General features: G+C 50.1%; 40 protein-coding genes and 3 pseudogenes (1 of these 43 running past the window's edge). 38 read left to right on the top strand and 5 right to left on the bottom strand.

Translation table 11 applies throughout. The annotated features are described in order from the left end of the window. The 15 genes and pseudogenes from DWY89_RS09100 to DWY89_RS09030 form a co-directional block, all read left to right on the top strand. Nucleotides 1-442: pseudogene (locus DWY89_RS09100) on the top strand (hypothetical protein); the annotation flags it as partial. A 106-nt stretch (nt 443-548) separates the two neighbouring features. Further along, nucleotides 549-1910 (top strand): MATE family efflux transporter, encoded by a 1362-nt coding sequence (locus tag DWY89_RS09095; protein WP_118524611.1) that lies wholly within the window; start codon nt 549-551, stop codon nt 1908-1910. 8 nt (nt 1911-1918) lie between these two features. Then, nucleotides 1919-2935, top strand: coding sequence for an alpha-hydroxy-acid oxidizing protein (locus DWY89_RS09090; RefSeq protein WP_118524610.1), 1017 nt, complete (start codon nt 1919-1921; stop codon nt 2933-2935). 49 nt (nt 2936-2984) lie between these two features. Then, a complete protein-coding gene (locus tag DWY89_RS09085; protein ID WP_333491418.1) occupies nt 2985-4172 on the top strand; it encodes a phosphopentomutase in 1188 nt (395 codons plus the stop codon). Nucleotides 4173-4215: 43 nt separating this feature from the next. Continuing rightward, nucleotides 4216-4998 carry a uridine phosphorylase gene (gene udp, locus DWY89_RS09080; protein WP_118524608.1) on the top strand — a complete coding sequence of 261 codons (783 nt, stop codon included), beginning with the start codon at nt 4216-4218 and terminating at the stop codon, nt 4996-4998. Further along, entirely contained in the window at nt 4991-5413 is a 423-nt protein-coding gene (cdd, locus tag DWY89_RS09075) for a cytidine deaminase (protein ID WP_118293287.1), read from the top strand. Before udp ends, cdd begins: the two co-directional genes overlap by 8 nt. 231 nt (nt 5414-5644) lie before the next feature. Continuing rightward, a complete protein-coding gene (locus DWY89_RS09070; protein WP_118524607.1) occupies nt 5645-7621 on the top strand; it encodes an RsiV family protein in 1977 nt (658 codons plus the stop codon). Between the two features lie 139 nt (nt 7622-7760). Next, nucleotides 7761-8087, top strand: coding sequence for a cupin domain-containing protein (locus tag DWY89_RS09065; RefSeq protein WP_107000176.1), 327 nt, complete (start codon nt 7761-7763; stop codon nt 8085-8087). A gap of 184 nt (nt 8088-8271) precedes the next feature. Beyond that, nucleotides 8272-9456 (top strand): exonuclease SbcCD subunit D, encoded by a 1185-nt coding sequence (locus DWY89_RS09060; protein WP_118524606.1) that lies wholly within the window; start codon nt 8272-8274, stop codon nt 9454-9456. Then, the gene (locus tag DWY89_RS09055; RefSeq protein WP_118524605.1) at nt 9453-12254 is read left to right on the top strand and encodes an SMC family ATPase; all 2802 of its coding nucleotides are present in this window, start codon (nt 9453-9455) and stop codon (nt 12252-12254) included. The genes DWY89_RS09060 and DWY89_RS09055 overlap by 4 nt, the downstream gene beginning before the upstream one ends. Before the next feature lie 50 nt (nt 12255-12304). Next, a complete protein-coding gene (locus tag DWY89_RS09050) occupies nt 12305-13162 on the top strand; it encodes a glycerophosphodiester phosphodiesterase family protein (protein WP_118524604.1) in 858 nt (285 codons plus the stop codon). Nucleotides 13163-13272: 110 nt separating this feature from the next. Beyond that, nucleotides 13273-14844 carry an ABC transporter substrate-binding protein gene (locus tag DWY89_RS09045; RefSeq protein ID WP_118524603.1) on the top strand — a complete coding sequence of 524 codons (1572 nt, stop codon included), beginning with the start codon at nt 13273-13275 and terminating at the stop codon, nt 14842-14844. Nucleotides 14845-14981: 137 nt separating this feature from the next. Next, nucleotides 14982-15932, top strand: a complete 951-nt coding sequence (locus DWY89_RS09040; protein WP_022359791.1) for an ABC transporter permease — start codon at nt 14982-14984, stop codon at nt 15930-15932. 11 nt (nt 15933-15943) lie between these two features. Further along, nucleotides 15944-16741 (top strand): ABC transporter permease, encoded by a 798-nt coding sequence (locus tag DWY89_RS09035; protein ID WP_118524602.1) that lies wholly within the window; start codon nt 15944-15946, stop codon nt 16739-16741. A 12-nt stretch (nt 16742-16753) separates the two neighbouring features. After that, the gene (locus DWY89_RS09030) at nt 16754-18583 is read left to right on the top strand and encodes an ABC transporter ATP-binding protein (RefSeq protein ID WP_118524601.1); all 1830 of its coding nucleotides are present in this window, start codon (nt 16754-16756) and stop codon (nt 18581-18583) included. Between the two features lie 96 nt (nt 18584-18679). Here DWY89_RS09030 and DWY89_RS09025 read toward each other — a convergent pair whose 3' ends face one another. Next, nucleotides 18680-19375: a hypothetical protein gene (locus tag DWY89_RS09025; protein ID WP_147352089.1), complete on the bottom strand. Its 696-nt coding sequence runs from the start codon at nt 19373-19375 to the stop codon at nt 18680-18682. 295 nt (nt 19376-19670) lie between these two features. On the opposite strand from DWY89_RS09025, the gene DWY89_RS09020 reads away from it, so the two are divergent. Beyond that, nucleotides 19671-20426: a class I SAM-dependent methyltransferase gene (locus DWY89_RS09020; protein WP_022359795.1), complete on the top strand. Its 756-nt coding sequence runs from the start codon at nt 19671-19673 to the stop codon at nt 20424-20426. Beyond that, nucleotides 20427-21347, top strand: coding sequence for an Hsp33 family molecular chaperone HslO (gene hslO, locus DWY89_RS09015; RefSeq protein ID WP_333489824.1), 921 nt, complete (start codon nt 20427-20429; stop codon nt 21345-21347). Nucleotides 21348-21581: 234 nt separating this feature from the next. Here hslO and DWY89_RS09010 read toward each other — a convergent pair whose 3' ends face one another. Next, a complete protein-coding gene (locus DWY89_RS09010) occupies nt 21582-21782 on the bottom strand; it encodes a cold shock domain-containing protein (RefSeq protein WP_022359797.1) in 201 nt (66 codons plus the stop codon). A gap of 290 nt (nt 21783-22072) precedes the next feature. On the opposite strand from DWY89_RS09010, the gene DWY89_RS09005 reads away from it, so the two are divergent. Continuing rightward, on the top strand, nt 22073-22693 hold the full coding sequence (locus tag DWY89_RS09005) for a DUF5662 family protein (protein ID WP_022359798.1): 621 nt from the start codon (nt 22073-22075) through the stop codon (nt 22691-22693). A 1-nt stretch (nt 22694) separates the two neighbouring features. Here DWY89_RS09005 and DWY89_RS09000 read toward each other — a convergent pair whose 3' ends face one another. Beyond that, nucleotides 22695-23804, bottom strand: coding sequence for a ribonuclease H-like domain-containing protein (locus DWY89_RS09000; RefSeq protein WP_118524600.1), 1110 nt, complete (start codon nt 23802-23804; stop codon nt 22695-22697). A gap of 339 nt (nt 23805-24143) precedes the next feature. On the opposite strand from DWY89_RS09000, the pseudogene tnpA reads away from it, so the two are divergent. From tnpA to DWY89_RS08905, 19 genes and pseudogenes are all read left to right on the top strand, one after another. Beyond that, nucleotides 24144-24583 (top strand): annotated as a pseudogene (tnpA, locus tag DWY89_RS08995) (IS200/IS605 family transposase). Beyond that, a complete protein-coding gene (locus DWY89_RS08990; RefSeq protein ID WP_118524599.1) occupies nt 24546-25664 on the top strand; it encodes an RNA-guided endonuclease TnpB family protein in 1119 nt (372 codons plus the stop codon). The pseudogene tnpA and the gene DWY89_RS08990 overlap by 38 nt, the downstream one beginning before the upstream one ends. Before the next feature lie 738 nt (nt 25665-26402). Next, a complete protein-coding gene (locus DWY89_RS08985; protein WP_181986239.1) occupies nt 26403-28370 on the top strand; it encodes an NAD(+) synthase in 1968 nt (655 codons plus the stop codon). Next, entirely contained in the window at nt 28367-29161 is a 795-nt protein-coding gene (locus DWY89_RS08980) for an RNA methyltransferase (protein ID WP_118523525.1), read from the top strand. Before DWY89_RS08985 ends, DWY89_RS08980 begins: the two co-directional genes overlap by 4 nt. Nucleotides 29162-29381: 220 nt before the next feature. After that, complete coding sequence (locus DWY89_RS08975; RefSeq protein ID WP_118524598.1) at nt 29382-29819, top strand: NfeD family protein; 438 nt, start codon at nt 29382-29384, stop codon at nt 29817-29819. Between the two features lie 5 nt (nt 29820-29824). Further along, a complete protein-coding gene (locus DWY89_RS08970) occupies nt 29825-30763 on the top strand; it encodes an SPFH domain-containing protein (RefSeq protein ID WP_118524597.1) in 939 nt (312 codons plus the stop codon). Between the two features lie 237 nt (nt 30764-31000). Continuing rightward, nucleotides 31001-31309, top strand: a complete 309-nt coding sequence (locus DWY89_RS08965; RefSeq protein WP_118523524.1) for a DUF6637 family protein — start codon at nt 31001-31003, stop codon at nt 31307-31309. 5 nt (nt 31310-31314) lie between these two features. After that, nucleotides 31315-32295, top strand: a complete 981-nt coding sequence (locus tag DWY89_RS08960) for a biotin--[acetyl-CoA-carboxylase] ligase (RefSeq protein ID WP_118523523.1) — start codon at nt 31315-31317, stop codon at nt 32293-32295. Further along, nucleotides 32288-33478 (top strand): A/G-specific adenine glycosylase, encoded by a 1191-nt coding sequence (locus DWY89_RS08955; RefSeq protein WP_118523522.1) that lies wholly within the window; start codon nt 32288-32290, stop codon nt 33476-33478. The genes DWY89_RS08960 and DWY89_RS08955 overlap by 8 nt, the downstream gene beginning before the upstream one ends. A 38-nt stretch (nt 33479-33516) precedes the next feature. Continuing rightward, a complete protein-coding gene (locus DWY89_RS08950; RefSeq protein ID WP_107000161.1) occupies nt 33517-34437 on the top strand; it encodes a YegS/Rv2252/BmrU family lipid kinase in 921 nt (306 codons plus the stop codon). 304 nt (nt 34438-34741) lie between these two features. Then, nucleotides 34742-35869, top strand: coding sequence for an RNA polymerase sigma factor RpoD (gene rpoD, locus DWY89_RS08945; RefSeq protein ID WP_022359808.1), 1128 nt, complete (start codon nt 34742-34744; stop codon nt 35867-35869). A 262-nt stretch (nt 35870-36131) separates the two neighbouring features. Further along, nucleotides 36132-36824 carry an epoxyqueuosine reductase QueH gene (locus DWY89_RS08940; protein WP_022359809.1) on the top strand — a complete coding sequence of 231 codons (693 nt, stop codon included), beginning with the start codon at nt 36132-36134 and terminating at the stop codon, nt 36822-36824. 269 nt (nt 36825-37093) lie between these two features. Then, complete coding sequence (locus tag DWY89_RS08935; RefSeq protein WP_118523520.1) at nt 37094-37777, top strand: HAD family hydrolase; 684 nt, start codon at nt 37094-37096, stop codon at nt 37775-37777. A 175-nt stretch (nt 37778-37952) separates the two neighbouring features. Next, nucleotides 37953-39164, top strand: a complete 1212-nt coding sequence (locus DWY89_RS08930) for a metal ABC transporter substrate-binding protein (protein ID WP_182434547.1) — start codon at nt 37953-37955, stop codon at nt 39162-39164. 89 nt (nt 39165-39253) lie between these two features. Then, nucleotides 39254-39955, top strand: a pseudogene (locus DWY89_RS08925) (ABC transporter ATP-binding protein); the annotation flags it as partial. Nucleotides 39956-40090: 135 nt separating this feature from the next. Further along, entirely contained in the window at nt 40091-40918 is an 828-nt protein-coding gene (locus DWY89_RS08920) for a metal ABC transporter permease (protein WP_022359814.1), read from the top strand. Between the two features lie 509 nt (nt 40919-41427). Beyond that, nucleotides 41428-42762, top strand: coding sequence for an MATE family efflux transporter (locus DWY89_RS08915; protein WP_118491947.1), 1335 nt, complete (start codon nt 41428-41430; stop codon nt 42760-42762). Nucleotides 42763-43006: 244 nt separating this feature from the next. Further along, nucleotides 43007-44236: a CobW family GTP-binding protein gene (locus DWY89_RS08910; protein ID WP_118491949.1), complete on the top strand. Its 1230-nt coding sequence runs from the start codon at nt 43007-43009 to the stop codon at nt 44234-44236. 18 nt (nt 44237-44254) lie between these two features. Next, nucleotides 44255-45190 (top strand): GTP-binding protein, encoded by a 936-nt coding sequence (locus tag DWY89_RS08905; protein ID WP_022359817.1) that lies wholly within the window; start codon nt 44255-44257, stop codon nt 45188-45190. Nucleotides 45191-45331: 141 nt separating this feature from the next. Here DWY89_RS08905 and DWY89_RS08900 read toward each other — a convergent pair whose 3' ends face one another. After that, complete coding sequence (locus DWY89_RS08900; protein ID WP_118523517.1) at nt 45332-46792, bottom strand: polysaccharide deacetylase family protein; 1461 nt, start codon at nt 46790-46792, stop codon at nt 45332-45334. 223 nt (nt 46793-47015) lie between these two features. Between DWY89_RS08900 and DWY89_RS08895 the strand changes: the two genes are divergently transcribed. Further along, entirely contained in the window at nt 47016-48482 is a 1467-nt protein-coding gene (locus DWY89_RS08895; protein ID WP_243022805.1) for a D-alanyl-D-alanine carboxypeptidase family protein, read from the top strand. Nucleotides 48483-48538: 56 nt separating this feature from the next. Here the strand turns inward: DWY89_RS08895 and DWY89_RS08890 are convergent, their stop codons facing one another. Next, nucleotides 48539-49369: the 3' portion of an ABC transporter substrate-binding protein gene (locus DWY89_RS08890; RefSeq protein WP_118524596.1), read on the bottom strand. It continues 186 nt past the right edge of the window; only the last 831 of its 1017 coding nucleotides appear in the window; its start codon lies beyond the right edge, outside the window — the gene reads right to left on this strand; the stop codon is at nt 48539-48541.

The raw sequence follows: 49369 nt of genomic DNA, 5'->3' as shown, positions 1-49369 counted from the left end.
AAATTTAAAGAAAAATGGTACTGGGCATAACACCCAGCACCAAGTTTGTCTACAGTCTGGAATTTCCACTCATCGAGTGGAAATTTTGCTTAATATGATAGAGATATTTTCCAGAAATCCGGATTTCATTATATTGGAAGATGATGCAGTTCTCACACCGCTTCTGATAGATGATGAAATATCTAGTTTGTCGGCAATCCTTTTAAATGAAGCGTATTATGAATTGCTAAAAACTGGACAAAAGATGGTTGATGGCATTCCGGTATTAAGTCCGACTTGCCTGATACCATTTAAGGCGAAAGCGTGGCAGGATTTAAAAGAACGCAAGTTAAATGGAGATCAGGTTGACAGCAAAAATATAAAGAAACATAAAAACGATGTGTTCCGATTAGCACTGTTAATCACAGACAATGGGCTACACCCTCAGCGCAAGAAGTATTGAGAATTTGCTGGCAGTCGGCTATAATGAGATCGAGAACATATGCGTGCAGAGGGGCGATGAATAGTCATCGACTGTGTGCATAAATATGATTAATTTTGGGGGTTTTATGGGAGCTGAAAGCAAAACGAGGATGACAGAGGGAAGTATCTCTAAGAAGATTATTTTATTTGCCATACCATTGTTTCTGGGGAATCTGTTTCAGCAGCTGTATAATACAGCGGATTCCCTGATTGTAGGTAATTATCTTGGCAGCAATGCGCTGGCAGCAGTCAGTTCGTCGGGAAACCTGATTTTTCTGATGGTAGGTTTTATTAACGGTATTGCCATGGGAGCCGGTGTGGTAATTGCCAGGTACTATGGGGCGAAAAACAAGGATTATCTCCAGCGGGCGATTCATACAACCACAGCCTTCGGTCTGGTGGCCGGAATCACACTGACGGCTGCGGGAATGTATCTGGCACCGAAGATTCTGGTACTGATGGGAACACCGGCAGATGTACTCCCGGAATCGATTGTATATTTTCAAACCTATTTTGCAGGTTCTCTGGGTGTAGTCATGTACAATATTTTCGTGGGAATCCTGCAGTCGGTGGGGGACGGCCGCCATCCGCTGATCTATCTGATTATTTCCTCCTGTGTGAATGTGGTGCTGGATATCTTTTTTATCGCAGGACTTGGCATGGGAGTGGGATCGGCAGCCCTGGCAACGGCTATATCCCAGTTTGTCAGCGCGATTCTCTGTATGGTGCATCTGATACGGGTGAAGGAAGATTACCGGCTGGAGCTTAGGAAGATTCGTTTTGACAGACATATGCTGAGGCAGATTATTCAGAATGGTGTACCTTCCGGTTTCCAGAACTCAGTCATTGCCATAGCAAACGTGTTTGTACAGTCCAACATCAATGCATTCGGTAAAATGGCCATGGCAGGCTGCGGAGCTTATTCTAAGGTAGAAGGTTTTGCCTTCCTGCCGGTGACCTGCTTTACTATGGCGATAACTACCTTTGTGGGACAGAATCTTGGGGCAAAGCAGTATGACAGAGCAAAGAAAGGTGCGAAGTTCGGTATCCTCTGCTCCATCTCCATTGCAGAACTGATTGGTATCACCATATATACGGCGGCACCGGTGCTGATTGCAGCATTCAACCGTGATCCGGATGTGATACATTATGGGGTGATGCAGGCCAGAACCATTGCGTTGTTTTATTGTTTATTGGCATTTACTCACTGTATCGCGGCTGTACTCCGGGGTTCCGGCAATGCTGCCGTGCCCATGATCGTTCTGCTCTGTGTATGGTGTCTGTTCCGTGTCAGCTACATCACACTGGCAGTGCGTCTGATTCCGGATATCCGGGTCATATTCTGGGCATACCCACTGACCTGGAGCATCAGCTCCGTGATTTTCCTGTTTTTGTTTTTAAGGGGAAATTGGGTGCATGGATTTGAGAAAAAAGTGACAGGGAGGTAACCAGATTAATGAATTATGCAGAATGTTTAGAACTGGCAAGAGGAAAAATGGGAAATTACTGCAAGGCCTGTCCGGAATGCAACGGAAGAGCCTGCAAGAATCAGATGCCGGGTCCGGGAGCCAAAGGAATCGGAGATACGGCGATTCGGAATTATGACAAATGGAAGGAAATCCGTGTCCAGATGGATACACTGGTGGAGAAACGTCCCATCGATACCTCTCTTTCGTTGTTTGGAAAGAATTTTCAGTATCCGTTTTTTGCAGGTCCGGTGGGAGCCGTGAATATGCATTACGGCGATTCACTGAATGATGTTTCTTACAATGATATATTAGTTTCTTCCTGTGCAGAGTTTGGAATTGCTGCTTTTACAGGAGACGGAATGGACAGCAATGTGATGGTGGCAGCCACGGAAGCCATCAAGAAGGCAGGGGGACAGGGAATTCCTACAGTGAAGCCATGGAATGTGGAGATGATTCGTGAAAAGATGGCGCTTGTCAAGGATGCAGGTGCTTTCGCGGCTGCCATGGATATCGATGCGGCTGGCCTTCCGTTTTTGAAAAATTTCAACCCGCCGGCCGGAAGTAAATCAGTGGAGGAGCTTCGTGAGATCGTGAAGGCAGCAGGAGTACCTTTTATTGTAAAGGGTATTATGACGGTAAAAGGTGCTTTGAAGGCTAAAGAGGCCGGTGCAGCAGCTATCGTGGTATCTAACCATGGAGGAAGAGTCCTGGATCAGTGCCCGGCAACTGCAGAAGTTCTGGAGGAAATAGCAAAGGCAGTGGACGGTTCCATGAAAATCTTCGTGGATGGCGGAATCCGTTCCGGCACCGATGTATTTAAAGCATTGGCACTGGGGGCAGATGCGGTTATCATAGCCAGACCTTTTGTCACAGCTGTCTATGGCGGAGGCCGAGAAGGGGTCGAAGCTTATATCCAGAAGATTGGAAGTGAGCTTGCAGATACCATGGCTATGTGCGGCGTATCTTCCCTTGCTGAAATTACCCGTGATTGTGTGAGAGTGTAAAAAAGTAAACTATCAAATATAGCAAAAATTAGTAGAAAGGATGAGTGATATGCGTTTTAATCGTGTATTTGTAATCGTACTGGATTCCCTTGGAATCGGTCCCATGGCGGATTCGGCCAGATTTGACGATGCCGGTGCTGATACGCTGGGACACATCTCAGAAACAGTGGAACATCTGGATATTCCGAATCTGCAGAGATTGGGGCTTGCCAATCTCAAGCCCCTTAAGCAGGTAAAGCCGACAGAACATCCGGAAGGATATTTCATGGCGATGAATGAGGCGAGCAATGGTAAAGATACCATGACCGGTCATTGGGAGATGATGGGCATCCGGACGGATAAGCCATTTATCACATTTACAGAACATGGCTTTCCAAAGGAACTGATTGACGAACTGGAAAAGCGCTGCGGCAGAAAGATAATCGGCAATAAGGCAGCCAGCGGAACGGAGATTCTGGAGGAGCTGGGTGAACAGGAAGTGAATGAAGGAAAGCTGATTGTCTATACATCAGCGGATTCTGTGCTTCAGATCTGTGGCAATGAGGAAACCATGGGACTTGAGACCTTGTATCATTACTGTGAGATTGCCAGAGAACTGACTATGCGGGATGAGTGGAGAGTTGGCCGTGTTATCGCAAGACCCTATGTGGGCAAAAAGCGCGGCGAATTCAAACGGACAAGTAACCGCCATGATTATGCTTTGAAACCCACCGGACCGACGGCGCTGAATGCCCTGAAGGATGCCGGATATGATGTGATTTCCGTTGGAAAGATTAACGATATCTTTGTGGGAGAAGGGATAACAGAAAGCAATCATTCCGACAGCAGTGTACATGGCATGCAGCAGACCATCGATATCGCAAAGCGGGATTTCAAGGGACTTTGCTTTACCAATCTGGTAGATTTTGATGCGTTATGGGGACATCGCAGAAATCCGGTGGGATATGGGGAAGAGATCGAAAAATTTGATAAAAAGCTGGGAGAGCTTCTGCCGCTGCTCCGTGAGGACGATCTGCTGATTCTGACGGCGGATCATGGAAATGATCCAACCTACAAGGGAACGGATCATACGAGAGAGCAGGTCCCGTTTATTGCGTATTCACCATCGGATACGGAAAGTGGGAAGCTTGATACCAGTGACACCTTTGCCGTTATCGGCGCGACCATTGCGGATAATTTCGGTGTCAGAATGCCGGAGGGGACCATCGGAACTTCTATTCTGGATCAGATAAAATAAATGACATTGGACTTGAAGTTAAAAACAGAAAGGCGGCGATTATATGGTTGATTATTCGGAAGGAACGGGAAAACAGTACCACACAGGAATCGGCCCGGAGGATATCGGCGGATATGTCATCATGCCGGGGGACCCCAAGCGATGCAAGAAGATAGCAGAACATTTTGAGAATCCGGTGTTAGTTGCGGATAATCGTGAATATACCACATATACGGGAACCATCGATGGGGTAAAAGTCAGTGTGACGTCAACCGGCATCGGTGGTCCGTCAGCGGCTATCGCTATCGAGGAGTTATCCAAGTGCGGAGCCCACACTTTTCTGCGTGTGGGCACCTGTGGCGGTATGCAGGAGGATGTACTGGGCGGAGATATCGTAGTTGCAAGCGGAGCTATCCGCATGGAAGGAACCAGCAGAGAGTACGCTCCCATTGAGTACCCGGCTGTTCCCCATGTGGATGTTATGAATGCCATGATCCGTGCAGCGAAGAATCTGAAGTTCCGCTGTCATGCGGGCGTTGTACAGTCGAAGGATTCCTTCTTTGGTCAGCATGAGCCGGAGGTGATGCCGGTCAGCTACGAGCTTGAAAATAAGTGGCAGGCGTGGCTTCGGATGGGATGCCTGGCATCGGAGATGGAGTCAGCAGCACTGTTTATCGCAGGCAGCTTCCTTCGGGTGCGTGTAGGTGCCTGCTTCCTGGTTCTGGCTAATCAGGAGCGGGCGAAAAAAGGCCTGTCCAATGAACAGGCCCATGATACAGAGGCAGCAATCCGGACAGCGGTGGAAGCCATCCGTATCTTGATTCAGGAGGATGCGAAGAATGAATAATGAGAGGATAGAAACACTCATCGAGGAAGCATTCGCAGCACGGAAAATGGCCTATACACCCTATTCTCATTTTCAGGTGGGGGCGGCTCTGCTGACTGAAAAAGGCGGGATTTACCGTGGCTGCAATATTGAAAATGCGGCCTATACACCGACAAACTGCGCGGAACGCACTGCCTTTTTTAAGGCAGTCAGTGAGGGTGAACGCAGCTTCACAGCGATTGCAGTTGTGGGAGGCCCGGAAGGAGCTTCGGAATTTGACTGGTGTGCGCCCTGTGGCGTGTGTCGTCAGGTGATGAAGGAATTCTGCCATGAGGATGCGTTTCAGATCATTCTGGCACGTTCGGTGAAGGAATATAAGGTCTATACACTGGCGGAGCTTCTACCGATGGGATTCGGACCGGATAATTTGCAGTAGGAACGCCGATTGCCTCATAAAGCTGGTATGCAGGTGTCAAAGACCCGCGCACTGTAATCTTACAGTTTCATTAATATAACTTAATATATTGGAACACCTTTTGACATTGCAAAAAAAACAGGGTACACTGTATGACAGGCGGGGATGGATTCACCATTTCCGCCTGTATTCAGAAGAAAAAGCGGACGCAGGTCCGATGAAAAATAGAAAAAGTGTGGGGAGTTTGGACGGATGGCTCAGAAAGAGTGGAAACGGGAAGAAATGAAACAGAATCAGGGAAGAACAGAGCAGAACCAGAGAAAAAAGGTTCAGAAAAAGACAGGGTATAGGGCAGTGCTGGCGGCTTCGATGTTTTTGATTGCTGCTTCGGCAGCCCTGTCAGCGTGCAAAAAATCACCGGCGGCTGAGACAACAGCGCAGACACAGGCGGCAGAGGAAACGGAGGGCGCGGTCAGCACGGCGCTCGGAGCGGCGGATCGGGTGCTGGAGGAGAATGGCATGCTGTACCTCAAATACCGCACGGAGATCCGTTCCCTTTCGAAGGAGACAGGCGAGATGAAGACGCTCTGCCAGTTTGACACAGGAGATGAAAACAGCACCTTCTGGGTCTACGGAGGCGGGCTGTATTTTGACCGGATACAGGCGGAGAGTGGCAGCACACAGGGCACGGAGCTTTATGGGCTGTATAGGCTGGATTTGGAGAGCGGTGTGGAAGAGCATTTAGCGGATCTGACGGATCAGCCGTCGGTGCTCTATGCGTCAAAGAACCGCCTGTATGTCAAGGGTTACAATATGAATGTCATTTATACGCTCGATGAGAATGGCAAAACAGCGGGAGAGCTGTCACCGTCAGACACGATCTACGGGGAGATTCCGGAAGGCTGCAGCGAGCTGTTTAATGGGATTCTTCCATATTATACGGAACAGTTTGGGTATATGCCAGTGCAGAATGAAACCTGCCTGGTGATTGCGGATGCGGACGGCAGCCATCCGAGGGAGATTTCGGATATTACGAATACATCGTCGGTGCTGTTTGCGAAGGACGCATTCTTTGCCCTGCTTCGGGATGGCAATGGAAATACGCAGTGTTACCGCTATGAGGTCTCCGATCCGGAGAAACGGACGCTTTTATATGAGACGGCGGAAAATATCAGCCTGGTGCAGTATCAGGACGGATATTTGTATCTGATGGAAAATCAGGCATCCCAGACCAGCACGGGAGAGTTTTTGTTTAAGCGGATTGCGGCGGATGCGGAGGCAGATGCAGCGGCAAATGCCGCCGAGGCGCAGAATGCGCTTTTTACGGTCGAGGAAGAGCCGGGCATGACGAATGATTTTTCTATGTATGGTAATTTTTATGTGACGGGAAATCAGGCATACTGCCAGCAGTTTAAGGATTACGGCGTTTATCTGGGCGAAAAAACGCTGGATGATGCGGCAGGCGGGGAAGCGACGCTGTTAGAGCCAGTTCTGTTCCAGTCTCCGATCCGGGAGCTGGGGCATGTCGAGGCGCAGTCGGAGACGTTAAAGAGTGCGGATGGAAGCCGGGAGCTTGGAAGTGTGTACGCGGAGCGGCTGGTATTTGACGGCGAGGGCGATGCGGTCGAGGCGATGAACCAGACGATGCAGGAGCTGCAGGCATCGGTTCTGTCGGCGGCGCGGACGGATTCCATGAATCTGGACACGGAGATGAGCATAGATACGGCGGAATCGGACGGATCGGAGGAAGAGACACTTCCGCAGGAGGCGGATGCAGCGCAGCCGGTCTATTCGATGGCGCTTACGATCGACGGAGATGACGCGATTACGTATCTGGATGATCATTATGTCTGCGTCCGTGCGGATGGATACGAATATACGGGCGGCGCACACGGAACGCCGTTCCGCCAGTATTTTGTCTTTGACCGGGAAACGGGGGCACGCCTGTCGTTGAGTGATGTGGTCGAGAATCCGGTGGAGGAGCTGCAGGCGAAGGTTGGTGCGGCATTCCGGGAGCTGGCGGAAAAGACAAATTTTGCCTTTGAATCACCGGAGGATCTGGAACATACGGTGGCAGACGGCATCAGCTACGAATCGCCGTTTTATCTGAGCGAGACGGGCGTGGTTTTCTATTATGCGCCGTATGAGATTGCATCGTATGCGGAAGGATTTCCGGAGGTAACAATTCCGTACAGCGAGTTGGAAATGCGGATTGAACTTAGCAAGTAGGAATTTTCTGAACTGCAACAAATGCGGATTGCGCTTAAGTAGAGATCTTGAAGTTGAGAAAAAAATCGCTTATAATACTCCATAGAAAAATAGTGTCGAACGAATCTGAAAGAATGGCACAGGATGAGGAGGAAGCAGCATGAAGACAGTTGTTAAGGAAAATGCGAACGGCGGCAAAGGACAGGTAGTTGTAAAATACATTCTGGATGACAATGAGTTAAATGCAAAATGTAAGATGTTTGCCGAGGTAACGATCGCACCGGGATGTTCCCTGGGCTATCATGAGCACCACGGCGAGAGCGAGACGTATTATATCATCAAGGGACAGGGCGAGTACGATGACAATGGAACGAAACGTCCGGTTACCGTCGGCGATAAGACCTTCACGCCGGATGGCTGTGGTCATGGCATTGCCAATACCGGAGATGAAGATCTGGTCTTTATGGCATTGATCCAGCTGGATTAAGAGCGAAGAACAAAACAGAAAAAGGTAACGGTTCACAGTAACGAAAAAAGGCGCTGGCACGGGAAGTGGTTCGATGTGTCGGCGCTTTTTGCCATATATGTCCGGAAAATGCCTATATGTGTAAGCGGAAAAATTGGAAATCAAAAAATAGTGGATCAAAGAAAGAAAAAGGAGGTGTGCCTGCGTGAAACTATTTCATCTTTCTGATCTGCATATCGGGAAAATGTTAAATGGCTATAGCCTGCGCGAGAGCCAGAAGAATGCGTTTTTGCAGATACTTAAATATGCGGAGGAAGAGAAGCCGGATGCGATTCTGATATGCGGGGATATTTATGATAAATCGGTCCCGGCGGGGGAAGCGTATACGCTTTTTGACTGGTTTCTGACCGAGCTATCCGGGCGCTGTCCGGGGACGGAGATCCTGATCATTGCGGGAAATCACGATTCACCGGAGCGGCTGGCGTATGGCGCATCGTTTCTGGCACGCCACCGGATCCATATCGCGGCGCTGCCGCCGGCAGATCGGACGGAGTATTTAAAGCAGGTCACACTTACAGATGAGTGGGGACCGGTTCATTTTTATCTGGTACCGTTTATCCGTCCGGGTCATGTGCGCCATTTGTTTGACACCAATGGTTATACCGATGCATTCCAGAAACTCCTGGCGCGGGAGACGATCCGGAAGCAGGAGCGCAATGTGGTTCTGGCGCACCAGTTTTTTGTCTGGAACGGTCAGAATCCGGAAACCTGCGATTCGGAGACGGCGGTGCTGACCTCCGGAGGATTGGATGCGATCGATGCGTCGGTGCTGGAACCGTTTGAATATGCGGCGTTAGGGCATATCCACGGGGCACAGAAGGTAGGGCAGGAGCGGTTTCGCTATTGTGGGACGCCGTACAAATATTCGATCAGTGAAGAACACCATCAGAAGGGGATCACGGTGGTGGAACTGGGAGAAAAAGGAAGTGAGCCGCAGATCCGCCGTCTGCCGATTCTCTGCCATCCCGATGTAAAGCGCGTGCGGGGGACACTGGAAGAACTCAAGCTGCTTTCAGATACGATGGAAAAGATGCCGGATGGAAGCGGACGCGCGGACGCGTATGTGAGCGTGGTCCTGACGGACGAAAAAGAAATGTACGATTTCCGGGAACGCCTGGAGGAGCTATTTGCGCATATTTTGGAGATCCGGGTGGACAATGAGAGAACGCGGAAACGACTGGAGGAAGAACCGGAGGAAAAAGGGGCGGTGACGCCGTTTCAGGCATTTGCCTCTTTTTATGAGGCGGTGCGCCACTGCCCGATGACAGAGGAACAGGAGACGATTCTGGCGCGCATGGTGGAAGAGGCAGAGGAGGAGGAACGCGTATGAAACCGAAGCTGCTTACAATGTCGGCGTTTGGCTCTTATGGGGGCGTGACGCAGATTGATTTCGAACGGGCGGGGACGGGATTGTTCCTGATCACGGGCGATACGGGGGCAGGCAAAACGACGATCTTTGACGCGATCTCGTTTGCGCTCTACGGGGCGGCGAGCGGCGCCGGGAGAGAGGGCGCGATGCTTCGCAGCCAGTATGCACCGGAGGACGCGGAGACCTGGGTGGAACTGACGTTTGAGGATAAGGGGCAGGATTATACGATCCGCCGCAGTCCGGCATACACGCGCCTCAGCAAGCGGAAAAATAAGGACGGCGCATACACGGCGACGAGTGTGGCGCCGAAAGCGTCTCTGCTTTTGCCGGATGGAAGTGAGATGTCCGGCCGGATCCGTGAGATCGATGAGAAGATCCGGGCGATCGTGGGCGTGGATCGCGATCAGTTTTCGCAGATCACGATGATCGCGCAGGGCGAATACATCCGTCTGCTCCATGCATCCTCCAAAGAAAGAAAAGAAATATTTTCGCGTATTTTCCATACCGGGATCTACGGTAGAATCCAGCAGAAGCTGCGGGAGGCAGATCGGACGCTGTATGGAAGGCTGGAGGATAACAAGACCCGGTGCGAGGAAGTCATCCGGCAGGTGACGGTTCCCAGGACGGAGGAGGCGGTAGCTCCGGAGTGGGAAGAAAGATGGCAGTCTTTGAAAGAGCGGTACCGGACAAATGGAGCGGAACTGCTTGCATTTCTGCATCAGTTGTCGGAGGAAAGCCGGAGGCTCGAGGAAGAGACGGGGAGACTGGAAGAGAATGCAATCCAGAAGCTTGCCGCCGGACAGAACCATCTGGAGCTTGTGAAAAAGGAAAAACGGGTACTGGAAGAAAAGAGCCGTTTGGAAGCATTTGGACGGGAGATGGAGGCTAGGCGCCGGGAAGCTGCCGCAGCCTATGAGAGCCGGAAACCGGAGCTGGAGGATCAGATCCGGCGGATGCAGGATGCGCTTCCGCTCTATGCGGAGCAGGAGAAAAAACGGCAGGCATATGAAACTTTGGAACATCAGCGGATGGCTCTGACCCAAAACCTGAAAAAAATGCAGAATCAGTTGGAAACATGCCGTACACAGGAAGAAATACTTCGAAACCAGGAGCGGGAGGCGGTAGAGGCGCGCGCTGCCCTGGCAGAATGCCGGGGACGGCGGGAGCAGATGGAACGGCGCCAGGCGGTTTTGCAGGAGTTAGGGAAATGCTGTGAAGCGGAGCGGACATGGAGAAAGTCACTGGAAAAACGCCAGGAAAAATTTCAGGCAGCCGCGCGGGCGTACCAGCAGTCAGATCAGTTGTATCAGGACGCGTCCTGCCGCTTTCTGGCGATGCAGGCGGGGCTTCTGGCGGCAGAGCTGCAGGAAGGAAAACCGTGCCCGGTCTGCGGCTCGCTGGAACACCCGGCTCCCTGCCGTCTGGAGACAGAGCCGATCCGGGAGGAACAGGTGGAAGCGCTGCGTGCCGGACGGGATGATGCCGATCAGAAGCAGAGGACAGCCGCTGAGGCATGCCAGGAGGCGCAGATCTCTCTGGAACATGAGAGCAGACGGCGGATAGAGATCCAGGGAAAACTGTACGGCCAAAATCAGGACAGCCCGGCAGCCCAGCCGGATGTGGATGCTCTGGAGAAGGAGCTACGGCAGATGGCACAGGAAATCCGGCGATGCAGGCAGGCGGAAACCACTTATACTGACCGGATTGCCATGGAAGAAACGATCCGGCAGAAACGGGAGGCGAACGGAGCCGGACAGAAGAAGCTGGAAGCTGCGCTGGAGCTTAAAAGAAGTGAGGTGCAGCAGGCGGCGATCGAGAGCCAGACGAGACGTAATGAGCTGGAGGAACTCTCGAAGCGGCTGGAGTGGAAAGACAGCCGGACACTCCGGGTGGAGCTTGAGAAGCGCAGCCGGGAGCTGGAAACACTTGCAGAGGCGGTGACAGCGGCTGATAAGAAAGCACAGGAGTGCCGGGAAAAATGCCGGGAGCTGGAGGGAAGCTTATCTTCGCTCCGGGAACATATGGAAGCAGATTCGGAAACAGATCCGGAAGGAAAAATCCAGCAGGCGATCCGGCATTGGGAAGAGAAAAAAACGCGCTGGTCGCGGCTTCACCGGGAACATATGTCGGTGCGGACGCGCAACGAGGATGCATATGCGGCACTTCGGGTGTATCTGCAGGAACGGGAGCAGCTTGACCGGGAAAAACAGCAGATCAGCGAGCTTTACCAGACGGCGGACGGAAAACTGAGCGGCGCGGCGCGGATCGATTTCCAGACGTATGTACAGCGCCAGTATTTCCGCCAGATGATACAGGCAGCTAACCGCCGCCTGCGCCGGATGACGAAAGGAACCTTTGAACTTCAATGCCGCGGTCTGGCCGATCTGGGAAAACAGGGAGAAGTGGGACTTGACCTGGATGTCTACAGTTTTGTGACTGACCGGGTCCGGGACGTCAAAACGCTGTCCGGTGGAGAATCCTTTCTGGCGGCGCTTGCGATGGCGCTCGGCATGGCGGATGTCATCCAGAATGCGGCAGGCAGCGTGAAGGTGGATGCGATGTTCATTGATGAGGGATTTGGTTCCCTGGATGAGGAATCACGAACGCGGGCGGTTCAGGTGCTGCAGGAGCTGTCCGGAGGAAGACGCCTGATCGGCATCATTTCCCACGTGACGGAGCTGAAAGAGGAGATGGGACACAAGCTGGTGGTAAAAAAAGGAAATGGTGGAAGCCAGGTGCATTGGGAGATAGAAGATTAGTAGGACGGCGCAGAGCCGTTGTGTGACGAAAGAAAAGAGGCTATTTACATATGACAATCGTAATTCCAGGGATGGTGACGATATCACTCTTATCTCTGTTTTACTGCAGTATGCTGCCGGAGACGGGGCGGAAGGCGAGAATGCAGGCATTTGAGCGGCAATACATCGCCCACCGGGGATTTCATGACAACCGGAGCGAATGTCCGGAAAATTCGCTCCCGGCGTTTGAGCGCGCGATCCAGATGGGATATGGGATCGAGCTGGATGTACAGCTGACAAAAGACGGGGTTCCGGTCGTATTTCACGACTGGGATCTGAAGCGGGCGGCGGGCGTTGACCGGAAGATACGCGACTGTACCTTTGAAGAGCTGCAAAGCTATCGTTTGTTTGGTTCATCTCAGACGATACCAGCCTTTGAGACAGTGCTTGAGCTGGCGGATGGACGCACACCGCTTATCATCGAGCTGAAAGCGGAGATTGTCCACCGGGAGCTGTGCGAGAAATGCGCGGTGCTTTTAGACCGTTATCCGGGTGAGTACTGCATCGAATCGTTCAGTCCGCTGGCACTCGGCTGGTTTAAGCGCCATCGTCCAAATGTTTTGCGCGGACAGCTTGCGACCAATCACCGCGGCGAGGGATTGAAAACGCCGGTCATTGTGCGGGAGATGCTTACATACTGTATGCTGAACGGATTTTGCAGACCGGATTTCATTGCGTACAACTGCCAGTTCAGCAACACGCTTCCGGTGGAAATGCTGCGTTATTTCTACAAATGTAAGATGGCGGCGTGGACGATTAAAAACCAGGGCGAATTAAACAGGCACCGGAAACAGTTTGATGTTTTTATTTTTGACAGTTTCGAGCCGGATCAATTCGTAAATTTCAACAAAAAACATCCTAAAAGATAGTGAGAAAGTCCTAAATTATGCTGGAAAAGTTGATTTTCTATGAAAATCTGCTATAATGGCTAAGACAATTTAATAATGAGAGATTATTACGAATTCGAGAGGACAAAGATATGAAAAAGAAACAGCTTCTTTCAGGCGTAATGGCACTTTTGCTATCTGCTTCACTCTGTGCATGCGGAGGCAGCAAGACAGCAGAAGGCACCTCAGAAGCAGCTGGCGAGTCCAGCGAAGCAGAGACCAGTAATACTCTTTCAGAAGGAACACCAGTACCAGGCGGCAGCGTTGTGTATGGCATGACGCAGGACCTGGCTAGTCTTGACCCCCATGTAGATACGGACGCAGGAACTAGAGACGTGGTTTTCAATTTGTACGAAGGGCTTGTAAAGCCTACTTCCGATGGCGGATTTATTCCGGCTGTTGCCAGCGATTACATCATTTCCGATGATGCAAAGACTTACACTTTCACATTGAGAGATGGCATCACATTCCATGACGGCACACCGGTTACCATCGAAGATGTCAAATATTCCATCGATCGTTATGCGGAGATTCAGGGCGAATCCTCCGCTTTTTCTTCGCTTGTAGATAGTGTAGAGGTGCAGGATGACAAGACACTGGTTGTAAACCTGAAAGAAAGTTATTCAGAGTTTCTTCCGATGATGACGATTGCCATCATTCCGCAGTCCAACGAGGACCCGGCAGGCAATCCGATCGGTACCGGCCCATTCAAATATGTTTCCTACACACCGGGACAGAACCTGGAGCTGGAAAAATATGACGGCTACTGGCAGGAGGGCGTTCCGAGCCTGGACAGCGTGGAATTTAAATTTATTGCCGATGTGGACACCGCATTTGTAGAGCTGCAGGCAGGCACCATCGACATTCTGAAATATTTAACCTCCGCACAGGCGGAGACACTGGGCGATGATTACAACATCGTACAGGGAAGCATGAACCTCGTCCATGCGATGTACTTAAACAGCGCTTACGAGCCGCTTTCCAAGACAGAGGTGCGTCAGGCACTCTGCTATGCGGTAGACCGCGATGCGATCAACAACTTTATTTTCGGCGGAAAGAGCCATATCATCGGCTCCCATATGATTCCGGCAATGTCGAAATACTATGAGCCGGAAGCAGAGACTGTATACAGCTACGATCCAGAGAAGGCAAAAGAGCTTCTGGCAGATGCCGGATACGCAGATGGCTTTGATCTGGAAATCACCGTTCCGAGCTCATACAGCCAGCACGTAGACAGCGCGCAGATCATCGCGGATGAGCTGTCCCAGGTCGGCATCAACGTGACCTTAAATCAGGTTGAGTGGAGCACCTGGCTGCAGGATGTATACAAGGGAGGCAACTTCCAGGCGACCGTCATCGGTTTTGACGGAACGCTGGCACCGAGCGACTGGCTCAAGAAATATGTGACAGACGATGCGAAGAACTTCATGCATTACTCCAACACTGAGTACGACGATGTATTTAATACAGCATACACAACCGTTGATGACGATGTAAAAGTAGAAAACTACAAGAAGGCGCAGATGATCCTGGCAGAGGATGCGGCAGCCGTTTACATCGAAGATCCGGCGAACCTCGTAGCAGTCAGCAAGAAGTTTGGCGGCTACACCTTCTACCCGACGGCAGCAGAGGATATGTCCCTGTTATATCAGGTAGAGCAGTAAAATATACAGTTACAATCCAGCAAATTCCTGCTGCTACCACGTTTTCTCACGGCACTTTCGGTTCCAAAAGTGCCTGACCGTGAACAGTAACCAGGAAATAACAACAGAATAAGAAGCGGTAAACGCAGGAGGGAATTATGAAATTCTTTATAAAAAAACTGATAACTCTCATTATCACATTGTTGGTCATATCCTTCCTGACGTTTACCGCTTTTTCTGTGATTCCGGGCGATGCGGCACTTTCCAGGCTGGGAAAGGACGCGACGGAAGAGCAGTTAGAGCGGGCGCGGGATGAGATGGGATTAAATGATCCACTTCTGGAGCGGTATGGAAGATGGGTGACCGATGCGATGCAGGGGGATTTCGGGGAGTCCTACCGGTATGAGGGAACCTCAGTCCGCTCCCTTCTGGCACAGCGGCTTCCGGTCACGGTGCTTCTGGCAGTCATTTCCCTGCTCATCATCACGGTGATTTCAGTTCCACTCGGAATCCTGAGTGCCCGGTTTGCCGGGAAATGGGTCGATACGCTGACGAACTGCCTGACGCAGATTCTGATGGCGGTGCCGTCATTCTTTCTCGGCATGATCCTGACCTACGTGTTTGGACTGATTCTTCATATGTTCCAGCCGGGTAAATTTATCGAACCGTCGGAAAATTTCGGAAAGTCGGCACAGTACCTTTTATTTCCGGCGCTCGCGGTGGCGCTGCCGAAGATTGCGATGGTGGTGAAATTCCTGCGAAGCTCGATTCTGACCGAGATGAACCGGGAATACGTGCGGACTGCCTACAGCCGCGGCAATACGGAAACGGCGGTATTGTACGGGCATGTGCTGAAAAATGCGATGATTCCGGTTGTGACGTTCTTTGCGATGGTAATCGCGGAGATCCTTGCCGGCAGCATCGTGGCGGAGCAGGTGTTCAGCGTGCCGGGAATCGGAAGACTTCTGATCAGCTCGATCTCCAACCGCGATTATCCGGTTGTGCAGGCGATCGTGCTGTATATCACATCGGTGGTCGTACTTATCAATTTTGCGGTTGATATGATTTATCAGGTTTTGGATCCGAGAGTCCGGACGGCGGAAGAATAGAGGGAAGACGAATGAAACGAAAGAATTATAATCTGATGATAGGGGGCGCGATCACGCTGTTCTTTCTGGCAGTTGCCCTGATCGGACAGTTCTGGACGCCGTATGGGACGACGACGATGGACTCCATGTCAGTCAATCTGGCGCCGTGTGCAGCACACCCGCTGGGAACGGATAACTTCGGGCGCGATATTTTGAGCCGTGTGATGGCGGGAAGCGGCAGCACCTTTTTTGTGGCAGTCTGCACGGTTCTGATCGGGTGTGTGTTTGGCACGATCGTCGGTGCGCTGACCGGCTATTTCGGCGGCTTTTTCGATAACCTGATCATGCGTTTCAATGATATCCTTTTATCGTTTCCGAGCATTCTTCTGGCGCTTATCTTCATCAGCCTGACGAAGCCGGGAAGCTACAACATCATTCTGGCGCTGGGAATCCTTTTTATCCCGAGTTTTGCCCGGATCGTCCGCAGTGAGGTGATCCGGTGCCGGGAACTGGATTTTGTCAAGAGTGCGCGGATCCTTGGCGCAGGGCATATCCGGATTATTTTTGCCCATATTCTGCCGAATGCGGCGGTCAGCCTTTTGACGGCGGCGGCGATCGGATTTAACAATGCGGTGCTGGCGGAGGCGAGTATGAGTTATCTGGGACTGGGAATCCAGCCGCCGGAGCCGAGTCTCGGGAGAATGCTTTACGAAGCGCAGTCGTACCTGTTCAATGCGCCGTGGTACGCGATCGGACCGGGCGTGACGATCATCCTGATTATTCTGGGATTCAGCATGGTGAGCGAGGGGCTGCGCTCGATGCAGCAGTAAGGAGGCGAAAAGATGGAACCATTGGTTGAGATAAAAAATCTGTCGATCCGTTTTCCAGAAGGAAATTCGACCTTTGAGGCAGTCAAGGGCATCAGCTTTTCGATCGGAAAAGGCGAGATCGTCGGAGTAGTCGGCGAGTCAGGGTCAGGAAAATCCATGAGTGCGCTTGCTCTGATGGGGCTGCTTCCGAAGGACGCAGAGATTGCTTCCGGATCGCTCTGTTTTCAGGGAGAAGATCTGGTGACCATGAAACCGGAAAAGCGGAGACAGCTATGCGGCAGCAAAATGGCGATGGTCTTTCAGGAGCCGATGACCTCCTTAAATCCGGTATTGAAAATCGAACGGCAGGTCGGGGAAAGCCTGCGGATCCATACGAAACTCGGAAATGCTGAGATCCATGAACGGGTGGTGCAGGCACTCTCAGAAGTCGGTCTGCCGGACCCGGAGGGGCTGTGCGGTAAATACCCGCATGAACTTTCCGGCGGCATGCGCCAGCGTGTGATGATCGCGCAGGCGATGATCAATTCTCCGAGTCTTCTGATTGCGGATGAGCCGACGACAGCGTTAGACTGTGTCGTTCAGGCACAGATCCTGGAGCTTCTGCGGAATATCCACCGGACCAAGGGAACGTCGATTCTCTTTATTTCTCATGATCTGAATGTTGTGCGTGCGCTCTGCAGCCGTGTGATCGTGGTTTATAAGGGCGAGATCGTGGAAGAAGGGCAGACGGAAGACGTCCTTCTGCATCCGAAGCATGAATATACGCGCCATCTGGTGGCGTCGATTCCGGAGGGAGAAAAAGGGGAAAGCTCCGGCGGGGAGATCCTGCGCCTGACGGATTTGAACGTATTTTACGATGTGCGTGGCGGTCTGTTCCGCAAAAAAGGAAAAAAACACGTAATTCACGATCTGAACCTGTCGGCAAGAGAGGGAGAGATTGTGGGGATCGTGGGCGAGAGCGGCTGCGGCAAGTCGACGCTCAGCAAGACGATCCTGGGACTTCACGACAATTATACGGGTGAGGTGAAGGTGCGTGACGGCGTCCGTCCGCAGATGGTATTTCAGGATCCGGCGGGATCGCTCAACCCGGCGCGGACGATCGGATGGATTCTGGAAGAACCGCTGCGCCTGCGCGGCATCAGGGACCGCGCAGAGCGCAGGCAGCTAGTGAAGGAAATGCTTGAAAATGTCGGACTGGATGAGTCCTTTGCGGCGCGCCATCCGAGAGAGCTTTCTGGCGGTCAGAAACAGCGCATCAGCATCGGCGTGGCCCTTCTCATGGATCCGCGCCTGGTGATCGCGGATGAGCCTGTTTCGGCGCTTGATGTGACGGTCCAGTCCCAGATTTTGAACCTGCTTTTGAAGCTGCACGCCGAAAAGCAGATGACCATCCTCTTTATTTCCCACGATCTGAACGTCGTGCGCGGGCTCTGCAGCCGTGTCATGGTCATTTACAAGGGTGTGATTGTGGAAGAAGGTCTGGCAGAAGAGATCTATGAGCATCCGGCGCACCCGTACACGAAACTTCTGCTGGAAGCGGCGATCGGCGGGGATACAATGGAACTGGATGCGGAGGCAGGAAAGCAGAGTGCGGAGCCGGAGAGAGACAGCCGGATGGAAAAACCTGAGCGGGGACAGACGAAAGAGAACCTTTTGGAACATCAGGAAAAAGAGCGGTCCGTCCAGAATGCACCAAAGAAGATAGCGGGCAGTGGGGAGAAGTGTATCTTTTATGAGCGATGTCCGAAGAGAAGAGAGGCGTGTGCCCATGTGCCGCTGTCACCGGAGGCAGTACAACTTTCAAGGACACACTGGGCGCGGTGTATTCAGATAGAAGCATAATCGGATAAGCTGAAATAGAGAAAAATGAAATAGCAGCCGAAAAAAGACAGACGGTTCGGCCTATGCCAGGGAAAGCGGCATGGCTCGAATCGTCTGTCAATGTTTTTTCCTGCGGTGGGAAATCAAAGTGCGCGGTTGCTCACTGGAAGAATCCTGCTGCCCCTGCTGTGCCTCACCGGAAAGCTGCAGCGGCTCCCGGCGGTGCCGGAGTGAATGGTAAAAAAGCCAGATCAGATCCACCAGGGCGATCAGAAACGCACATCCGGCTAATAGATGAAATACCTCATGCGTCAGGGCAGGATACGGCAGAGCGGATATGATATAAGGAGAAGTCATATTCCGCAGGGAGCTCACCGTCCAGGAGAGACTGTCCGCCATCGTCTGGAGAAGCGATTCATAGGTATCCTCGTTCAGGCGGATCAAACGCCCGTTTAATGAAAGTGCTTTGCGTTCGGGCGGCTCTGGATAGCCGGAAGACGGATCGAGCAGATAGAAATGGCAGGTTCCATTTTCCAGAGAGTAATAATAATATCCGGTCTCTTTCTTTCCATCGTAGGCAGCGCACCCTGTATAATATAAGGAAGGAGCGTTCACCGAGACATAGGGCTGAGCCGGGTTATAAAAATCTTCAAACTTGCACTGGCTGTTTATCGGCCGCGGGGAGTGTGAATTCTCTCCGGCATTCTGCCACAGGAGCAGGATGGACGCGATCAGCACCAGCGCCGGAAGCCACATCTGCCGGCGGTAAAAACGGCGGCTTTTGATGGGGGAATGTTTTTGTTTTTCAGTCAAATTTTTCATACGCTATAGTATAGTCAGTTCTGCGTGGAACGTCAAGAGTTAGTGTATACGACAAAATCCTGCTGCCACCACGTTTTCTTACGGCACTTTCGGTTCCAAAAGTGCCTGCCTGTGAACAATTACTCCATTCCTGGTCATCTGCGCGTGCTTTTTCAATTATTCTTGCAAACAGGGCGAAAAATTGCTATGATGGGAGTGCTGGCATCGGAAGGAGATTGTGCAGTAGGGGAAAGCTTTCGGTGCATGGCAGTCATTTTTGCATCGGCAATATAGAAGGAGAGGCTAAATGGACGCTTACACGAGTTTTGCGGAAGTATATGATATGTTTATGGATAATATTCCCTATGAGGACTGGTGCGGGTACCTGACTTCTCTTTTAAAGGAATATGGGATCAACGATGGTCTGGTGCTGGATCTGGGATGCGGAACCGGCACGCTGACGGAGCTTCTGGCAAAGGAAGGCTATGATATGATCGGCGTGGATGTCTCGGAGGATATGCTGCAGGAAGCAATCGAAAAACGAGCAGAATCCGGGCTGCCAATTTTGTATTTATTGCAGGATATGCGTGAATTTGAATTGTACGGGACGGTCCGGGCGGTCGTGAGTATCTGCGATTCGCTGAATTATATTCTGGATTATGACGATCTGGCGCACGTATTTTCGCTGGTCAACAATTATCTGGATCCGAAGGGAATGTTCATTTTTGACCTGAACACGGAGGCAAAGTTTCAGGCAATGGGAAGTGAGACGATCGCGGAGGTGCGCGACGAGGGGAGCTTCATCTGGGAAAATGAGTATGATGAAGAGGAGAAAATTAACTCCTACGATCTGACGCTCTTTATCCGCGAGGAGGATGACTTATACCGCCGCTATCAGGAGACGCATTTTGAGCGCGCGTGGTCGTTGGACGAGATAAAAAAGGCGCTCACAGAGGCGGGCATGGAATTTGTGGCGGCGTATGACGCATTTACGAAGAACGCGCCGCGAAAAGAGAGCGACCGAATCTATGTGGTTGCGAGAGAACATGGAAAAGAGGTATAAATGATGGAAAAGATAAAAGCAGGTGAAATAACGGGACAGACCGGAGATTATATGCTCCGTGCGACGGCGGCGAATGGTCAGATCCGCGCATTTGCGGCGACTTCCCGCGATCTGGTGGAGAAAGCCAGACAGGCGCACAATACCAGCCCGGTGGCGACCGCAGCGCTGGGACGCCTGATGACGGCAGGGGTCATGATGGGATCGATGATGAAAGCGGACAGTGATCTTTTAACCATCCGGGTCGAGGGCGATGGTCCGATCGGCGGTCTGACAGTGACAGCAGATAAGAACGGCAATGTCAAGGGCTACGCGTTCCACCCGGAGGTAATGCTGCCGCCGAATGCGAAGGGCAAGCTGGATGTGGGCGGTGCGCTGGGAGTCGGCGTCTTGAGCGTAATCCAGGATATCGGTTTGAAAGAGCCGTATGTGGGACAGACGATCCTGGTAACGGGTGAGATTGCGGAAGATCTGACTTATTACTATGCGACCTCCGAGCAGACTCCGTCCTCCGTGGCACTGGGCGTTCTGATGAATAAAGAAAATACGGTGCGCCAGGCAGGCGGATTTATCATCCAGCTTCTTCCGGGAGCAGAGGAAGCGACGATCGCGGCACTTGAAAAGACGATCGGTGAGCTGGAGCCGGTGACGACGATGTTAAATAAGGGAATGACCCCGGAGGACATTCTGGAGCTGATTTTAGGACAATTTGGTCTGGAGATTCTGGATAAGATGCCGATTCAGTTTACCTGCAACTGCACCAAGAGCCGTGTAGAAAAGGCGCTGATCAGCATCGGCGGCAAGGAGCTGCAGGAGATGATCGACGAGGGCAAGAGCATCGAAGTCAACTGCCAGTTCTGCAACAAGCACTATGAATTTAGTGTGGATGAGCTGAAAAAACTGTACGAGAAAGCTAAGAAGTAAAAAGGAATGAGATAATAGATATGGCTGCTGTGCGGAAAAAGGATATTTGGATATGTTCCGCATGGCAGGACAGAAAAAAAGGTAATTGTTCACACATGTGTGAGCAGTAACGAAAAAAGGGATACTGCCGAAGCGGTATCCCTTTTTATAATCACTTTACTTAGATCAATATAACGTATTCGCAAAATATATATCAAACATATTTGGAAAACAGGTACACTGGAAAGTTGATGATTAAAGCTTGGTTACGTTAGTAGCCTGCGGTCCCTTAGCACCGTTAACAACTTCGAACTCTACCTGAGCGCCTTCCTCAAGAGACTTGAAGCCTTCCATGTTCAGTCCGGAGTAGTGAACGAATACATCGTTGCCCTGCTCGTCGCAGATAAATCCGTAACCTTTCTGGTTGTTGAACCACTTTACAGTACCTCTGTTCATATGATACCTCCAAAAAAATATAAAAAATAGTGATGGCCGCATGGATTTACGACCTGTTCCAAGAATAGCATAGTTTCATATTGATGTCAAACGTTTTCGCATAAAATTTCTGGAAATTCAGACATTTAAAAATGGTTAAATTTTTGTGGAAAATAAGGGCATTTGTTACTGTACACACATGTGTGCCCAGTAACGGGTATTTTCCAGAAAGCCGCGAAAGAAAGTGGGGTTGTCAAACCAGAATACGGGGGGTAAAATAGGAGGAAAGAAAAGGGGAAAGAGGTAGGAAAATGAATTATATTTACAATGCGTATCATCATTTTTTGACGATCACGAAACATAAATGCGAGGTCATGAAAAACTGCTTTGCGGTAGGTCTGTACCGCCAGGGACTTCTGCACGATCTCTCCAAGTATTCCTGGGAGGAATTTGCGACCGGCGTTAAATATTATCAGGGAAACCGCAGCCCAAATGCGGCGGAAAAAGAAGAAAAGGGCTATTCGGCGGCATGGCTGCACCACAAGGGACGCAACAAACATCATTTCGAATACTGGATCGATTTTGCACCAGACAAGTCCTGGGGGCTTGTCGGCAATAAAATGCCCCTTCGCTACCTGATCGAGATGGTAATGGACCGGATTGCCGCGTCGAAGGTTTACAAGGGAAAAGATTACACGGATGCGTGTGCGTGGGAATACTTTGAAAGAGGCAGAGATTTTGTCGTGATGCACCCGAGGACGAAGTACCAGCTGGAATATCTCCTCACGATGCTGAAAGAGCAGGGCGAGGAGAGAACCTTTGCGTTCATCCGGGCTCTGCTTGCGCGGGAGAGGGCGAAAGAACAGGCAGTCCGGAGAAAACGGATGGGACACGTGATCCGGGAGATAAGAGAGCGTGGACGGGTTCTGTAATTTATAAGGACAATTCTCTCAGATAATTATGTAAGTACAGCACTGCCGTCTCTGGATCTGTGAAAAGCTGTTCTGAATACGGCACAAACAGCTGCTTACTCTTATAGTCTGCTTTCAGGCATTCATGCCACATCGGAGTGCCATCTGCAAGAAGCGGCTGCGGCACAAACAGCCCGGCTGCGCGGGTGTAGCACGTTTTGGCGGTTGCCTTCTTGCGGGCGGAGCGATCCACATACTGACCGACACTTTTGTGGATGGCGCAGTCCTCGTAGATCATATAGTAATAATTCTCATAATCGCTGTAAAATCGTTTCAGTTCCCCGGAATATAATGGAAGGTCGAGCGTCAGGCGGTTTCCTTCCGCCGACAGCTCCAGCTCACCGATAGAAAACTGGAATCCACTTGTCAGAGAGACGGGGCTTTCATAGTGAAGCAGCAGGTGCTTTTCTGAGTTTCCGTCCGCATATGGGATATCACGGCTTTCTGAACCTTTGAAAGAAAAATCGCCGGTCAGAAAGTCCGGGTAGGCGAGAATCGGCAGAATCTGCGGCATTCCCTTTAAGTCATCCTCGTTATGGAGAATCAGAAGGTGTTTCAGCAGTTCAGAGTGCGTCTGTAAATATTCACCGTAAACCTCGATGAGCTGACCGCCGTTGTACTTATCTTCGCGGGCAATGCCGAGGAACCGCTCGATGCTTTTCTGTTTCAGATTTTCAAGTCCCAGCAATTTCTTTAATGGGCGTATTTTCTTATAAATATCAAAACTTTTAACTGCTTCAAAATTCCAGTCCTTTTTATAAAAAACACAGCGTTTCGTCAGAAATGGAATGTCAAACCCGTCGCCGTTGAAATGGACGAGGATGCGCTTTGTCCGGAGAAGTGCAAAAAAAGCGTCGAGAACCTCTTCCTCTGCATCCCTCGTCTCGGCAAAATACTGGGTCAGAATCCAGGTGTTTCCGTCGTGCCAGACGCAGCCGATCAGATAGACCGAGGCGTAGTCGCCGGAAAAGCCGGTTGTCTCGATATCGAAAAAGAGCAGATTGGAGATAGCTCCTAACCGTTTGGGCGGATAAGAGGAAGTAAAGGTCAGCGGATTTTGAATGGTGATCATTTGGCAGTATCCTCCTGTGTCGGTTTATAATGTCCGCCCCAGATCCGCATTGCGTCGGGGATTGGTTTCAGACTGTAACCTATGGCGTTATTATAAATTCATCGGAAGTGAAAAGCAACCGTTTAACAACACTTTGCAAGAATTCTCCCATACTCTCTAGGTGGTGAGATGAATTGCCTTTTGGGAAAATCATGCAATATCTGGCATATTAAAACTGCACATATCTGTGCACATAAATGAAAATAAACATGTGAGAACAAATGTTCTAAAAGACATAGACAAACAAGCGTTCTTGTGTTATAATATAATCAGTCGAAAGCAAAAGGAAAGGCTGATTTTATGAGAAAATTAGATAGTAATGCACACTCAGTATTTTTACTCTATTATCATTTGATTCTGGTTATAAAATACCGAAAAAAGGTACTGACGGATCCTGTTTCTGATCGGACCCGGGAGATTTTTGAATATATCGCTCCGAAGTATCATGTTACATTAGAGGAATGGAATCATGATCGGGATCATGTTCATATTATGTTCCGGGCCCATCCGAAATCGGAACTCAGCAAATTTATTAATGCGTATAAAAGCGCAAGCAGCCGATTGATAAAAAAGAGTATCCGGAGATTCGGCAGAAGCTTTGGAAAGAAATGTTCTGGAGCCAGAGTTTTTGCCTGTTAAGTGCTGGTGGTGCACCCATTGAGGTCATCCGCCAGTACATAGAAACGCAGGGAGAAAATAAGAGTGAACATCGTGTACCGTTTTCGGATTTACCCGAATAAATCTCAAAAAGAATTATTTGCAAGGACATTTGGCTGTGTGCGTTTCGTGTATAACCGGATGCTGGTAGAGAAGAAAGAATATTATGAGAAAACCGGAAAAGTATTAAAGGTTACGCCTGCAAAGTATAAGGCGGAGTTTCCGTGGCTGAAGGAGGTAGACAGCCTGGCATTGTGTAATGCACAGCTGCATCTGCAGACAGCCTATAAGAACTTCTTTCGGGATTCTTCGGTTGGTTTTCCGAAGTTCAAGTCAAAAAAGAATCCGGTAAGAAGTTATACGACAAACTGCGTAAATGGAAATATTACTTTGCAGAGTGGTAAACTGAAACTTCCGAAAGCAGGTTGGATCCGCATAAAACAGCATCGGAGTATCGATGATAGTTATATATTGAAGGGTGCCACCGTCAGCCAGGAAGCAGATGACAAGTATTATGTGTCATTACTATATGCGGCAGAAGAACCGGAATATGAAATTAGGTCAGTAAAAATCGCAATCGGACTTGATTTTTCCATGAGTGAATTGTATGTAGATTCCAATGGAGCTCATGCAGACTATCCTCACTTTTTCCGAAAGTCCCAGGAAAAACTTGCAAGGGAGCAGCGCAGGCTGAGTCATTGCGAAAAGGGGAGCAGCCGTTACATGAAACAGAAAAAGAAAATAGCCAGACTCCATGCTCATATTGCACGTCAGCGGAAAGATTATCTGCACAAGGAATCCAGAAAGATAACCAATTTTTATGATCTTGTGTGCATAGAATCTTTGAACATGAAAGAAATGAGCCAGGATTCAAGGTTTGGAAAGAGTGTTCATGATAATGTATGGGGAATGTTTACTGATTTCCTTTCCTACAAATTAGAACGTGCCGGTAAGAAAATGGTTCGTATCGATAAGTGGTACCCCAGTTCAAAAATCTGCAGCTGCTGCGGAAAACTCAAAAAAGATCTAAAACTGGAAGACCGTATGTATAGCTGTACCTGCGGAAATCAGATGAACCGTGATGAGAATGCAGCTATCAATATTTGCAGAGAAGGGTTGAGGATATCGGGAGTTGAACTTGATACAGAAAGAAAAATTTCCTGATTTCCCCCAAAACGTAGATTTTGTTCGGGACTGCGTAGATACGAAACAGTCCCGTTCATAATAACAGAACCGTGGGACACACGGGGATAGCTCGCCTATGCTTTGCCCAATAGGGCAATCGAACGAGAAGCCCCCACTTCCAGCGTTGGCTAAGTGGAGGGAGTATGTCACAATGACAAAACAATAACACAGCCAGTATCGTGAAATATCCGTTCTGGCAGTTGAGTAAAAAGAAAAACAATTTGTAAACCTTCAGTGGTACAAGTTTGGCAATCTTTTGAAATTCCGATATACTAGAAAATGTCGGAAGTGACAGCGGGAAATGTGGTTGTACCAATATGGCAATTCGGGAATTTTTGGCGGAAAGACTGGCAGATTATGAGATCACGCGCGAATTTGCCTTGCTAAAGGAGTTTTCAAAGACTGAAAGCGGAAAGATTCGTAAAAAAGAACTGTGAAAATTGCTTTTTCTTGTCGAAAAAAGAAAATGATTTATTGTGCAAAATGACAAAAGTGACGTTGACAAAATTGGAAAAGAGTGGTATATTTACATACAGCAATCAAACTATTTAATGTAACGGTTGTGAACGTGACCGGAGAGCTGCTTTCTGTGGGGGAAAAGCGGCTCTCTTTTTATGTCATAGGAAACTTCGTCCTATGTGTTTGACTTTTTGTATAGTGACCGCTACAATAAATATGTGTTTCTAAAAATCATTTATAAGGGAGACAAACCATATGATAAGAGATGGCTTTATCCGGGTTGCCGCGTCAACGCCGGAAGTGAAGGTGGCAGATGTAGAGTACAACCGGGAACAGGTTTGTGAACAGATAGAGGAGGGGCGCAAAAAGGGCGCTTCGATTATGGTATTTCCAGAGCTGGTGCTGACGGGATATACGTGCGGTGAGCTGTTTATCCAGAAATCGCTGCTGGCGAAGGCAAAGGAAGAGCTTAGGAAGCTGATCGCCTTTACAGCTGGCGATTCAATGCTTGTATTTGTAGGACTTCCGTGGGAATACAACAATAAATTGTACAATGTGGCAGCGGCGATCCAGGATGGAAAGCTGCTCGGTCTGGTTCCGAAGAGATGGATTCCAAACTATTCTGAATTTTATGAGGGACGTTATTTCAACCCGGGCTGGGAAAAGACAATCGACGTTTCCTGGGACGGTTATCAGGTGCCAATGGGAATGAAGCTTTTATTTTCCTGTGACAATGTGGAAAATCTCGTCGTGGGGGCGGAGATCTGCGAGGACGTCTGGGTTTTAAATCCGCCGAGTATTGCACACGCGTCGGCGGGGGCAACGGTGATCGTCAACTGTTCTGCCAGCGATGAGGTGACAGGCAAGAGCGAGTACCGCAGAAGTCTGATCAGCGGTCAGTCGGCGCGGCTTCTCTGTGCGTATATTTACGCCAATGCGGGCGAGGGAGAGTCTTCCCAGGATCTCGTTTTTGGCGGCCAGAATATTATCGCTGAGAATGGCAATATCCTGTCGGAGTCAGCGCGATTTGAGAATCAGACGATCTACGCAGATATCGATTTGGAACGTCTGGAATGTGAGCGCCGCCGGATGACGACCTATCAGACCGAAGGCCGTGAGGATTACCGGTTTGTAAGCTTTACGCTGGATCGGAAACCGCTTGCGCTGGAGCGCGCGATCGATCCGACCCCGTTTGTCCCACACGATGCGGGCAGCCGGAACCGCCGCTGCGAGGAGATCCTTTCGATCCAGGCGATGGGATTGAAAAAACGTCTCAAACATACCGGATGCCGCCATGCTGTCGTTGGTATTTCAGGCGGTCTGGATTCAACGCTGGCACTTTTAGTAACCGTGCGCGCCTTTGATCTGCTGGGGATTCCGCGTGAAAATATCCTGTCTGTGACGATGCCGTGCTTTGGTACGACTGACCGGACGTACCAGAATGCCTGCCAGCTCACGAAAAAGCTGGGGGCGACCTTGAAAGAAGTCGATATCCGAGAGGCAGTTACGATCCATTTCCGTGACATTGAACAGGATCCGTCGGTTCATGATGTAACGTATGAAAATTCACAGGCACGCCAGAGAACGCTGGTTCTGATGAACCTTGCCAATAAGATCGGCGGTCTTGTCATCGGTACCGGCGATATGTCGGAGCTGGCGCTTGGCTGGGCGACCTACAACGGCGATCATATGTCGATGTACGGTGTCAACTGCTCGGTTCCGAAGATGCTGGTGCGCCATCTGGTGCGCTATTATGCAGATACCTGTGGCGAGAAAGAGCTTTCTGATATTCTGCTGGATGTACTGGATACGCCGGTCAGCCCGGAGCTTCTGCCGCCGGAGGAGGATGGAAAGATCGCGCAGAAAACGGAGGATTTGGTTGGTCCTTATGAGCTGCATGATTTCTATCTCTACTATATATTAAGATTCGGCTACCGTCCGGGCAAGATTTACCGCCTGGCGCGTCAGGCATTTGACGGTGCTTATGATAAGGAAACGATCCTTAAATGGCTGAAGGTGTTCTACCGCCGTTTCTTCAACCAGCAGTTTAAGCGTTCCTGCCTGCCGGATGGTCCGAAGGTAGGTTCTGCTGCAGTATCGCCGCGCGGCGACCTGCGTATGCCGAGCGATGCGTGCAGCCGCCTGTGGTTGGAGGAGCTGGAAACACTGGATGAGGATTGCGTTTACGGAGTGCCGGAGACGAAAGCGGCAGGAGGCAGCCTATGATCGCGAGCACGGGCAACGCCCGTGTCAGAGCGGTGACGGCGCTTGCAAAGAAAGCAAAAGCAAGACGGGAACAGGGCGTCTTTTTGGTGGAAGGTCCGAAGATGTTCGGGGAACTGCCGGTGGAGAGACGCCGCGAAGTCTATGTGTCGGAAAATTTTCTGCGCCAGCAGGGGGAAAGAGCAGAAAAACTGCTGGCTGGCTGCCGGTATGAGACGGTGACGGATGAGGTCATGCGCCATATGTCGGACACCCAGACACCGCAGGGGATCCTGGCGGTAGCGGAACAGTTTTCCTATCAGCTCCTAGATGTGCTGAAAAATAGCCCGGACGGAAAGGTACCGGAGCTTGTGATTCTGGAGACGCTGCAGGATCCGGGTAATCTGGGAACAATCCTGCGTGCCGGAGAGGGGGCGGGTGTGACAGGCATCATTCTTGACCGTGGTTCAGCTGATATTTACAGCCCGAAGGTCATCCGTTCCACGATGGGCTCGATCTACCGGGTGCCGTTTATTTACACGGACGACCTGCATCAGACGATCGGGGAAGTAAAAAAGCAGGGAATCCGCCTCTATGCGGCGCATTTAAAGGGGAAACATAACTATGAAGAAGAAAATTATACAGGTCCGTCCGGCTTCCTGATCGGAAATGAGGCAAATGGTCTGACCGAGGAGACGGCGGCGCTTGCTGACGCGTGGGTGAGGATTCCGATGGCTGGAAAGGTTGAATCCCTCAATGCAGCAGTGGCGGCTTCGGTGCTGCTGTTTGAGACGGCACGGCAGAGACGGCAGTAAATTGCATTTTTTGAAACAATGTTTTTAAGCCGGATAGTTTGTGCAAATAGAGAGCTGTGAAGAAATAAATTGAACTGCAGATCGATATGTTCCATTAAGAAGTTTGTAATAAAACTGTAAGTTCAAAAACAGAGCTGATCGGTTGATAAATGTCAGAAAATATCGTATACTAGTTTTAAGATATCAGGGTCAAAAGACCTATATGGAAGGAGGGGATGACATGGCAGTATGGTGTGTCTGGCTGGCGGTGTTTGTAGTGTGTATCGGGCTGGAAGCAGCGTCGATGGCGCTGACTTCGATCTGGTTTGCTGGAGGCGCTCTGATTGCGTGTGTCCTGTCGATCGCGGGAGTGAATATTTACATCCAGATGGCAGTGTTTGTCGTTGTTTCATTCCTTCTTTTGTATTCAACAAGACCATTGGCACTCCGGTATATCAATCAGAAGACGGTGCGGACCAATGTGGACGCGCTGGTGGGTAAAAAAGCGCGGGTAACCGCAGAGATTGATAACGACGAGGCGAGAGGGACGGCGATGGTGTCCGGCCAGGAATGGACGGCACGCTCGGCGGATGGAAGCCGGATTCCGAGGGATACGATGGTACAGATTCAGGCGGTCAGCGGCGTCAAGCTGATTGTCAGCAAATGTAAGGAGGAGTAGGAAATATGGGAGCAGTTATCAGTTTTCTTGTCATTGCGATTGTGGTACTTCTGATTTTGTCATCCTGTATCCGGATTGTGCCGCAGGCACAGGCATTAGTCGTAGAGCGTCTGGGTGCTTATCTGGAGACATGGTCGGTTGGTGTGCATTTCAAGGTGCCGTTCATTGACCGCGTGGCAAAAAGAGTCATTTTAAAAGAGCAGGTTGTAGATTTTGCACCGCAGCCGGTTATCACGAAAGATAACGTTACGATGAAGATTGATACGGTTGTATTTTTCCAGATCACGGATCCGAAGCTGTTTGCTTATGGTGTTGAGAACCCGATCATGGCGATCGAGAACCTGACGGCGACCACCCTTCGAAATATCATCGGTGATCTCGAACTTGACCAGACCTTAACCTCCCGTGAGACGATCAACACGAAGATGCGCGCTGCACTCGATGTGGCGACAGACCCGTGGGGAATCAAGGTAAACCGTGTTGAGTTGAAAAATATCATTCCTCCGGCAGCCATTCAGGATGCGATGGAGAAACAGATGAAGGCAGAGCGTGAGCGCCGTGAGTCCATTCTCCGTGCCGAAGGCGAGAAGAAATCGACGATCCTGGTAGCCGAAGGTAAGAAAGAGTCCGCGATTCTGGAAGCAGAAGCAGAGAAGGAAGCGGCGATCCTGCGTGCAGAAGCAGAGAAGGAAAAGATGATCCGCGAGGCAGAAGGTGAGGCGGAAGCGATCCTCAAAGTTCAGAAAGCGGAAGCAGACGGACTTCGCTTCATCAAGGAAGCAGGCGCGGACAATGCAGTGCTGCAGCTCAAGAGCCTGGAGGCATTTGCCAAAGCAGCGGACGGCAAGGCGACGAAGATCATCATCCCGTCCGAGATCCAGGGCATTGCCGGTCTGGTAAAGGGTCTGACGGAAGTTGGCACGGATGTTCAAAAGGCAGAGTAGCCGGGAGTGAGCGGCTCTAAGTTATAAAAAGAAGGTATAAGAAAAGGCTGATGGTTATGTAAAGCAGGAACCGCAGCCTTTTTCGATTTCTTTTTTGACAAGCCTGCGGACATTCGGTATAATATCCCATAGTGATATGTATACCCATATATGTTGATGAAAGGGTATATGCAAGAAGCTATGTGCTATATGAAGAATGAAGCTGTTGTTTGCGAATATAAGTAAGGAGTGGATGCGTTGAACCTGCAGGAAAAAAGAAAGAAAAGCGCGAATATCGCGTTTGCCCTGGATATACTTCATATCGTAGTGGGTATATTGATTGTGATATTTGCGGTTCTTGCGTTTCTGAACCCGGATGAAAACCGGATTTTGTTTCCGGTAATCTTTCTTCTGGCGGCGGTACTGAATTTTGCCAATGGCTATGACCGCTATCGCCGGGGAAGGGGAAGAAAGCATCTGCGGACCGGCGGAATGATCCTGATGGCAGTGGGAGCAGGATTGTTCCTTTTATGTATTGTCAGTACACTTACAATATGGTGGGGGTAATAAAAGTGAAAACAGAAGTTTTGCGAATGTTAAAAGAAACGGATGATTACCTGTCCGGACAGGAGATCTGTGAGCGTTTAAATGTATCACGGACGGCAGTCTGGAAAGTTATCAAACAGTTGGAGACAGAAGGATATGAGATAGAGGCGGTCCGGAACCGCGGTTACCGGCTGCGTTTCCTGGGCGATATTCTCAGCCAGGCAGAGCTGGAGAGCAGCATCGACAGCGGGTGGGCTGGAAAAAATATTTTATATTTTGACGAGACGGATTCTACCAATACCGAGATCAAGAAAGCGGCGGAGAAAGATGCCCCGCACGGTACGCTGGCAGTCGCGGATTATCAGTCGATGGGAAAGGGACGCCGCGGAAGAAGCTGGGCGGCGCCGCATGGCGTCGGCATCTGGATGAGCCTGCTTCTGCGCCCGGAGCTTCCTCCGACCTGCGCGTCGATGCTGACGCTGGTGGCGGCTCTGGCAGTTGCCGACGGGATTCGGGAGGTTTGTGATCTGGAGGCAAAGATCAAGTGGCCGAACGATATCGTCGTCAATGGAAAGAAGGTCTGCGGTATCCTGACCGAGATGAGCACGGAATTAGAGTGTATTAATTATATCGTGACTGGTATTGGTATCAACGTGGCAAATCACGAGTTCCCGGAGGAGATTCGGGATGTGGCAACGTCTCTGTATCTGGAGACAGGAAAAGAAGTGCGCCGCAGCCAGCTTATCGCCGCGATCATGCGTGCGTATGAGGGATATTATGATAAATTCATGGAAAACCAGAACATGAAATCCCTGATGGACGTTTATAACAGCCGTCTTGCAAACTGCGGTACACAGGTGCGCGTCCTGTCTCCGGGCAATGAGTATACGGGCATGGCGCTCGGAATTGACGAGATGGGCGAACTGCTGGTCCGCACAGAAGACGGAAAGGTGTGCAAGGTGATCTCAGGAGAGGTATCTGTCCGGGGCATTTACGGATATGTATAAAGATTTTTATGCGTCGTTGAAGCCTTTAGAGGGGGAAATACCTTATGCGGAAGAAGAGAGGCTGGCGGCATCCGGCGCTCCATTGCTCTCCTGGTACCGGAAAAACCGGCGGCTCCTTCCGTGGCGGGAGAATCCGGAACCGTATTCGGTCTGGATTTCGGAGATCATGCTGCAGCAGACGCGGGTAGAGGCGGTCAAACCGTACTTTGCCCGTTTTATGGAAGCACTCCCGGACATTACCTCGCTCGCGCAGGTGGACGAAGAGCGGCTTTTGAAGCTGTGGGAGGGACTTGGGTATTATTCCAGAGCCCGGAACCTAAAAAAGGCAGCGGTCTGCCTGATGGAAGACTACGGCGGTCAGATGCCGGCGTCGCGGGATGAGATATTGAAACTTCCGGGCATCGGAAGTTATACAGCTGGGGCAGTTGCGTCGATCGCGTATGATCTGCCGGCTCCGGCGCTGGATGGAAATGTGGTGCGTGTTCTGACACGCCTGTTTGCTGACCCACAGGACAGCACGAAGCCGGCGCTTCGAAAGAAATATGAGCGGCGCCTGGAGGCGGAACTTGTGCGCCGGACGGAGGAGAGAGATTCCTATTTGTCAGCCGGTGATGATGCCGGTGAGGTTTCCACGGCATTACGGTCAGAAGAGTTATTTCATCCAGGTGAATATAATCAGGCATGGATTGAGCTGGGCGCGCTTGTCTGCATCCCGGGCGGACGTCCGCTCTGTGAGAAGTGCCCGTTGGAATCCCTTTGTCTGGCGCACCGGCGGGGAGAGGAGGAGCAATATCCGGTCAAGCCGCCGAAAAAGCCGCGCCGGATCGAGAAAAAAACGGTCTGCCTGATTGAGTGGGAGGATACGGTGGCGATCCGCAAGCGCAGCAGCAAGGGATTGTTGGCGTCCCTCTACGAATATGTCAATCTGGACGGAAAAAAGAGTGCGGCGGAGGCAGCGAAAGAACTGGGGATCGCGGAGGCGGATATCAGGGAAACCGAGGATCTGCCGGATGCAGTCCACATTTTTTCCCATGTTGAATGGCATATGTGCGGACGCAGAATCCGCCTGAAACGGGCATCCGGTTATCAGGATAAAACAGTTTTGATGGTGCGCCGGGCGGAGCTGCAGGATCGCTATCCGATCCCCAATGCATTTCGCGTGTATACAAATATATTAATATGAAATACTGTTAGTGTGGGGGAGCAGGAGAAAGGGCGATTATGAAAAAAATGCTTTTTATCATCAATCCGAGATCTGGCAAAGAACAGATTCGAAGTCGTCTTCTTGAAATTTTAGATAGTTTTGTAAAGGCGGGCTATGGACCGTCTGTTTATATTACGCAGGGCCCGAAGGATGCGGAGTATCAGGCGGCGCGTGCGAAAACGAAGGAACTGGTCGTGTGCAGCGGCGGGGACGGTACGCTTAACGAGGTGGTATCGGGGCTGATGACGATCACCCCGGAAAAGCGCCCGGAGTTAGGATATATCCCGTCGGGTTCCACGAACGATTTCGCATCCAGTCTGGGACTTCCGAAAAATATGCGGAAAGCGGCGCAGACAGCTGCGCTGGGAAAACCATTTCTGGTGGATGTCGGTGTATTCGGCAAAAACCGGTATTTCGTCTATGTGGCGGCGTTCGGAGCATTTACGGAGGTATCCTATTCGACCCCGCAGGAGACGAAAAATATTTTGGGGCATCAGGCATATATGCTGGAAGCCATCAAACGCCTGACAGGGCTTAAATCCTACCGGATGCGCCTTACGTGGGAACATCTGGGGGAGCAGAGAGAATTGGAAGAGGAATTTATTCTGGGAATGGTGACCAATACGACCTCGATCGGAGGTTTTAAAGGACTGGTTGGTATGGACGTGGCGCTGGATGACGGGGAGTTTGAGGTGCTTCTGGTCCGGAAACCGCGCACGCCGCTTGACATTGCAAGTATTGCTGCTTATCTGATTCAGAGAGAGGGCGAAAATGAATGCGTATTCAAGTTCCGCACCTCGAAACTGACGGTACAGTCGGAGGAGCTGGTGGACTGGTCGCTGGACGGTGAGTTTGGCGGAAGCCAGACAGAGGTCGTGATTGAAAATAAACCAAGAGAGATTGCGATCAGGGTGCCTGAAGTTACGGTTCGCGGGTAGGCACTTTTGGAACCGAAAGTGCCGTAAGAAAACGTGGTGGCAGCAGGAATTTGCCGTATTTAAATGCGAAGCCACGGCAAATTGCGTTACTGGGCACGTATGCGTGAACAGTAACTGCCTAAATAGAAATAGATCGAAAAATTTCGAAAATTGTTGAAAAATAGAATTTAATCGTATATAATGTACTTTCGGGATATTGCAGGGAAAGGTGCAGGGAAATAAAAGCACACAAACAATCGAGGGACAATATCACGTTAGATATAAAGAAACTTCTAAGCGAAATAAATCGAAAGGACGTTAATTCGTGGAGAAAGAAAATTTTTTAGGTAAGTTAAGGAAACTGGTAGAGTTAGCAAAGTCCAAGCAGAACGCGCTGGACGTGACAGAGATCAATAACTTTTTTATGGGCGATAATCTGCAGACAGAGCAGATGGAGCAGATTTACAATTATCTGGAGCAGAATAATATTGATGTCATTCCGGAGGTGATCGATGATTCGATCCTCAAGGAAAATGATTCGATGCTCGATGATGATGTGGATGATGAATTCCTCAAGAACGAGGAAGAGGATATCGATCTGGATGCGATCGATCTGTTAGAGGGAATCGGCACGGAAGATCCGGTCCGCATGTACCTGAAAGAGATCGGTACCGTTCCGCTTCTGAGCGCGGAGGAGGAGATCCGCCTTGCAAAGCGCAAAGCAGAGGGTGATGTGAATGCAAAAGAGCGCCTGATTGAGGCAAACCTGCGCCTGGTTGTCAGCATTGCAAAGCGCTATACAGGACGCGGCATGAGCTTCCTGGATCTGGTTCAGGAAGGCAATCTGGGTCTTATTAAGGGCGTTGAGAAGTTTGATTATACAAAGGGTTATAAGTTAAGTACATATGCGACCTGGTGGATTCGTCAGTCTGTTACAAGGGCTCTGGCGGATCAGGCGAGAACTATCCGTGTCCCGGTGCATATGGTAGAGACGATCAACAAGATGTCCAAGATGCAGCGTAAGCTGACGCTGGAACTGGGCTATGAGCCGTCGGTGGCAGAGCTTTCCGAGGCGCTTGGCATGTCCGAGGATAAGGTCATGGAGATCATGCAGATCGCACGTGAGCCAGCTTCCCTGGAAACCCCGATCGGTGAGGAAGACGATTCCAATCTGGGTGATTTCGTAGCGGATGGCAACGTGGTAACGCCGGAAGGGAATGTAGAATCTGTTATGCTGCGTGAGCATATCGATGCATTGCTTGGAGACCTGAAGGAGAGAGAGCGTCAGGTTATTATTCTCCGGTTTGGTCTGGAGGACGGACATCCGAGAACCCTGGAGGAGGTCGGAAAAGCATTCAACGTAACGAGAGAGCGTATCCGCCAGATCGAGGCAAAAGCACTTCGTAAATTAAGAAATCCGGTCCGGAGCAAGCGGATTCGCGATTTCCTGTAAGAGTTGTATCATTTTGGTAAAAAGGAAAATTTGTTTGGAATTTCCTGAAGGTTTTAATAAAAAGATAAAGCAGTTTGTACCCGTCCGTGGGTACAGGCTGCTTTTTCAAGTTTTGAAGAATATGAATTATTGTGCATATCTTCATATGACGTCTAAGGATGGAAATGATGTTTGTCAGGAAAGAAGCGTTTCGGATAGAAGTATCGTGTGCTGGAAGGAAAATGCACGGACAGATGGGAATTTATAGAAAGAGGAGAGAAAAATGTCGGAACCAATGAAAAATCCGCCAGCCAGAAAGACACAGACGGCGAAACGGAATTATCAGAAAGAAATGGAAAAAGTGCTGGATGCAGCAGTCCGGGACGGCAGAGTTCCGACTTTATTTCTCCACAGCTGTTGTGCGCCGTGCAGCAGCTACGTGCTGGAATATCTGTCGCAGTATTTTTCAATTACGGTGTTCTACTACAATCCGAATATTTCACCGAAGGAGGAATATGAGGCGCGCACGGAGGAGGTACAGCGGCTGATCCGGGAGCTTCCAGCGGTGCATCCGATCCGGTTTGTAGAAGGAAAATACGACCCGGAATGCTACTATGAGGCAGTCCGGGGGCATGAGAAGGATCCGGAGGGCGGCGAGCGCTGCGGTATTTGTTTTGAGATGCGCCTCCGGGAAGCGGCGAAGCTGGCAGCCGAGGGCGGCTATGACTGGTTCACGACGACCCTCACGATCAGTCCGCTCAAAAATGCCGGGCGCCTCAATACGATCGGGCAGGCGATGGGAGAAGAGTATCATGTGGCATTTCTGCCGTCGGATTTCAAGAAAAAAGAGGGATATAAGCGCTCGATCGAGCTGTCGGCGCAGTATCATCTATACCGGCAGAATTACTGCGGATGCGTGTTCTCGAAGCGGGAGCGTGAAGAGCAGATGCAGAAGGAAAGGCAGGAAACATCGTGATTTGCGGGGCGATATGTTTGGTCGAAGATGAGTTTGTATGGATGATTGCCTGTAGCTGTGAAAGTATGAAACGGCTGTGAGGGGAAAAAAGTGGTACTGTTCACAGGTAGGCACTTTTGGAACCGAAAGTGCCGTAAGAAAACGTGGTGGCAGCAGGAATTTGCCGTATTTAAATGCGAAGCCACGGCAAATTCCGTTACTGAGCACGTATGCGTGAACAGTAACAAAAAAGTTACAAGAAAAGATGGAAACAGAAAGGAAGAAACGCAATGTACCGCTTATGTATATTTGATTTGGATGGAACTCTTTTAAATACGGTTTATGCGCTGACTTATGTGACAAATTTAACATTGGATGCATTCGGACTGCGCCATGTTACACCGGAGGAAACGAAACGGATCGTGGGAAATGGATACCGGATGCAGATGAAGCGCGCGCTGGTGCTGGCGGGGGATGAGAAGCTGGTTCATTATGAAGCGTCGCTTCCGATTTATATGGAGAATTTCTCTAAATACTGCCTGAAAGACGTAGAGCCATATGACGGTATCCGGGAACTGCTGGCGTCGTTAAAAGAGATGGGTGTACATGTGGCTGTCCTTTCGAACAAGCCGCATGAGCAGGCAATTGTGAATATTGAGACATTCTTTGGGAAAGGATGTTTTGATGTGGTGCGCGGCGAGCAGGCGGGAACGCCGAAAAAACCGGCTCCAGACGGGGCGTTCGCCATCTGCCGGGAACTGGGTATAAAACAGGAAGAGTGTCTGTATCTGGGCGATACGAATACAGATATGGAAACTGGGCTGAATGCCGGAATGGACACGGTCGGCGTGCTCTGGGGCTTCCGTGACCGGGAAGAGCTGGAAGGCTGCCATCCGCAGTATATTGTGGCACATCCGTCGGAAGTAGCGGAGATTGTGAAGAAAAAGAATGAGTCACATGGAAGAATGGAGTAGTGTCTGTGTTTGTTCATAGCTGTGAAAAGAGAAACAGTTGTGAAAGAAAATGATATTTGAAATAGTAATTCGAAATGTTTATTGAAAAACATTTACTGAATATAGAAGAAGTTAAGGGTAAAAAAGAAATATGGTAAAACACAAGAATGGATTTAAATGTAAATGGATATCATGGATGCTTGCTTTTTTGATTGCCTTTTCCTGTGTTCTTACAGCGTGTACGCCACGGCGGGGAACTGCATCGTCCGATTCATCGTCGAATCCGTTAAAAGGGGCAGATGCGTCTGGTGATACGCGCTTAAACGTTGTGACGACGCTATTTCCGTATTACGATTTTCTCCGGCAGATTGCCGGGGATTCGATCCGGCTGACGATGGTTGTTCCGGCGGGCATGGACAGCCATTCGTTCGAGCCGACGCCGGCGGACATGATCACGATCCAGAATGCAGATCTGTTAGTCTGCAACGGCGGTACGATGGAACAGTGGCTTTCGCAGGTGCTTGATTCTTTCGGGGAAGGCACCGGACCGAAGCGCGTCGTGACGATGATGGACTGCGTGGATGTAGTGCAGGAGGAGATCGTCGAGGGCATGGAAGATGGAGAGGCGCACGATCATGGACATACGCATGTTCATGCGGATGGAACAGTTCATGCGGGTGATCACGATCATGAGTCGGAAGATCATGCTCACAGTGAAGAAGAACATGAGCCAGAGGACCAGGTTTACAGTGAAGAAGAACACGACACAGAAGAGCATATTCACAGCGAGGATGAGCATGATATGGAAGATGTGGCGGTTCATGATGAAGATCACGCTCAAGAGTATCTGGATGAGGACGATGGTCACGGCGTCGAGATTGAATATGACGAGCACATCTGGACGTCCCCGGTCAATGCGAAAAAGCTGGCCGGCGTGCTGGCGGAGGTGCTGGCACAGGAAGATCCGGCGCACGCGGCTTCCTATGCGGAAAACTGCGCGTCCTATCAGGATAAATTGACGGAATTGGATGCAGAATTCAGAGAAGTTGTCTCCCATGCCAAGCGCCGTCTCGTCGTTTTCGGTGATAAATTTCCACTCCGGTACTTTTTCGATGAGTATGGGCTGGAATACAGGGCGGCATTTTCAGGATGCAGTACGGATACGGAGCCGAGTGCCAAGACCATCGCCTACCTGATCGATAAGGTGCGGGAGGAACAGATACCAGCCGTCTATTACCTGGAGCTTTCCAGCCCGCGCGTGGCGGAGATCATCGGGGAAGAGACGGGCGCGGAACCACTGTTGTTCCACTCCTGCCACAATGTGACGAGACACCAGTTTGATTCGGGCGTTACCTATCTGGAATTGATGGAGCAGAACGTAAAGAACTTGAAAAAGGGATTGTCATAAAAAAAATAGATGATTATGGGAAAAAGTCTTTAGCCATGGTGAATGTTTATGACAATAGAAGAGTAGAGCAGTAGTGAAAGGAATTATAGATGGGATTACTCTTAAAATGTGAGCATGTAGGTTTTGGTTATGAAAACCAGGATGCGGTGCTGGATGTGAACCTGGAGGTAAATGAGGGCGATTACATCTGCATTGTCGGCGAAAATGGTTCGGGAAAAAGTACCCTGATGAAGGGCATTCTGGGACTTTTAAAACCGACTTCGGGCAGGATTGAATATTCGGAAGAATTAAAAAAAGCCGGTATTGGTTACCTGCCGCAGCAGACCGACGCGCAGAAGGACTTTCCAGCGACTGTGTTTGAGGTGGTTATCTCCGGGTGCCTGGGAAAACGCGGCAGCCGCCCGTTTTATTCGATGAAAGAAAAGAAAGAGGCGCGGGCAAATCTGGATCGTCTGGGAATCCGCGATCTGGAAAAAAGCTGTTTCAGAGAGCTTTCCGGCGGTCAGAAACAGCGTGTTCTGATCGCGCGGGCGCTCTGTGCGACGGATAAGCTGCTGATTCTCGATGAGCCGATCACGGGACTCGATCCGTCGGCGATTCTGGACTTTTATCAGCTGATCCGGAAACTGAATCAGGAAGAAAAGGTTGCAATCCTGATGGTTTCCCATGATATGGCAAATATTGTGCATCAGGGAGGAAAAATTTTGCAGATGCGGCAGAAGCCGCTGTTCTGGGGTACGATGAAAGAATATGTGAAGAGTGAGATTGCTCATTCTTTCCTGGGACGGGAAGAGCTGGCAACTCTGGGGCACAGATGCGGAGTGCCGATGCAGAAGGATGGAATCAGGAAGATGCAGAAGCCGGAAACTGATTCTGAAACGAAACAGCATTTGAAAGACAGAAATGCGGAGAAGGAGGTGTAGAAGATGGGAATTATATCTGAAATGTTATCATACCCGTTTATGGTGCGGGCGCTGATCGGCGGTCTTTTAGTCTCTCTCTGCGCCTCTCTGCTGGGTGTCAGCCTGGTGCTCAAACGCTACTCAATGATTGGAGACGGTTTATCCCATGTTTCGTTCGGATCCCTTTCGATCGCACTGGCGGCAGGATGGTCACCTTTAAAGGTTTCGATTCCGGTGGTCGTGCTGGCGGCATTTTTCCTGCTGCGGATCACGGAACATGGAAAAGTAAAGAGTGACGCTGCGATTGCGATGATCTCGGCCAGTGCGCTTGCAATCGGTATTATCGTAACTTCCCTGACAACCGGTATGACGACCGATGTCAGCAGCTATATGTTTGGAAGCATTCTCGCAATGAGCCGGGAAGATGTCCAGTTTGCGGCGGTGCTTTCCATGGTGGTGCTTGGATTATATCTTTTTTGCTATAATAAAGTATTTGCGGTTACCTTTGATGAGAGCTTTGCCAAGGCGACCGGCGTCAATGTGTCGCTCTATAACGTGCTGATAGCGGTTCTGACCGCGATCACGATCGTGATTGGAATGCGGATGATGGGCGCGATGCTGATCTCCAGTCTGATTATTTTCCCGGCTCTGACCTCCATGCGGGTGTTCAAGAGCTTCCGGGGGGTGGTCATCGCATCGGGTATTCTGTCGCTGATCTGTTTCTTTGGAGGAATGGTGATGTCCTACACGTACTCAACACCGGCGGGCGCGAGCGTTGTTGTGGTGGATCTGGCGGCGTTTCTGCTCTTTTCGCTGATACAGAGAGGGATAGCTGCTACTGCCCGCAAATAGGATGTTTTTTGTAGAACATACACATTCTGTATGCTCATGTTTCTGTTCACGGGTAGGCACTTTTGGAACCGAAAGTGCCGTAAGAAAACGTGGTGGCAGCAGGAATTTGCCGTATTGAAATGCGAAGCCACGGCAAATTCCGTTACTGGACACGTATGCGTGTACAGTAACATGCTCATGCGTTTGCCGCGATGATTTGCCGGGGAGTGGTTGACAAATAAAATGGCTTGCGGTTATAATAATATTCGGTTGCCGGAATGGGCAGATCGCCAGCAAAAGCTTGCAGAGTTGCTGGTCGGCGATAGAAAACGAAAATTGAATAGCTTGTCTAAGCGTTAAAGAGACTATAGGGTTTGTACTGTTTCTGAGATAAACAGTAAAGTCCGTAGTCTCTTTTTTATTTGATAAGAAATGCTTTGCAGAAGAAACCCAGGTGTTTTTTTCTGCGAAGAATGTGTCAGAAACGCTCATGAAAAGTGAAAAATAAAAAAGGGAATGGAGATGGAAAAATGGATCAGACCTACATGAAAGAAAAACCAGTTGTCCCGCTGCTGCTTTCGATGGGAATCCCGGTCATCATATCGATGATCGCCGGGGCACTCTACAATATCGTGGACAGCATTTTCGTGGCAATGATCAGTGAGGACGCGATGACGGCGGTTTCGCTTGTCTATCCGATCCAGAACCTCGCGCACGCAGCCGGGGTTGGGTTTGGCGTTGGTATCAATGCGATGGTGGCGAGACGCCTTGGCGAAGGAAAAACACGGATGGCGAACCAGACAGCATCGCAGGGAGTATTTTTAAGTGCCTTACATGGAATGATTTTAACGATTTTAGGAATGGCGGTGATTCCGTATTTCCTGCGGATGTTTACGAGCGATGAGGTAACGATTTCCTACGGACTGACGTATTTTTGCAATGTGTTTCTGTTTTCAACGATCGACACGATGGGAATGGCATATGAAAAGGTCTACCAGTCGGTTGGAAAGATGAAAATATCGATGGCAGCCGTCTTGATTGGATGCGGCGTCAATATCGTGCTGGACCCGATCTTTATCTTTGGCTTAGGCCCCATGCCGGAACTGGGAATCCGCGGTGCGGCGTGGGCGACAGGAATCGGGCAGACGGCGTCGCTGCTGTTTTATTTGATTTTAAACCATGTGAAACCGTTAAATGTGGAGATTTCGCTGCGGGAAATGCGTCCGTCGAAGGAGATCTGCGGCGGTATGTATTCAGTCGGAATCGCGGCAACACTCAATATGGCGCTGACATCCCTGCTTCTGACGGCGCTCAATGCGATTCTGGCACCATTTTCGCAGGTATATATTCTGGTGCTGGGTGTTTACTACAAGCTGCAGGCACTGCTTTATCAGGGAGCCAGCGGCGTGGTGCAGGGAATGCGCCCGCTGATCGGTTACAATTACGGTGCAGGCGAGCAGGAGAGGGTGAAAAAGATCTTCCGCGCGGCCTTCATGATTGTTGGCATTATCATGACAGCGGGAACCCTGCTTGGCGAGCTGGTGCCGGATTTCCTGATGGGGCTGTTTACGCAGACGCCTTCGACGGTGGAGATCGGCAGAACGGCGCTCCGGCTCATCAGCCCGGGCTTTGTCATGTCAACGGTTTCCGTCATTGCTTCCGGCGCGTTTGAGGGACTTGGAATGGGACTTAAATCTCTGAAAATTTCCCTGATGCGCTATGCCGTGATTATTATTCCGATCGCATTTGTGCTCAGCCGGATCATCGGTCCTACCGGTGTCTGGCACGCGTTCTGGCTGGCAGAGCTTATCACGGCAGTGTATGCTGGGGCGAGCTGGAAGCGGACGATTACTGTGTCTTTATAGGGCGTTTTTGGTCTCAAAAAGGCTGCATATATGTGAGGCTAAAAACGTTACTGTTCACACGCGCCCAGTAACGGGATTTTGCCGATGCTTGACTTTACTAGGTATTTGTGTAAAATAATAAGTGGCTGATCGGAACTTCGGCAGATTCGGGCGATGTAAAGCTATGCATTGCCGGGATGCCAGGTACCGGGCGGACAATGATTTACAGTCAGTACACATTTGTACAGAAAAGAAGGTAAGTAAAATGACAAAGATTGATATTATTTCCGGTTTCCTGGGTGCAGGAAAGACTACGTTTATTAAACAGCTTTTAAAAGAAGCAATTTCAGGCGAGAAAGTCGTTCTGATTGAAAATGAATTTGGACAGATCGGCATTGACGGCGGTTTTTTAAAAGACGCTGGCATCGAGATCCGTGAGATGAACTCCGGCTGTATCTGCTGCTCCCTGGTCGGCGATTTTGGACGTTCCCTCGAGGAAGTTCTGACCAAATATCAGCCGGATCGTGTTATCATCGAGCCGTCAGGCGTCGGCAAGCTGTCTGATGTTATGAATGCAGTAAAAAATGTAGCTTCTGAGATTGAGGTTATGTTAAACAGTGCGGTTACCGTGGTAGATGTCAACAAATGCCGTATGTATATGAAGAACTTCGGTGAGTTTTTCAACAACCAGATTGAAAATGCAGGCACGATCGTGTTAAGCCGTACCGATGTAGCGGATCCGAAGAAGGTACAGGGCGCGGTTGAGATGCTTCGCCAGCACAATGCAAAGGCAACCATCGTGACCACTCCATGCAGCGAGCTGACCGGCGCACAGCTTCTTGAGATGATCGAGCAGGAAGACGATATGGCAGAGGAGCTGATGAAAGAGGCAAGAGAGCATATGCATGAGCATCATCACCATCATGATCATGACGATGACTGCGATTGCGGCTGCCATGACCACGATCATGAGCATCACCACCATGACGATGACTGCGACTGTGGCTGCCATGATCATGATCACGAGCATCATCACCATGACGATGACTGCGATTGTGGCTGTCATGATCACGATCATGAGCACCATCATCATGACCATGATGATGACTGTGGCTGTCACGATCATGACCATGAGCATCATCATCACGACCATGATGACGAGTGTGGCTGTGGCTGCCATGACCACCACCACGATCACGAAGGACACCATCATGCAGATGATGTATTTACAAGCTGGGGCTTGGAGAATGTCGGCGTGATGAAGAAAGAAGATCTGCAGAAGATTCTGGATGATCTGGCTTATGGTGATAAATACGGCGAGGTTCTGCGTGCGAAAGGCATGGTTCCGAGTGAAGAAAAGGGCGTATGGCTGCATTTTGATATGGTTCCGGAGCAGGCTGAGATCCGTGAGGGAGCACCGGATTTTACCGGAAAGGTGTGCGTGATCGGTGCCGAGCTGGACGAAGAGGGTCTGAAGGCAGCGTTCAACGCGTAAATACAAGGAGAATGAACTATGAATGAAGATAAGATGCCGTTGTTTCTCATCAATGGTTTTCTGGAAGCTGGAAAAACCCAGTTTATTAAATTTACAATGCAGCAGGATTATTTCCAGACCGAAGGAAAAACACTTCTGATTGTCTGCGAAGAGGGCGAGGAAGAGTATGATGAGGAGCTTTTAAAGCAGACTCATACAGCGGTTGTCTATATAGAGGAAGCGGAAAAGCTGACGCCGGAATACCTACAGGATCTGGAGCTTCTTTACAATCCGGAGCGAGTTCTGATGGAGTGGAACGGTATGTGGAATCTGGATGCCCTGAAACTTCCGAACGATTGGGATCTGTATCAGCAGATCACGATCATCGATGGTTCCACATTTGATTTATACCTGCAGAACATGAAACCATTGATTGGTGCCATGGTCCGCAACACGGAAATGATTATTATGAACCGTTGCGACGAGATCGAGGATCTGGATGTATACCGCCGTACTTTAAAGGGCATGAACCCGCAGGTTCAGATCGTATTTGAGGACGCAGAGGGCGAAATTGAGGAAGTGACCGAAGCGGATCTTCCATTTGATGTCAATGCCGAAGTGATCGAGATTCCGCCGGAGGCATATGGTATCTGGTATATTGATGCGATGGATAAACCGGATCGTTACCGTGGAAAGACCGTTGAATTTACCGGCATGGTACTGAAAACCCCGGATTTCCCGAAGAACAACTTTGTTCCTGGACGTATGGCGATGACCTGCTGCGAGGCAGATATGACGTTCTTAGGTTTCATGTGCAAGGCAAAAAATGCCCGTCTGCTTGAGACGAAAGACTGGGTCAAAGTACGTGCCCGCGTAGAATATGAGTATATGCCGGAGTATGAGGGCGAAGGTCCGATGCTTTATGCAGATTACGTGGAAAAGGCAGAGCCGATTGAGGAGATTGTGCAGTTCTAAGATTTGCAACGGAAAGCTGTGCTTGAAAGAAAAGGTGTGCCCCGGAGTGTGGAAGACTCCGGGGTTTTTAAAAAAGAAAGAGAAATCGAACAAATGCTCGATTTCTCTTTCTTTTATTTAAAATTGGATTACAGCTTTATCTTACTCCGTCATCTTCGGCACCGGAGTAGGTCTTGACCGGTCAAATACCTCGTTGACATCAAACAGGTCACTCAAATGATCGCCGCCGACTCCACTTTCCGGAAGGTCGTAATACATCCGGTAGCCGTCGAGGTTCCGGCGCCCCTGTCGCATATAATCGTCGCCGATCTGGACGAAATACTGGGAGGAATCTACGTTACAGAAGTAACGGAATCCCTTGTTGTACAGGTACTGGAAGCGCTCGCTGCTTGTATCATACGGATGCCAGTCCCCAATATCGCTTCCAAACGGGAAGAGGATGGTATCACACGGACCGGTCAGCGTTTCGACTTCATTTGCCCATTTATCGGTATCTTCACGGAATTTATCCATGGAGATCGTACCCATGTTGCGGTGTCCCCAGCTGTGGGAGGCAATTTCAAAACCGTCGTCGCGCAGGCACTGGACGACTTTTGTTGCGTTGGCGCGTTCTTCCTCAAAGTTGAAATCCGGGTGTTCCGCTTTGTACTCGTCAGTATTGTAGGCGGAATCGGTGCGGTAGCCCAGGATGCCATTGTAACCGGTAAAAGCAATGCATGCTTTTGCGCCGCGGTAGGAGAAATCCGGGTGCTCTTTGATGAAATCATCCAGTAACGGCACCAGATCATAGGAACCGACGGAAACAGAACCGTCGTCCATCTTCATCTCGTTCGTTGGCTTGCCATCCTCGCCGATAATCATACGGGAGGCAAAGCCATCGCCATCCATGTATTCGTAGTAGCAGACATCATCCTGTGACATGACGAACGGCTTCTTACCTTCCGGAAGCATGATATCGCCCTCCTGGAAATGCCTGGAACCGTCCTCTGCGGTCACCTCATATGCTACATCGTGCAGACGTACCAGAACGAAACCGCGCTCATACATCGACTGGAGAATCTTCATAAATTCATCCTTGGTCGTCATGACCTGATTATAACCCTTTTCGCGGCTGTCGCCGTCAAATGCTTTCGAGGTATCCATAATCAGTGTATGGAAGAATACATGCGTTACCTTGTGCGGATCAGCGCGCACCAGTGTTTCTTTGGTGGCGTTGTATTCGTCGATCGCTGCCGTCACGGACTCGTCAGATGCGTATGTACTGCTGGACAGGAGATTGATTGCCCCGTCATAGTCATAACCGTCTGCCAGAAGCTTTGCCTGAGCGATGACACCCTCGAGGCTGTCATCAGCAGGTGCAGATGCATTATCAAGGGAAATTACTCCATTTTCAGAATCCGTTTCGGTTGCCGCTGGAACCGAAGATACATGTTCTGCCGGAGAGCGGCGCACCCAGAGGAACGCGGCAATTCCAAGCAGTACAATCAGAATGCCGATTAAAATTAAATACGGAAGTTTGGAGGAACCGCCGTGCCGTCGCCTGGAACGTCCGCCACGTGCAGAAAATCCAACGCTTCCAAGGGAGGAATTTCTTCTCATCATAGTTTTCACCTTTTGTTTATTCATATTTATCTGTCGTTTTTTGCGTCAGATAGTAATAACAGGCCGAGAAAGTTTGCCACCGACTCGACACAGCAAGAAAGAGAGCGGAAAACGTTTTTATAAGCCTGTCTGTGTTCTTATAGTATACCATAAAAAGGAAAGGTGGTCTATGACAGTTTCTTACAATTCTCTTTGGCATAGGGACGGGCGGATATGCCATATCTTGAGAAGAGAGTATGTGCAGACGGAGGAAGATATGAATGAAAAATGTATCATGCAGGGAGAGGCGTGGTATTTGAAATGGAAGCGTGTGGAAAAATGGTGTTGGTTTGTGAAAAAGAAGCTGTTTCGGGAAAAAGAATGTATGTGTTGGGACGAAGGGGGCAGAGACAGGAGAAGAGAGTATTTAAACAAAAATGCTTGGAGAGGGCTGGCAGCGATTGGTGTAGCGGTTGTGCTTACGATGGGAGAATGTGTGTCAGGCATACAGCTTGGAATTGGTAAATTGGGGGGAAGTGGTATGCTCACATCTTACGCGGAGGAACTGTGGATTCCCGTTTCAGTAACCGCAGAGACAGCGCAGGCAGCAGAAAATGCCGCTGAGCTTCCCGTCCAGGCACCGGAGGCGATCCTTATGGAGGCCTCCACCGGAACTATTTTGTACGAAAAAAATGCGGACGAGGCGCGAAATCCAGCCAGCGTGACGAAGATTATGACGCTGCTTCTGATTTTTGATGCGTTACATTCGGGAAAAATTCATTTGCAAGATGAGGTCACGACCAGCGCGCATGCGAAATCCATGGGGGGATCCCAGGTGTTTTTGGAAGAAGGGGAGGTACAGACGGTCGAAACGCTGATCAAGTGCATTGTCATTGCATCGGGAAATGATGCCAGTGTGGCAATGGCAGAGTATATCGGCGGCAGTGAGGAGGCATTTGTTGCGATGATGAACGAGCGGGCGAAAGGGCTTGGAATGGAGACAGCAAAGTTTGAGGATTGCTGTGGTCTGACGGCGTCTACGACGCACGCGATGTCGGCGCGCGACATTGCCCTCATGTCGCGGGAATTGATCACGAAGTATCCGGAAATTTTTCAGTATTCAACGATCTGGATGGAAAATATAACGCACCGGACCAAGCAGGGAGAGAAGGAATTTGGACTTTCCAATACGAATAAGCTGCTGAAAATGGTGACAAATTTTGAGGTGACGGGACTGAAAACGGGTTCTACATCGCTGGCAAAATATTGCCTGTCCGCAACCGGGCGGAAAGATGGCGTTGATCTGATTGCCGTCATTCTGGCAGCACCGGATTATAAGACGCGGTTTGCGGATGCGGTCACATTATTAAATTATGGATTTGCAAATTGTCATCTTTATAAAGATGACAATCCGGGAGCTGTGCCGGAAACGACGGTGGCAGGCGGCATCCAGGAACAGGTTGCAGGGCGTCTGCGGGGAACCTTTTCTTACCTTTCGATGGGAGGAGAGAATCTGGATGGAATCGAAAAAGAGTGGATGATGGAAGAATCCCGCAAAGCGCCGGTTCGGGAAGGTGATGTGATCGGACATCTGGTCTATCGGTTGGATGGACGGAAATTGGGAAGTGTGGAGATAGAAGCGGCAGAAACGGTGGAGAAAGCGGGACTATGGGACTATTTTAAGAAGGTAATGGGAGTGTTTGCGGCATAAAAATAAAGAGCTGTCATGTTTGAATAGTGATACACGACAGCTTTTTTCATGGCTAGTTATTCATTCTGCAATCCAGCCGCTTTTTCAGAATACGTGGTCGTTACCAGTTTTTCATAAGGAATCCGCTCCTTGAGTTCACCTGCTTCTTCCAGAATATTTTCCAGAAGCTCAAAGCTGTCCCTGTGGAAAATGGTATCATTTTTCCAGGTGTCCTGCGCTTTGTAGCGTTCAACGATGCGGGCGATTGCCGCGCGGTCTGTTTCCGGAAACTGAGGTTGGATTGTCTCGGCGATTTCATCCGCACTGTGGGAGTTGACGTAAGCTAAGCCCTTCTGGATGGCATTCGTGAACGACTGGATAATTTCCGGATGCCTATTTAGATAGCTCTGCTTTGCACAGTAGGCGGTGTAGGGGACATAACCGGAATCGACGCCGAGCGAGGCGACAACGGTGCCATTCCCTTCGGTTTCAAGGGTGGTGGCGAAGGGCTCGAACTCGACCGTGTAATCCGCATCATTACTCGTAAACGCCGCCGCTGTCAGCCCGAAATTGATACTCTGATCGATTGTCAGGTCATTTTTTGGATCGATGCCATTTTTCTTTAAAATATACTCAAAGACCATTTCCGGCATTCCACCCGCGCGCCCGCCAAGCACCTTTTTGCCTTTCAGATCCTGCCAGGAAAAGTCTGGTTCGGCACTTCGTCCAACGAGAAAGTTTCCGGCACGCTGGGTCAGCTGGGCAAAATTGACAGCATAATCGGCGGAACCTTCCTGGTAGACATAGATACTTGCCTCTGAGCCCATGAATCCGATATCGGCATCTCCGGAGATGAGCGCGGTCATAACTTTGTCGGCACCGGCACCGTTTACGAGTGTCAGAGCGAT

It is taken from the genome of Clostridium sp. AF27-5AA (assembly GCF_003478415.1).
GTDB lineage: Bacteria > Bacillota > Clostridia > Lachnospirales > Lachnospiraceae > Otoolea > Otoolea fessa.
This window is presented reverse-complemented; position numbering and strand designations above follow the sequence as displayed.

What these genes read in the sequence shown, in the direction of transcription:
- DWY89_RS08900 (WP_118523517.1), bottom strand. Translation starts at nt 46,792, where the DNA reads ATGATGAGAAGAAATTCCTCCCTTGGAAGCGTTGGATTTTCTGCACGT.
- DWY89_RS08980 (WP_118523525.1), top strand. Translation starts at nt 28,367, where the DNA reads ATGATCGCGAGCACGGGCAACGCCCGTGTCAGAGCGGTGACGGCGCTT.
- DWY89_RS09000 (WP_118524600.1), bottom strand. Translation starts at nt 23,804, where the DNA reads ATGATCACCATTCAAAATCCGCTGACCTTTACTTCCTCTTATCCGCCC.
- DWY89_RS08935 (WP_118523520.1), top strand. Translation starts at nt 37,094, where the DNA reads ATGTACCGCTTATGTATATTTGATTTGGATGGAACTCTTTTAAATACG.
- DWY89_RS09085 (WP_333491418.1), top strand. Translation starts at nt 2,985, where the DNA reads ATGCGTTTTAATCGTGTATTTGTAATCGTACTGGATTCCCTTGGAATC.
- DWY89_RS09095 (WP_118524611.1), top strand. Translation starts at nt 549, where the DNA reads ATGGGAGCTGAAAGCAAAACGAGGATGACAGAGGGAAGTATCTCTAAG.
- DWY89_RS09070 (WP_118524607.1), top strand. Translation starts at nt 5,645, where the DNA reads ATGGCTCAGAAAGAGTGGAAACGGGAAGAAATGAAACAGAATCAGGGA.
- DWY89_RS09040 (WP_022359791.1), top strand. Translation starts at nt 14,982, where the DNA reads ATGAAATTCTTTATAAAAAAACTGATAACTCTCATTATCACATTGTTG.
- udp (WP_118524608.1), top strand. Translation starts at nt 4,216, where the DNA reads ATGGTTGATTATTCGGAAGGAACGGGAAAACAGTACCACACAGGAATC.
- DWY89_RS09045 (WP_118524603.1), top strand. Translation starts at nt 13,273, where the DNA reads ATGAAAAAGAAACAGCTTCTTTCAGGCGTAATGGCACTTTTGCTATCT.
- DWY89_RS09010 (WP_022359797.1), bottom strand. Translation starts at nt 21,782, where the DNA reads ATGAACAGAGGTACTGTAAAGTGGTTCAACAACCAGAAAGGTTACGGA.
- DWY89_RS09030 (WP_118524601.1), top strand. Translation starts at nt 16,754, where the DNA reads ATGGAACCATTGGTTGAGATAAAAAATCTGTCGATCCGTTTTCCAGAA.
- DWY89_RS08950 (WP_107000161.1), top strand. Translation starts at nt 33,517, where the DNA reads ATGAAAAAAATGCTTTTTATCATCAATCCGAGATCTGGCAAAGAACAG.
- DWY89_RS08930 (WP_182434547.1), top strand. Translation starts at nt 37,953, where the DNA reads ATGCTTGCTTTTTTGATTGCCTTTTCCTGTGTTCTTACAGCGTGTACG.
- DWY89_RS09050 (WP_118524604.1), top strand. Translation starts at nt 12,305, where the DNA reads ATGACAATCGTAATTCCAGGGATGGTGACGATATCACTCTTATCTCTG.
- DWY89_RS09005 (WP_022359798.1), top strand. Translation starts at nt 22,073, where the DNA reads ATGAATTATATTTACAATGCGTATCATCATTTTTTGACGATCACGAAA.
- DWY89_RS08940 (WP_022359809.1), top strand. Translation starts at nt 36,132, where the DNA reads ATGTCGGAACCAATGAAAAATCCGCCAGCCAGAAAGACACAGACGGCG.
- DWY89_RS08905 (WP_022359817.1), top strand. Translation starts at nt 44,255, where the DNA reads ATGAATGAAGATAAGATGCCGTTGTTTCTCATCAATGGTTTTCTGGAA.
- DWY89_RS08920 (WP_022359814.1), top strand. Translation starts at nt 40,091, where the DNA reads ATGGGAATTATATCTGAAATGTTATCATACCCGTTTATGGTGCGGGCG.
- DWY89_RS08970 (WP_118524597.1), top strand. Translation starts at nt 29,825, where the DNA reads ATGGGAGCAGTTATCAGTTTTCTTGTCATTGCGATTGTGGTACTTCTG.
- DWY89_RS09065 (WP_107000176.1), top strand. Translation starts at nt 7,761, where the DNA reads ATGAAGACAGTTGTTAAGGAAAATGCGAACGGCGGCAAAGGACAGGTA.
- DWY89_RS08955 (WP_118523522.1), top strand. Translation starts at nt 32,288, where the DNA reads ATGTATAAAGATTTTTATGCGTCGTTGAAGCCTTTAGAGGGGGAAATA.
- hslO (WP_333489824.1), top strand. Translation starts at nt 20,427, where the DNA reads ATGATGGAAAAGATAAAAGCAGGTGAAATAACGGGACAGACCGGAGAT.
- cdd (WP_118293287.1), top strand. Translation starts at nt 4,991, where the DNA reads ATGAATAATGAGAGGATAGAAACACTCATCGAGGAAGCATTCGCAGCA.
- DWY89_RS09020 (WP_022359795.1), top strand. Translation starts at nt 19,671, where the DNA reads ATGGACGCTTACACGAGTTTTGCGGAAGTATATGATATGTTTATGGAT.
- DWY89_RS08915 (WP_118491947.1), top strand. Translation starts at nt 41,428, where the DNA reads ATGGATCAGACCTACATGAAAGAAAAACCAGTTGTCCCGCTGCTGCTT.
- DWY89_RS09035 (WP_118524602.1), top strand. Translation starts at nt 15,944, where the DNA reads ATGAAACGAAAGAATTATAATCTGATGATAGGGGGCGCGATCACGCTG.
- DWY89_RS09055 (WP_118524605.1), top strand. Translation starts at nt 9,453, where the DNA reads ATGAAACCGAAGCTGCTTACAATGTCGGCGTTTGGCTCTTATGGGGGC.
- DWY89_RS08975 (WP_118524598.1), top strand. Translation starts at nt 29,382, where the DNA reads ATGGCAGTATGGTGTGTCTGGCTGGCGGTGTTTGTAGTGTGTATCGGG.
- DWY89_RS09090 (WP_118524610.1), top strand. Translation starts at nt 1,919, where the DNA reads ATGAATTATGCAGAATGTTTAGAACTGGCAAGAGGAAAAATGGGAAAT.
- DWY89_RS08910 (WP_118491949.1), top strand. Translation starts at nt 43,007, where the DNA reads ATGACAAAGATTGATATTATTTCCGGTTTCCTGGGTGCAGGAAAGACT.